At 69.2% G+C, this 56141-nt stretch carries 52 protein-coding genes (1 of these 52 running past the window's edge); 33 read left to right on the forward strand and 19 right to left on the reverse strand.

Annotated elements, in window-relative coordinates; translation table 11 throughout:
- Nucleotides 1–101: 101 nt before the first annotated feature.
- From AC07XP_RS16790 to xseB, 4 genes are all read right to left on the reverse strand, one after another.
- Nucleotides 102–1181 carry a TRAP transporter substrate-binding protein gene (locus AC07XP_RS16790; RefSeq protein ID WP_062468808.1) on the reverse strand — a complete coding sequence of 360 codons (1080 nt, stop codon included), beginning with the start codon at nucleotides 1179–1181 and terminating at the stop codon, nucleotides 102–104.
- Nucleotides 1182–1311: 130 nt separating this feature from the next.
- Nucleotides 1312–3156, reverse strand: a complete 1845-nt coding sequence (gene dxs, locus AC07XP_RS16795) for a 1-deoxy-D-xylulose-5-phosphate synthase (RefSeq protein WP_159277877.1) — start codon at nucleotides 3154–3156, stop codon at nucleotides 1312–1314.
- Nucleotides 3157–3178: 22 nt separating this feature from the next.
- Nucleotides 3179–4108, reverse strand: coding sequence for a polyprenyl synthetase family protein (locus AC07XP_RS16800; protein WP_495265315.1), 930 nt, complete (start codon nucleotides 4106–4108; stop codon nucleotides 3179–3181).
- Nucleotides 4105–4371 (reverse strand): exodeoxyribonuclease VII small subunit, encoded by a 267-nt coding sequence (gene xseB, locus AC07XP_RS16805; protein ID WP_062468817.1) that lies wholly within the window; start codon nucleotides 4369–4371, stop codon nucleotides 4105–4107. The genes AC07XP_RS16800 and xseB overlap by 4 nt, the downstream gene beginning before the upstream one ends.
- Before the next feature lie 272 nt (nucleotides 4372–4643).
- Here xseB and AC07XP_RS16810 point away from each other — a divergent pair, with 272 nt between their 5' ends.
- The 8 genes from AC07XP_RS16810 to AC07XP_RS16845 all read left to right on the forward strand — a co-directional run bounded on the left by AC07XP_RS16810 (nucleotide 4644) and on the right by AC07XP_RS16845 (nucleotide 13511).
- Nucleotides 4644–5789, forward strand: coding sequence for an aromatic ring-hydroxylating oxygenase subunit alpha (locus AC07XP_RS16810; RefSeq protein WP_062468820.1), 1146 nt, complete (start codon nucleotides 4644–4646; stop codon nucleotides 5787–5789).
- Between the two features lie 58 nt (nucleotides 5790–5847).
- On the forward strand, nucleotides 5848–6780 hold the full coding sequence (locus AC07XP_RS16815) for a DMT family transporter (protein WP_062468822.1): 933 nt from the start codon (nucleotides 5848–5850) through the stop codon (nucleotides 6778–6780).
- 53 nt (nucleotides 6781–6833) lie between these two features.
- Nucleotides 6834–7742, forward strand: a complete 909-nt coding sequence (locus AC07XP_RS16820; protein ID WP_062468825.1) for a sulfurtransferase — start codon at nucleotides 6834–6836, stop codon at nucleotides 7740–7742.
- The gene (locus tag AC07XP_RS16825; RefSeq protein WP_240531357.1) at nucleotides 7739–8329 is read left to right on the forward strand and encodes a DUF2796 domain-containing protein; all 591 of its coding nucleotides are present in this window, start codon (nucleotides 7739–7741) and stop codon (nucleotides 8327–8329) included. Before AC07XP_RS16820 ends, AC07XP_RS16825 begins: the two co-directional genes overlap by 4 nt.
- A gap of 4 nt (nucleotides 8330–8333) precedes the next feature.
- Nucleotides 8334–9080 carry an ABC transporter ATP-binding protein gene (locus AC07XP_RS16830; protein WP_495265316.1) on the forward strand — a complete coding sequence of 249 codons (747 nt, stop codon included), beginning with the start codon at nucleotides 8334–8336 and terminating at the stop codon, nucleotides 9078–9080.
- Nucleotides 9077–10339, forward strand: a complete 1263-nt coding sequence (locus tag AC07XP_RS16835; protein WP_070061815.1) for an ABC transporter permease — start codon at nucleotides 9077–9079, stop codon at nucleotides 10337–10339. The genes AC07XP_RS16830 and AC07XP_RS16835 overlap by 4 nt, the downstream gene beginning before the upstream one ends.
- 2 nt (nucleotides 10340–10341) lie before the next feature.
- Nucleotides 10342–10968 carry a DUF3299 domain-containing protein gene (locus AC07XP_RS16840; protein ID WP_095744294.1) on the forward strand — a complete coding sequence of 209 codons (627 nt, stop codon included), beginning with the start codon at nucleotides 10342–10344 and terminating at the stop codon, nucleotides 10966–10968.
- 188 nt (nucleotides 10969–11156) lie between these two features.
- Complete coding sequence (locus AC07XP_RS16845) at nucleotides 11157–13511, forward strand: DUF3300 domain-containing protein (RefSeq protein ID WP_495265317.1); 2355 nt, start codon at nucleotides 11157–11159, stop codon at nucleotides 13509–13511.
- 40 nt (nucleotides 13512–13551) lie between these two features.
- On the opposite strand, the gene AC07XP_RS16850 is transcribed toward AC07XP_RS16845, so the two are convergent.
- Entirely contained in the window at nucleotides 13552–14823 is a 1272-nt protein-coding gene (locus AC07XP_RS16850) for a M20/M25/M40 family metallo-hydrolase (protein ID WP_062468836.1), read from the reverse strand.
- A gap of 136 nt (nucleotides 14824–14959) precedes the next feature.
- Here AC07XP_RS16850 and AC07XP_RS16855 point away from each other — a divergent pair, with 136 nt between their 5' ends.
- On the forward strand, nucleotides 14960–15598 hold the full coding sequence (locus tag AC07XP_RS16855; protein ID WP_495265318.1) for a class I SAM-dependent methyltransferase: 639 nt from the start codon (nucleotides 14960–14962) through the stop codon (nucleotides 15596–15598).
- A gap of 176 nt (nucleotides 15599–15774) precedes the next feature.
- A complete protein-coding gene (locus AC07XP_RS16860; RefSeq protein ID WP_495265319.1) occupies nucleotides 15775–17427 on the forward strand; it encodes an ankyrin repeat domain-containing protein in 1653 nt (550 codons plus the stop codon).
- Nucleotides 17428–17447: 20 nt separating this feature from the next.
- On the opposite strand, the gene AC07XP_RS16865 is transcribed toward AC07XP_RS16860, so the two are convergent.
- Nucleotides 17448–18248 (reverse strand): sulfite exporter TauE/SafE family protein, encoded by an 801-nt coding sequence (locus tag AC07XP_RS16865; protein ID WP_495265358.1) that lies wholly within the window; start codon nucleotides 18246–18248, stop codon nucleotides 17448–17450.
- Nucleotides 18249–18377: 129 nt separating this feature from the next.
- Here AC07XP_RS16865 and AC07XP_RS16870 point away from each other — a divergent pair, with 129 nt between their 5' ends.
- From AC07XP_RS16870 to AC07XP_RS16905, 8 genes are all read left to right on the forward strand, one after another.
- Complete coding sequence (locus tag AC07XP_RS16870) at nucleotides 18378–19142, forward strand: AraC family transcriptional regulator (RefSeq protein ID WP_495265320.1); 765 nt, start codon at nucleotides 18378–18380, stop codon at nucleotides 19140–19142.
- Between the two features lie 75 nt (nucleotides 19143–19217).
- Complete coding sequence (locus AC07XP_RS16875; protein ID WP_495265321.1) at nucleotides 19218–19658, forward strand: surface-adhesin E family protein; 441 nt, start codon at nucleotides 19218–19220, stop codon at nucleotides 19656–19658.
- A gap of 170 nt (nucleotides 19659–19828) precedes the next feature.
- Nucleotides 19829–21202 (forward strand): chromate efflux transporter, encoded by a 1374-nt coding sequence (chrA, locus tag AC07XP_RS16880; protein WP_495265322.1) that lies wholly within the window; start codon nucleotides 19829–19831, stop codon nucleotides 21200–21202.
- Between the two features lie 10 nt (nucleotides 21203–21212).
- A complete protein-coding gene (locus tag AC07XP_RS16885) occupies nucleotides 21213–22139 on the forward strand; it encodes a Fe-Mn family superoxide dismutase (RefSeq protein WP_495265323.1) in 927 nt (308 codons plus the stop codon).
- On the forward strand, nucleotides 22136–22594 hold the full coding sequence (locus tag AC07XP_RS16890) for a chromate resistance protein ChrB domain-containing protein (RefSeq protein ID WP_495265324.1): 459 nt from the start codon (nucleotides 22136–22138) through the stop codon (nucleotides 22592–22594). The genes AC07XP_RS16885 and AC07XP_RS16890 overlap by 4 nt, the downstream gene beginning before the upstream one ends.
- 132 nt (nucleotides 22595–22726) lie before the next feature.
- Nucleotides 22727–23023: a hypothetical protein gene (locus AC07XP_RS16895; RefSeq protein ID WP_495265325.1), complete on the forward strand. Its 297-nt coding sequence runs from the start codon at nucleotides 22727–22729 to the stop codon at nucleotides 23021–23023.
- A gap of 11 nt (nucleotides 23024–23034) precedes the next feature.
- On the forward strand, nucleotides 23035–23433 hold the full coding sequence (locus AC07XP_RS16900) for a DUF2845 domain-containing protein (RefSeq protein WP_495265326.1): 399 nt from the start codon (nucleotides 23035–23037) through the stop codon (nucleotides 23431–23433).
- A gap of 208 nt (nucleotides 23434–23641) precedes the next feature.
- On the forward strand, nucleotides 23642–24457 hold the full coding sequence (locus AC07XP_RS16905; protein WP_495265327.1) for a class I SAM-dependent methyltransferase: 816 nt from the start codon (nucleotides 23642–23644) through the stop codon (nucleotides 24455–24457).
- A gap of 18 nt (nucleotides 24458–24475) precedes the next feature.
- Here AC07XP_RS16905 and AC07XP_RS16910 read toward each other — a convergent pair whose 3' ends face one another.
- Nucleotides 24476–24826, reverse strand: coding sequence for a DUF2200 domain-containing protein (locus AC07XP_RS16910; RefSeq protein ID WP_495265328.1), 351 nt, complete (start codon nucleotides 24824–24826; stop codon nucleotides 24476–24478).
- A gap of 43 nt (nucleotides 24827–24869) precedes the next feature.
- Complete coding sequence (locus AC07XP_RS16915; protein ID WP_492694582.1) at nucleotides 24870–25583, reverse strand: helix-turn-helix domain-containing protein; 714 nt, start codon at nucleotides 25581–25583, stop codon at nucleotides 24870–24872.
- A 204-nt stretch (nucleotides 25584–25787) separates the two neighbouring features.
- Between AC07XP_RS16915 and AC07XP_RS16920 the strand changes: the two genes are divergently transcribed.
- From AC07XP_RS16920 to AC07XP_RS16985, 14 genes are all read left to right on the forward strand, one after another.
- Complete coding sequence (locus AC07XP_RS16920; RefSeq protein ID WP_495265329.1) at nucleotides 25788–26942, forward strand: NAD(P)/FAD-dependent oxidoreductase; 1155 nt, start codon at nucleotides 25788–25790, stop codon at nucleotides 26940–26942.
- Between the two features lie 43 nt (nucleotides 26943–26985).
- Nucleotides 26986–28437, forward strand: coding sequence for a M81 family metallopeptidase (locus AC07XP_RS16925; protein ID WP_495265330.1), 1452 nt, complete (start codon nucleotides 26986–26988; stop codon nucleotides 28435–28437).
- Between the two features lie 49 nt (nucleotides 28438–28486).
- Nucleotides 28487–30064, forward strand: coding sequence for an ABC transporter substrate-binding protein (locus tag AC07XP_RS16930; RefSeq protein ID WP_495265331.1), 1578 nt, complete (start codon nucleotides 28487–28489; stop codon nucleotides 30062–30064).
- Nucleotides 30065–30079: 15 nt separating this feature from the next.
- The gene (locus AC07XP_RS16935; RefSeq protein WP_056574393.1) at nucleotides 30080–31015 is read left to right on the forward strand and encodes an ABC transporter permease; all 936 of its coding nucleotides are present in this window, start codon (nucleotides 30080–30082) and stop codon (nucleotides 31013–31015) included.
- A 25-nt stretch (nucleotides 31016–31040) separates the two neighbouring features.
- Complete coding sequence (locus tag AC07XP_RS16940) at nucleotides 31041–31955, forward strand: ABC transporter permease (RefSeq protein ID WP_070061798.1); 915 nt, start codon at nucleotides 31041–31043, stop codon at nucleotides 31953–31955.
- A 13-nt stretch (nucleotides 31956–31968) separates the two neighbouring features.
- Complete coding sequence (locus tag AC07XP_RS16945; protein WP_495265332.1) at nucleotides 31969–33003, forward strand: ABC transporter ATP-binding protein; 1035 nt, start codon at nucleotides 31969–31971, stop codon at nucleotides 33001–33003.
- Nucleotides 33000–34001, forward strand: a complete 1002-nt coding sequence (locus AC07XP_RS16950) for an ABC transporter ATP-binding protein (RefSeq protein ID WP_495265333.1) — start codon at nucleotides 33000–33002, stop codon at nucleotides 33999–34001. Before AC07XP_RS16945 ends, AC07XP_RS16950 begins: the two co-directional genes overlap by 4 nt.
- A gap of 13 nt (nucleotides 34002–34014) precedes the next feature.
- Nucleotides 34015–35472 carry an N-acyl-D-amino-acid deacylase family protein gene (locus AC07XP_RS16955; RefSeq protein WP_492686083.1) on the forward strand — a complete coding sequence of 486 codons (1458 nt, stop codon included), beginning with the start codon at nucleotides 34015–34017 and terminating at the stop codon, nucleotides 35470–35472.
- Nucleotides 35473–35705: 233 nt separating this feature from the next.
- Nucleotides 35706–36245, forward strand: a complete 540-nt coding sequence (locus AC07XP_RS16960; protein WP_307694462.1) for a MarR family winged helix-turn-helix transcriptional regulator — start codon at nucleotides 35706–35708, stop codon at nucleotides 36243–36245.
- 6 nt (nucleotides 36246–36251) lie between these two features.
- Complete coding sequence (locus AC07XP_RS16965) at nucleotides 36252–37850, forward strand: ABC transporter substrate-binding protein (RefSeq protein ID WP_495265334.1); 1599 nt, start codon at nucleotides 36252–36254, stop codon at nucleotides 37848–37850.
- Between the two features lie 142 nt (nucleotides 37851–37992).
- Nucleotides 37993–38934, forward strand: a complete 942-nt coding sequence (locus AC07XP_RS16970) for an ABC transporter permease (RefSeq protein ID WP_495265335.1) — start codon at nucleotides 37993–37995, stop codon at nucleotides 38932–38934.
- Between the two features lie 21 nt (nucleotides 38935–38955).
- The gene (locus AC07XP_RS16975; protein ID WP_070061793.1) at nucleotides 38956–39906 is read left to right on the forward strand and encodes an ABC transporter permease; all 951 of its coding nucleotides are present in this window, start codon (nucleotides 38956–38958) and stop codon (nucleotides 39904–39906) included.
- Between the two features lie 2 nt (nucleotides 39907–39908).
- The gene (locus AC07XP_RS16980; protein ID WP_495265336.1) at nucleotides 39909–41540 is read left to right on the forward strand and encodes a dipeptide ABC transporter ATP-binding protein; all 1632 of its coding nucleotides are present in this window, start codon (nucleotides 39909–39911) and stop codon (nucleotides 41538–41540) included.
- 62 nt (nucleotides 41541–41602) lie between these two features.
- Nucleotides 41603–42988 carry an amidase gene (locus AC07XP_RS16985; RefSeq protein ID WP_495265337.1) on the forward strand — a complete coding sequence of 462 codons (1386 nt, stop codon included), beginning with the start codon at nucleotides 41603–41605 and terminating at the stop codon, nucleotides 42986–42988.
- A 19-nt stretch (nucleotides 42989–43007) separates the two neighbouring features.
- On the opposite strand, the gene AC07XP_RS16990 is transcribed toward AC07XP_RS16985, so the two are convergent.
- From AC07XP_RS16990 to AC07XP_RS17010, 5 genes are all read right to left on the reverse strand, one after another.
- Nucleotides 43008–43226 (reverse strand): hypothetical protein, encoded by a 219-nt coding sequence (locus tag AC07XP_RS16990; RefSeq protein ID WP_062468907.1) that lies wholly within the window; start codon nucleotides 43224–43226, stop codon nucleotides 43008–43010.
- A 131-nt stretch (nucleotides 43227–43357) separates the two neighbouring features.
- A complete protein-coding gene (locus AC07XP_RS16995; protein WP_062468910.1) occupies nucleotides 43358–44263 on the reverse strand; it encodes a ZIP family metal transporter in 906 nt (301 codons plus the stop codon).
- 112 nt (nucleotides 44264–44375) lie between these two features.
- Nucleotides 44376–45275 carry a dienelactone hydrolase family protein gene (locus AC07XP_RS17000; RefSeq protein ID WP_062468912.1) on the reverse strand — a complete coding sequence of 300 codons (900 nt, stop codon included), beginning with the start codon at nucleotides 45273–45275 and terminating at the stop codon, nucleotides 44376–44378.
- A gap of 127 nt (nucleotides 45276–45402) precedes the next feature.
- The gene (locus AC07XP_RS17005) at nucleotides 45403–46143 is read right to left on the reverse strand and encodes an aspartate/glutamate racemase family protein (protein ID WP_495265338.1); all 741 of its coding nucleotides are present in this window, start codon (nucleotides 46141–46143) and stop codon (nucleotides 45403–45405) included.
- A gap of 29 nt (nucleotides 46144–46172) precedes the next feature.
- Nucleotides 46173–47063 carry a transporter substrate-binding domain-containing protein gene (locus AC07XP_RS17010; RefSeq protein WP_062468917.1) on the reverse strand — a complete coding sequence of 297 codons (891 nt, stop codon included), beginning with the start codon at nucleotides 47061–47063 and terminating at the stop codon, nucleotides 46173–46175.
- Between the two features lie 201 nt (nucleotides 47064–47264).
- Here AC07XP_RS17010 and AC07XP_RS17015 point away from each other — a divergent pair, with 201 nt between their 5' ends.
- Complete coding sequence (locus AC07XP_RS17015) at nucleotides 47265–48491, forward strand: D-amino acid dehydrogenase (protein ID WP_495265339.1); 1227 nt, start codon at nucleotides 47265–47267, stop codon at nucleotides 48489–48491.
- Here AC07XP_RS17015 and AC07XP_RS17020 read toward each other — a convergent pair.
- The 6 genes from AC07XP_RS17020 to polA form a co-directional block, all read right to left on the reverse strand.
- Nucleotides 48424–49998, reverse strand: coding sequence for a PepSY domain-containing protein (locus AC07XP_RS17020; RefSeq protein WP_495265340.1), 1575 nt, complete (start codon nucleotides 49996–49998; stop codon nucleotides 48424–48426). The two genes, AC07XP_RS17015 and AC07XP_RS17020, sit on opposite strands and share 68 nt — an antisense overlap.
- A gap of 17 nt (nucleotides 49999–50015) precedes the next feature.
- Complete coding sequence (locus tag AC07XP_RS17025; protein ID WP_495265341.1) at nucleotides 50016–52181, reverse strand: TonB-dependent receptor; 2166 nt, start codon at nucleotides 52179–52181, stop codon at nucleotides 50016–50018.
- Between the two features lie 117 nt (nucleotides 52182–52298).
- Entirely contained in the window at nucleotides 52299–52658 is a 360-nt protein-coding gene (locus AC07XP_RS17030; RefSeq protein WP_489062364.1) for a hypothetical protein, read from the reverse strand.
- Nucleotides 52659–52699: 41 nt separating this feature from the next.
- The gene (locus tag AC07XP_RS17035; protein WP_062468929.1) at nucleotides 52700–53602 is read right to left on the reverse strand and encodes a LysR family transcriptional regulator; all 903 of its coding nucleotides are present in this window, start codon (nucleotides 53600–53602) and stop codon (nucleotides 52700–52702) included.
- 22 nt (nucleotides 53603–53624) lie between these two features.
- Nucleotides 53625–54911 (reverse strand): M20/M25/M40 family metallo-hydrolase, encoded by a 1287-nt coding sequence (locus tag AC07XP_RS17040; RefSeq protein WP_492694549.1) that lies wholly within the window; start codon nucleotides 54909–54911, stop codon nucleotides 53625–53627.
- A gap of 63 nt (nucleotides 54912–54974) precedes the next feature.
- Nucleotides 54975–56141, reverse strand: partial view of a DNA polymerase I gene (gene polA / locus AC07XP_RS17045; RefSeq protein ID WP_495265342.1) — the 3' end only. Its footprint extends 1650 nt past the window's final position; 1167 of the gene's 2817 nt are visible here — the last part of the coding sequence; its start codon lies off the right edge, out of view; the stop codon is at nucleotides 54975–54977.

Consider the following 56141-nt stretch of genomic DNA (forward strand, 5'->3'; position numbering starts at 1 on the left):
ACCCGACCCCGACCCCGCGTCCAAATGAAAAAAGCCCCGCCGAAACCGGCGGGGCTTTTTTCTTGTGAGGTGCGAAGCGCCGGGTTGCGGCGCCGCGTGCCTTACAGCTTCTGCTGTTGCATGAAGCGGTCGAAGGTGCCTTCGGTGTAGCGGAACCAGGCGTTCTGGTCGGCCAGGAACTTGGACCAGTCGCTGTAGATCTTCTTCCACTCGGGGTTGCTGTTGTTCAGGTCCGAGTAGATCTGCTGGGCCGACTTGAAGGCCGCGTTCATCACGTCCTGCGAGAACGGACGCAGCTTGGTGCCCGAGCCCACGAGCTGCTTGAGCGCGATCGGGTTCTTGGCGTCGTACTTGGCCGTCATCGTGATGTTGGCGTGCGCGGCAGCCGCTTCGACCACGGCCTTGAAATCGGCCGACAGGCTTTCCCATGCCTTGGTGTTGATGTAGAAGTCGAGCTCGGGGCCGCCTTCCCACCAGCCGGGGTAGTAGTAGAACGGGGCGATCTTGTTGAAGCCCAGCTTCTGGTCGTCGTACGGGCCGACCCATTCGAGACCGTCGAGCGTGCCCTTTTCGAGCGCGGGGTACAGGTCGGCGCCGGGGATCGATTGCGGGATCACGCCGAAGGGCTCGAGCACCTTGCCTGCGAACGGGTTGGTGCGGAACTTCAGGCCCTTCAGGTCGGCGACCGACTTGATTTCCTTGCGGAACCAGCCGCCCATCTGCGCGCCCGTGTTGCCGCCCGGCAGGTTGATGATGTTGTACTTGGCGTAGAAGGCGCGCATCAGCTTCAGGCCGTTGCCTTCGTACATCCAGGCGTTCTGCTGGCGGGTGTTCATGCCGAAAGGCACGGCGCAACCCAGGCAGAAGGTCGGGTCCTTGCCGTAGAAGTAGTAAGGCGCCGTGTGCGCCATTTCGACCGCGCCGCTCTGGATGCCGTCGACCACGCCGAAGGCGGGCATCAGCTCGCCGCCCGCGTGCACGGAGATCTGGAACTTGCCGCCCGTCATGTCGCTCACGCTCTTCGAGAACACCTCGGCGGTGCCGAAGATGGTGTCCAGCGACTTGGGAAAGCTCGATGCGAGACGCCAGCGAACGGTGGCTTGCGCGTGAACCGCGGGCGCGATGCCGGCAGCCAGAACGCCCGCGATGCCGGCGTTTTTGATGAGGGAACGACGATCCATTGAATTCACTCCGAGTGCTTTGGAAAAAACAAAACGCGGCTTGTGACCGCGTCAGGGACTTTTGTGAGTCCTTTTGATTGTAAAAACGCGCTTACAGGTGGCCGGCGGGGGTTTACCCTGCGACCTCTTGTCAAACGAAGCGTTTCTTGATCGCGGCGGCAATGCCGTCGGCATCGAGGCCGATCGATGCGAGCAGCTTGGCCGGATCGCCGTGCTCGATGAAGCGGTCGGGCAGGCCCAATTGCAGCACCGGCTTCTGGACGCCGGCGGCCTGCAGGGCCTCGACCACCGCACTGCCCGCGCCGCCCATGATGGCGCCCTCTTCGAGCGTGACGAGCGCGTCGTGCGTGCCCGCGACCTGCAGCAGCAACTCGACGTCGAGCGGCTTGGCCCAGCGCATGTTGACCACGGTGGCATCGAGCGACTCGGCCGCGGTGAGCGCCGGGTACAGCAAGGTGCCGAACGCGAGGATGGCGATGCGCTGGCCTTCGCGGCGGACCTCGCCCTTGCCGAAGGGCAGCGCGTCGAGCGTGAGGTGCGGCGTGGTGCCGGCGCCCGCGCCGCGCGGGTAGCGCACGGCCACCGGGTGGTTCTGTTCGTAGGCGCTCGTCAGCAGCTGGCGGCACTCGCGCTCGTCGGCCGGGCAGGCGATGCTCATGTTGGGAATGCAGCGCAGGAACGGGATGTCGTACGCGCCCGCGTGCGTGGCGCCGTCGGCGCCCACGAGGCCCGCGCGGTCGAGCGCGAACACCACGGGCAGGTTCTGGATCGCCACGTCGTGGATCAGCTGGTCGTAGGCGCGCTGCAGGAAGGTCGAGTAGATCGCCACCACGGGCTTGAGGCCCTCGCAGGCCAGGCCGGCCGCGAACGTGACCGCGTGCTGCTCGGCGATGCCGACGTCGTAGTAGCGATCAGGAAAGCGCTTCTCGAACTCCACGAGCCCCGAGCCTTCGCGCATCGCGGGCGTGATGCCCACGAGGCGGCCGTCGTGCGCGGCCGTGTCACACAGCCACTGGCCGAAGACCTGCGTGAAGGTCTGCTTGGCCGCCGTGGTCGACTTGACCAGGCCCACCTGCGGATCGAACTTGCCCGGGCCGTGGTAGGCCACCGGGTCGGCCTCGGCGAGCTTGTAGCCCTGCCCCTTCTTCGTGACGACGTGCAGGAACTGCGGGCCGTCCAGGTGCTTGAGGTTCTCGAGCGTGGGCACCAGCGAGTCGATGTCGTGGCCGTCGATGGGGCCGACGTAGTTGAAGCCGAACTGCTCGAACAGCGTGGCCGGCACGACCATGCCCTTGGCATGCTGCTCCAGCCGCTTGGCCAGCTCGAACAGCGGCGGCGCATTGCGCAGCACGCTCTTGCCGACGCTCTTGGCGGCGGCGTAGAAGTTGCCGCTCATGAGCTGCGCGAGGTAGCGGTTGAGCGCGCCCACCGGCGGGCTGATCGACATGTCGTTGTCGTTCAGGATGACCAGCAGCTTGCAGTCGCACACGCCCGCGTTGTTGAGCGCCTCGAAGGCCATGCCGGCCGTGAGCGCGCCGTCGCCGATGATGGCCACGGCATGGCGCTTCTCGCCCTTCTGCTTGGCGGCCATGGCCATGCCGAGCGCGGCCGAGATGCTGGTCGACGAGTGGGCGGTGCCGAAGGTGTCGTACTCGCTCTCGGTGCGCTGCGGAAAGCCCGAGATGCCGCCGAGCTGGCGCAGCGTGGGCATGCGCTCGCGCCGGCCCGTGAGGATCTTGTGCGGGTAGGTCTGGTGGCCCACGTCCCACACCAGCCGGTCGTGCGGCGTGTTGAACACATGGTGCAGCGCCACCGTCAGCTCGACCGTGCCGAGGTTGGAGCTCAGGTGGCCGCCGGTGCGCGAGACGTTGTCGAGCACGCAGGCGCGCACCTCGTCGGACAGCTGCTTGAGCTGGGCCCGGTCGTACTGGCGGATCGGCGAAGGGTCGTGGAGAGTGGGAAGCAGCGGAGCCATGGAGGTGGGTTCTTTTTTCTTCTCAGCGGTCGCGGTCGACCACCATGTGGGCCAGGGCACGCAATGCGGCAGTGTCGGGCAGGCCGCTCTTGTTCAGCGCGGCGATGGCATCGGCAAGAAGCTGGCTCGCCTGCGCGCGCGCGCCGTCCAGGCCGAGCAGCGACACGTAGGTGGGCTTGTCGGCCGCTGCGTCCTTGCCGGCGGTCTTGCCCAGGGTTTGCGAGTCGGCGGTGACGTCGAGGATGTCGTCGACCACCTGGAACGCCAGGCCGATGGCGGCGCCGTAGTCGCGCAGCGCCGCCAGCGCGGCGGGCAACACGGAGCCACAGGCGGCGCCCATCTCGACGCTGCCCTGCAGCAACGCGCCGGTCTTCAGGCGGTGCATTTCGCGCAGCTGGGTTTCGTTCAGTGCGATGCCGACGCTGGCCAGGTCGATGGCCTGGCCGCCGGCCATGCCCTGGCTGCCGGCCGCGCGCGCCAGCAGGCGGCACAGCAGGGCCTGCATGGCCGCGGGCACCTCGTCGCCCTCGGGCGCGAGCAGCTCGAAGGCCAGCGCCTGCAGCGCGTCGCCCGCGAGCAGCGCATCGGCTTCGCCGAACTTCACGTGCACGGTGGGCTTGCCGCGGCGCAGCACGTCGTTGTCCATGCAGGGAAGGTCGTCGTGCACCAGCGAATAGGCGTGGATGAGTTCGGTGGCGCAGGCCGCACGCAGCGCGGCGTGGGCATTGCCGCCGACCGCTTCATTGGCCGCGAGCACCAGCAGCGGCCGCAGCCGCTTGCCGCCGTCGAGCACGGCATAGCGCATGGCGTCACCCAGCAGCACCGGCGCATCGACGCCGACCCAGCGCGACAGCGCCGCTTCGACCGTCGCCAGATGAGGCTCGGCCCAGCCGGCCAGCGTCTTCGCGTCCCAGGGGGTGGTGGCAGTGGAGGTCATCGGGACGGCGCTCATTCGGCCGTCCAGGGCTTGAGGCTGCCTGCGTCGAGCACCTTGATCTGGTCCTCGACCGCCTGCAGCTTGTCGCGGCAGAAGCCGAGCAGTGCGGCACCGCGCTGGTAGCTGCCCAGCAGCTGGTCCAGCGGCAACTGGCCCGATTCGAGTTCTGCAACCAGTTGTTCCAGTTCCTGGAGCCCGGCTTCGTAGCTGGCGGGCAGCGGCCCGGTGTCGGGCGTCGCCGCCGGGCTGGTCGTGGAAGGAGAAGGCACCTTGGGCATGCAACGAATCGTGGATGAAACGGAACATTTTAGGGCGGGGGCGCAACGAACCGCCGGGCAGCCTGCGCACGCGCGCGCGACCCTTTGCAACACCCTGTATGACGCCCGGGGATGCGAGGCAAAAACCCGGCGGGCGCAAAAATGCCCCCCGGGTACAATCCCCGCTTCCCCCGCCGGTCGCACCGGCACACCTCTTCGGGCCGTCACCCTTGCAGACGGCGCCTTCCGTTTTTTCTTTTTTTCTCCCTGTGGGGAGCTTGGTCAGGTCCTCCATGTCTGATTTAAGTCTTCAACTGCAGCAGGCCGCGAGCCAACTTCCAGTTACCGCGTATTTCGACGAGGCCTTGTACGCCCGCGAAATGCAGAACCTTTTCGCGCGAGGGCCCCGCTACGTCGGGCACCGACTGGCCGTGCCCGAGCCGGGTGACTTCCACACCCTGCCGCAGGAACACCAGGGCCGCGCGCTGGTCCACACGCCCAAGGGCGTGGAGCTCATCTCGAACGTCTGCCGCCACCGTCAGGCCCTGATCCTGCAGGGCCGGGGCCAGCTCGACACCCAGACCGGCGGCAACATCGTCTGCCCGCTGCACCGCTGGACCTACGCCGCGAAAGATGCGCGCACCACCGGCACGCTGATCGGCGCCCCGCATTTCGACCAGGACCCGTGCCTGAACCTGCACAACTACCCGCTCACCGAATGGAACGGCCTTCTGTTCGAGAAGAACGCCGACGGCAGCGGCCGTGACGTGGCGGCCGACATGGCGGGCCTGGGCCCGCAGGCCGACCTGGACTTCTCGGGCTACGCGCTCGACCGCGTCGAGCTGCACGAGTGCAACTACAACTGGAAGACCTTCATCGAGGTCTACCTCGAGGACTACCACGTCGGCCCGTTCCATCCCGGCCTGGGCAGCTTCGTCACCTGCGACGACCTGCGCTGGGAGTTCAAGCCCGAGTTCTCGGTGCAGACGGTGGGCGTGGCCAACCGCCTGGGCCGCGCGGGCAGCCCGGTCTACCAGAAGTGGCAGGAGCAGCTGCTCAAGTACCGCGACGGCAAGCCGCCGAAGTACGGCGCGATCTGGCTCACCTACTACCCGCACGTGATGATCGAGTGGTACCCGCACGTGCTCACCGTGTCGACGCTGCACCCGGTGAGCCCGACCAGGACGCTCAACATGGTCGAGTTCTTCTACCCCGAGGAAATCGTCGCCTTCGAGCGCGAGTTCGTCGAGGCCCAGCAGGCTGCCTACATGGAGACCTGCGTGGAAGACGACGAGATCGCCGAGCGCATGGACGCCGGCCGCCGCGCGCTCATGCTGCGCGGTGACAACGAAACCGGCCCCTACCAGAGCCCCATGGAAGACGGCATGCAGCAGTTCCACGAGTGGTACCGCAACGCGATGCAACAACCACGCGCCTGAACGCCGCCCCGCCCCGCACCCGCCGGGGCTTTCTTTTTTCTGATCTGGATGTCAATCGATGCAAGCGCTGTGGATGGTGCTCGGGGCCTTTCTGTTCGCCACCATGAGCGTGGTCGTGAAGGTGGCCTCCGAATGGTTCAACAGCGGTGAGATGGTCCTGGGGCGCGGCCTCATCGGCATCGTGTTCCTCTGGCTGCTGGCGCGCAACCGCGGCACCTCGCTCGCCACCAAGTACCCCGGCATGCACGCCTGGCGCAGCACCATCGGCGTGGTGTCGCTGGGCGCATGGTTCTACGCCATCGCCCACATGCCGCTGGCCACCGCCGTCACGCTCAACTACATGAGCAGCGTGTGGGTCGCGGCCTTCCTGGTCGGCGGCGCGCTGCTGGCCTGGGTGCCAGTGCCCGGGCGCGACGGCCGCATCGAGCGCCCGCCGCTGCAGGGCCCGCTGGTGATGACGGTGCTCGCGGGCTTTGCCGGCGTGGTGCTCATGCTCAAGCCCACGGTGGGCGGCGGCGACGGCTTCGCGGGCATGCTGGGCCTGCTGTCGGGCGTCACGGCCGCCTTTGCCTACATGCAGGTGGTGGCGCTGTCGCGCATCGGCGAGCCCGAGCTGCGCACGGTCTTCTATTTCGCGGTCGGCTCGGCCGTGGCGGGCGCCTTCGCCACGGCCGCGACCGGGTTTTCGGGCGGCAGCTCGTGGACGTGGCAGCATGCGCTGTGGCTGCTGCCGATCGGCCTGCTGGCCGCCCTCGGACAGCTGTGCATGACCCGCGCCTACGCCACCGCCAAGACCCAGGCCGGCACACTGGTGGTGGCGAACCTGCAATATTCGGGCATCGTGTTCGCGGCCTTCTACAGCGTGGTGCTGTTCGACGACCGCATCGACGCCGCCGGCTGGGCCGGCATGGCGCTGATCATCGCCAGCGGCATCGCGGCCACCGTGCTGCGCCAGCGGGCCGTGCCGAAGGCGCCGGCCGAGGAACACTGAACGCAGCAGCCACGGCACTTGTCGCCGAACCATTTTTCGAAGGAGCTTTTGCCATGTACACCACCCTCATCTCCGTCGAACAACTCAGGCAGCTGCGCGAGGGCGACTCGCCCCTCATGGTGTTCGACTGCAGCTTCGACCTCATGAAGCCCGAGGCCGGCGCGCAGCTGTACGCCGCCGCCCACATCCCGGGCGCGCAGTACGCCAACCTCGACACCGACCTCAGCGCCAAGCATGGCCTGCCTGGCGCGCGCGGCGACGTGGTGGTGGCGCAGGACGACGGCGTGCCCGCCTCGGGTGGGCGCCATCCGCTGCCCAGCCGCGAGAAATTCGCGGCCTGGCTCTCGTCGGTGGGTTTCTCCAACACGATGCAGGCCGTGGTGTACGACCGCAACGGCGCCAACTACTGCGGGCGCCTGTGGTGGATGCTCAAGTGGATGGGCCACGACGCCGTGGCCGTGCTCGACGGCGGCCTGCAGGCCTGGCAGGCCGCGGGCGGCGAAGTGACCGACCGCGAGGAGCCCGCGCGCTTCCAGTCGAATTTCGTACAGGGCGAGCCGATCGCCAGGCTCGTGACCACCGACACCGTGGTGCGCCGGCTCGGCCAGCCTGACCAGAACCTGATCGACGCGCGTGCCGGTGCACGTTACCGCGGCGAGGTGGAACCTCTGGACCCGATCGCGGGTCACATCCCCGGGGCCCTGAACCGGCCCTTCGCCGACAACATCGGTCCCGACGGCAAGTTCAAGCCCGCCGCGCAACTGCGCGCCGAGTTCGAAGCACTGCTCGCAGGGCGCGATGCGGCGACCGTCGTCCACCAGTGCGGCAGCGGCGTGAGCGCCGTGCCCAACCTGCTCGCGATGCAGATCGCGGGGTTCGGGACGACCGCGCTCTATGCCGGCAGCTGGAGCGAATGGAGCAACACGCCGGGGCTGCCGACCCGGCAAGGCGCAGAACCATGATGCACACCCTGCACACCCGACTTCGACGCACGTCCTCCGGCTTCGCACTGACCGCCGCCGCGCTGTTCGCGGCCGCCGCCCTTCCCGCACAGGCCCAGCAACAGCACGCGCATGTGCACGGCCAGCTCAAGCTCGACGTGGCCATCGACGGGCCCACCATCGTGATCGCCATGGAATCGCCGCTGGACAACATCGTCGGCTTCGAGCGCGCGCCCAAGACCGACGCCGAGAAGAAGACCGTCGAAGCCGCCATCGCCCAGCTGCGCGCGGCCGACAAGCTCTTCACCATCGACCCCGCCGCCAACTGCAAGCTCGGCCCCGTCGACCTGCGCTCCGGCGCGCTCGGCCTGGGCAACCCCGACCCCGCCGAATCGAGCGGGCACGCGGACCTCGACGCCTCTTTTTCGTTCAACTGCACCCAGGCCGCCGCCGCGAAGTTCATCGACCTGAACCTGTTCTCGGCCTTCAAGGGCGCACGCCAGATCGACGTGCAGATCGCCAGTGCGCAAGGCCAGTTCAAGCGCCAGCTGAAGCGCCCGAGCGGCGCGCAGGCGGCGCAGCCTTCCCGCCTGACGCTGGGCAAGTGACAGCGTGAGCACCCTCCCGCAGGCCGAGACCACGCACTTGCGCGTCGTGCTCGCCGCCGAAGCCCTGCGCTTCACCTGGCCCGGCGTGAAGACACCCTGCATCGACATCGAGGCCCTGCGCATCACGGCGGGTGAATCCGTGTTCCTGCACGGCCCGAGCGGCTGCGGCAAGAGCACGCTGCTGTCGCTGCTGGCCGGCGTGCTGGTGGCCGACGAAGGCCGCGTCACGCTGCTGGGCCACGACTGGGCCAAGCTCTCGGGCACGCAGCGCGACCGCGCCCGCGTGGCGCATGTGGGCTACATCTTCCAGCAGTTCAACCTGTTGCCTTATCTGAGCGTGCTCGACAACGTGCTGCTGCCCTGCCGCTTCTCGGCACGGCGCGAGGCGCAGGCCGCGCGCAACGGCAGCTCGCGCGACGAAGCCGAACACCTGCTCGACCAGATGGGCCTGGATCGCGCGCTGTGGAAGCGCCAGGCGCTGCAGCTGTCCGTGGGCCAGCAGCAGCGCGTGGCCGCGGCGCGCGCGCTCATCGGCCAGCCCGAGGTCGTCATCGCCGACGAGCCCACCTCCGCGCTCGACGAAGACCGGCGCGAAGCCTTTCTCGACGTGCTGCTCACGGCCTGCGCCGTGAACCACAGCGCGCTCGTGTTCGTGAGCCACGACCAGCGCATTGCGCAGCGCTTTGCGCGGCACGTGCTGCTGCCGGAGATCAACCGTGCGGCGAGCAACGCGATGGCGGTGGACGCATGAGAGCCTTGTTTTCCATCGCATGGCGCAGCGCCTGGAACCGCCGCTTCACGCTCGCGCTGACGGTGTTCTCGATCGCGCTGTCGACCTTCCTGCTGCTGGGCGTGGAGCGCATCCGCACCGAACTGCGCGAGAACTTCGCCTCGTCGGTCTCGGGCACCGACCTCATCGTGGGCGCGCGCACCGGCTCCACGCAGCTCCTGCTGTACTCGGTGTTCCGCATCGGCGCGGCCACCAACAACATCTCGTGGAAGAGCGTGCAGGCACTGCAGGCGCACCCCGGTGTCGACTGGGTGGTGCCGCTGTCGCTGGGCGACTCGCACCGCGGCTTCTCGGTGCTCGCCACCACGCCCGAGTACTTCACGCACTTCCGCTACGGCGACCGCCAGACCTTGAAGCTGCGCGAAGGCAAGCCCTTCGACGCGCTGTTCGATGCCGTGGTCGGCGCCGAGGTGGCCGACAAGCTCGGCTACCACGTGGGCCAGAAGATCACGCTGGCGCACGGCAGCGGCGAACTCAACGTGGCCGAGCATGCCGACAAGCCCTTCACCGTGGTGGGCGTGCTCGCGCGCACCGGCACGCCGGTCGACCGCACGGTGCACATCGGCCTCGCTGCGATGGAAGCCATCCACCTCGAATGGGTGGGCGGCGCGCCGATGCCGGGCGTGAAGATTCCGGCCGAGCAGGTGCGCAAGTTCGACCTCACGCCCAAGAACGTGACGGCCGCGCTGGTGGGCCTGAAGAACCGCGCCGCCGTGTTCGGCGTGCAGCGCTGGATCTCCACCTACACCGGCGAACCGCTGATGGCCATCCTGCCGGGCGTGGCGCTCGACGAGCTGTGGAGCGTGATCGGCATCGGCGAGAACGCGCTGCTGCTGATGTCGGCACTGGTCGCGCTCGTGAGCCTGGCGGGGCTGGTGTCGGTGGTGATGGCGGGCCTGAACGAACGCCGCCGCGAGCTCGCCGTGCTGCGCGCCGTGGGCGCGGGCCTGCGCCATGTGCTGGCGCTGCTGGCGCTCGAGGGCGCACTGGTCACCGTGCTGGGCGTGCTGCTGGGCGTGACGATGGCGGTGCTCGGCATCGCCCTGCTCTCGCCATGGCTGCAGGCGCAGTTCGGGCTGACGCTGAGCCTGTCCGAACCTACACTGAACGAATGGCTGCTGACGGCGAGCCTGCTGGTCGCCGGCTGGCTCGCGAGCCTGCTGCCCGGCATCCGGGCCTATCGCCTGTCGCTGGCCGACGGCCTTTCTCCGAGAATCTGACCATGACGAAGACCTCCACACCCCGCGTGCTCACCGCCCTGTCGATGCTGCTGGCCGGCGCCGGCCTCGCAGCCGCCGCCTGGGCCGCCGAGCCCGCACCGAAGGACACCACCGCGACCAACCCGCTGGGCGGCAAGCCGGCCGCCACCGCGCCGCAGGCCGCGTCGGGCCAGCCGCGCCAGATCAGCTGGGAAGAACTGGTGCCCAAGGACTGGGACCCGGCCAAGGCCTTCAAGGGCATCGATCTGAGCACGCTCGACGACGGCGACCCGCGCGCCAACGAACTGCTGATGAAGATGCAGGAGGTGTCGAACAACGCGCCCACCAACCCCGCGCTCAACGGCGTGGAGGTGAAGATTCCCGGCTTCATCGTGCCGCTCGAAGAAGCCAAGGGCGAGGTCACCGAGTTCCTGCTCGTGCCCTACTTCGGCGCCTGCATCCACACGCCGCCGCCGCCGGCCAACCAGATCCTGCACGTCATTCCGCAAAAGGGCGCCAAGTTCCGCGCCATGGACACCGTGTGGGTCACGGGCAAGCTGCAGACGCTGCGCAACGACTCGATGATGGGCGTGAGCGGGTACCACGTGAAGGCCAGCAGCGTCACCAAGTACTCGGGCGGCGCCAAGTAACGACACAGAGGTTCTTCCCCGGGCGATCGCCACGTCGCCCGGTGGTCTCGTGGTCCTGCGCCGACAGGACGGGCGGCGCACCGCCGACACAGACCGTTGCATCCGGGGCGCAGGCTGTGTCATCGCCTGCTCTGGCCCGCCGTTGAAGGAGTTCCGGGCACCCTGCCGGCGTCTTCAGGACATGCCAGATGACACCCACTCCCCACCGCCCCCTCCTTCAGCGGCGCCTCATGGCTTCGCTGTGCGTCGCAGCGTTGTTCGTTGCAGGCTGCGACAAGCCCGCACCACCACCTCCCGCCGCTGAAGCACCGGCCACCCAGGCACCAGCACCCGCGCCCGTCGCCGCGCCGGTGCCGGCCGCCTACACGCCGCCCTCGGCCGAGCAGCTCTACCAGCTGGTCGCGCCGATTGCGCTGTACCCCGACAAGCTCGTCGCGCAGATCCTGGCCGGAGCCACCTACCCCGATCAGATCACCGCGGCCCACGGCTGGCTGCAGCAGAACCCCACGCTCAAGGCCGGCCCGCTCGCCGACGCCGCCAACCAGCAGGCGTGGGACCCGAGCGTGAAGTCGCTCACCGCGTTCCGGCCCGTGATGGACCAGATGGCCGGCAACATCGCGTGGACCACCTCGCTGGGCAAGGCCTACTACAACGACCCGGCCGACGTGATGAACGCGATCCAGGTGATGCGCCAGCGCGCATCGAAAGCCGGCCGCCTCAAGAACAACGACAAGCTGCGCGTGGCGCGCGCCGCGACGCCGCCCAACTACACGCCCGCGCCCGACATGCAGCCGATGTACGCGGGCCCCCTGGTGATCGAACCGCCCGAGGAACTCATCACCATCGAGCCCGTGCAGGCCGACGTGGTGTACGTGCCGCGCTACGACCCGCAGGTGGTGTACGACACGCCCGTGGCCGTCTACCCCGGCTATGCCTATGCACCGCCGCCGGTGGTGATCGAGCCCGGCTACAGCCGTGGCCAGGTGGCCGCAGTGGGCGCGCTGGCCTTCGGCAGCGGCGTGATCGTCGGCTCGGCACTGGAGCGCCACGGCTGGGGCTGGAACGCCTGGAACATGAACTGGGGCGCGCCGCGCTGGCGCGACCGCGCGGCACCGCCGCCACCGGCCTACCGGCCTGCGGTGGTCTACAACAACAGCACGTATGTCTCGCGCTCGACCACGGTGGTCAACAACGTGCGCAACGTCTACAACAACAACTACGCAGGCGATCGCAGCGGCGCGCCGACCGGTGCGGCGACATGGCAGGCAGCGCAGCAGCAAGAGCAGCTGCAACAACAGGCGCGTGCCCAACAGCAGCAGCAGCAACAACAAGCGCTGATGCAGCAGCAGGCGGCCCAGAACCAGTTGCGCGAACAACAGCAGGCGCAACAGGAACAGGCGCGGCGCCAGCAACAGGTGCAGCAGGAACAGGCCTTGCGCCAGCGCCAGGACCAGCAGGAGCAGGCACGGCGTCAGCAGCAGATGCAGCAGGACCAGGCCCTGCGCCAACGCCAGGATCAGCAGGAACAAGCCCGTCGCCAGCAGATGCAGCAACAGCAGGCCACGCAGGACCCGCAGCGTCAACAACAGGCCACGCAGGACCCGCAGCGTCAACAACAGGCCCAGCAGGAGCAGACACGGCGCCAGCAGCAAGCGCAGCAGGAACAGGCACTGCGTCAGCGGCAAGAGCCGCAGGAGCAAGCCCGTCGACAGCAGATGCAGCAACAGCAGGCCACGCAAGACCAGCAACGTCAACAACAGGCGCAGCAGGAACAGGCACGGCGCCAGCAGCAAGCGCAACAGGAGCAGGCCCTGCGTCAACGCCAGGACCCGCAGGACCAAGCCCGTCGCCAGCAGATGCAGCAGCAACAGCAGGCCGCGCAAGACCAGCAGCGCCAACAACAGGCCCAGCAAGAGCAGGCGCGTCGCCAGCAGCAGGCGCAGCAACAGGAACAGGCGTTGCGCCAGCAACGCCAGGACCCGCAGGAGCAGGGCCGCCGCCAACAGATGCAGCAACAACAGGCGCAACAGGAGCAGCTACGTCGCCAGCAGGAACAGCAGCAGGCCCAGGCCGCCCAGCAACAGCAACGGCAGGCGCAGCAGGAACAGGCCCGGCGCGCGCAGCAGATGCAGCAGCAGGCTCAACAGGAACAGGCCCAGCGAGCGCAGCAGATGCAGCAACAGGCTCAACAGGCTCAACAGGAGCAGGCCCGTCGCCAGCAGCAGTTGCAACAGCAACAACAGGCACAGGCGCAAGCCGCGCAACAGCAACGCCAGGCCCAGATGGAACAGGCGCGCCAGATGCAGATGCAACAGCAGCAGGCCGCCCAGGCCCAGCAACGCCAGCAACAGGAGCAGATGCAGCGCCAGCAGATGCAACAACAACAGCAGGCGGCGCAGAACCAGGCGCGCCAGCAGCAGCAGCACCAGCAGGAACAGATGCAACGCCAGCAGGCGCAACAGCAGCAGGCCCAGGCTCAGGCCGCAGCGGCGGCTGCCGCCGCCCATCGCCGCCGCCCGGGCGATCCCAACGCACCGCAGTGAACCCGCGACCCCAGCCGCGGGCGCACTGCGCGCTACAGACTCAGTTCTTGCCGATCTCGGTCAGCAGCCGCGTCACGAGGTACAGGCGCGGCACGATCGAGTCGACCTCTATGTACTCGTCGCGCGCGTGGTAGCCGAAGCCCGCGAGGCCGAAGCTCTCGACCACCGTGGCCTTGCCCGAGCGGCCCGCGAAGCCCGCGTCGGTGCCGCCGCCGGTCATCGGCGTCAGCGCCAGTTCGCGGTCGAGCTCCTTGTAGATCGCCTGCGCCTTCTCGGCCAGCGCACGGCCCTTGGCGCCCGCGACGAAGGCCGGGCGGCCCACCTCGACCTTCACCGTGGTCTCGGTGTCGGGAATCAGCTTGCCGCTGGCGATCTTGGCCTGCAGCGCCTCGGTGAGTTTCTTCTCGGCGCCAGGTTGCGTGATGCGGATGTCACCCAGCGCCTGCGCCTTCTCGGTGATCTGGTTGATCGGGCCGGTGGCGCGCGCCACGGTCCAGTTCAGCGTCACGCCGGGGATGTCCTTGGCGAGGTCCTTGGTCTGCAGCATCTGGTACGACAGCTCGTACAGCGCGTTGCGGCCCAGCTCGGGCGCGGCGCCGGCGTGCGCCGCGCGGCCCTTCACCTCGAGCGTGGCCTGCGCGATGCCGGCAGCGCCGAGCAGCAGCGACTCGCCCTTGGCCACCGCCTTGGCGGCCGTCGGCTCGAAGGACAGCACGGTGTCGTGCAGGTCGGCCGTGGTGGCGATGAGTTCGCCCGAGCCCACCGAGCCCACCTCTTCGTCGGGGTTCACGAGCACGGTGAGCGTGTCGTAGTCGCGCCAGCCCGCGTCGGCCAGGATCTTCAGCGACGCCATCATCACCGCGAGGCCGCCCTTGTCATCGGCGATGCCGGGGCCGTAGATGCGGTTGCCGTCCACCTTGTAGGGCTGGCTGTTCAGGATGCCCGGCGCGTACACCGTGTCCATGTGGCCCTGCAGCATGATCTTGCGCTTGCCCGTGCCCTTGATCGTGCCGATGACGATGTCGGCGCCCGCGCCGGCCGAGGCCTTGCGGCGCTCGGTCTTGAAGCCGGCGGCCTTCAGGCGCCCTTCGATCACGTCGGCCATCTTCATCAGGCCCTCGACGTTCAGGCTGCCCGATTCGATCGACACCATCTCCTTCAGGTTGTCGATGACGGCGGGCTGCGCCTTCTCGGCAGCGGCGAGCAGCTTCGCATCGGGCGCCGCCTGCGCGGTGGCCACGGCGCCGAGCGCCAGGCCGCAGGCCAGGGCGACGGAACGCAGGGAGAAGAAAGACGAGGTACGCATGGTCATGAGAGTCTCTTTTCCTGGAGTGATTGGCGGGCGCCAGCATAGCGACATGGCGGGCGAAGCGGCGCAAATCGGCGACAGCGCCCGGGCGGCGGTTTACAGTGCGCCGCATCCTTCCACACGCCGCCGATCCAAGACCATGAGCCTCGCGAACGACGCCAGATTCTGGGACCGCAGCTCGCGCCGCTACGCGAAGAGCGCCATCGCGGACGCAGCCGGCTACGCACGCACGCTCGAGCGGACCCGCGCCCTCTTCAAAACGGACGCGCGCGTGCTCGAACTGGGCTGCGGAACCGGCACGACGGCCCTGCGCCTCGCGGGCCACGCCCGCGCGTACCTGGCGACGGACATCGCCGAAGGCATGATCGCCATCGCCGAAGAGAAGCACGCCGCCGCCCCGGTCCCCGGCCTGGCGTTCCGCGTGGCGACCGCCGAGACGCTGGCTCCGGGCGAAGGCCCCTTCGACGCCGTGCTGGGCTTCAACTACCTCCACCTGGTGCGCGACCTGCCCGGCACGCTGCGCTGCATCCACGCCCTGCTCGCGTCGCAGGGACTGTTCATCTCCAAGACGCCCTGCCTCGGCGACATGACCCCGCTCTTGCGGCTGGCCTTGCTGCCCGCGATGCGCGCGATCGGTCTGGCGCCGCATGCCGGCGTGTTCCGGGCGGCGGAGCTCGGGGCGCATCTGCAGGCGGCCGGCTTCGAGGTCCTTGCGAGCGAGAACCACGCGACGAAGGGTGGCGAGAACCGCCCTTTCATCGTGGCGCGCAAGCGGTGACCTGCACTTCGGCGCACGGCGTCGCCCGGACCCGATCCGCTACCATCCGAGCCGCGGTGCAAGCCGCGCCCGGGCCCGCGGGAAGGGTTGAACCCACTTGCCTTCTTCATGACGATCCACAGCCTTTTGTGCAGCCGGATTTGCGGGTCATCGGCGCCTGATGCACGGAGGTTTCCATGAAGCGCATTCCCGCCCGGCCCGACATCGGCCACCTGAAGAAGCAAGCCAAGGAACTGCTGGCGCTCTACCGCAGCAACGATCCCACGGCCTTTCACCGATTTCGCAGCGCTCTGCCGGCCGCATCGGGCAAGACCGATGGCGCCCTGGCCGCCCAGGCGTTGCGCCTTCACGATGCCCAATCGTGCGTGGCGCGCGAGTACGGCTTCGCCTCGTGGGCCGACCTGCAGGGCTTTGTCCTGGCCCGCAGGGCGCAGGCCGATAACCCGGCCCAAGCAGTGCTCCATTGGCTGCGCCTCGTGTACGCGGGCGACATCGCCGGCGGCACGAACCGCGCACGGCCCGCGGTGGCCTTGCGCATGCGCGACGAGAACCCCGCCCTGGCGGCGGGTGGCGACCCGTGGGTGGCCTGCGCCATGGGCGATGAAGCCGCGCTGCGCCACGCCACCGCGCAAGACCCGGCATGGGTCCATCGCGCGGGCGGCCCACTGCACCTGCCGCCGCTCGTCGCCGTCACGCATTCCGGCCTGATGCGACTGCCGGACCATCGCGAACGCCTGCACGCGTGCGCGAAGTTCCTGCTCGACGCCGGCGCCTCGCCCGATCAGTCCGCCGGCAACCGCTGGCCTCCCGCATCGCTCGAAACGCCCGCCGACACCGAGCGGCTTTCCGCGCTGTACGGCGCGGCCGGCCAGAACCACGACGCTGAGCTGACGAAGCTGCTGCTCGACGCCGGGGCCGACCCGAACGACGGCGAGTCGCTGTACCACTCGCTGGACCAGCCCGCCTGCACGAAGCTGCTGCTGGAAGCCGGCGCGCGCGTGACGGGTTCCAACGCGCTGTACCGGGTGCTCGACCTGGACGACGTCCAGACGTTGCGCCTCCTGCTCGCACACAGCGGCGACGCGAACGAACCGCCGCAGGGCCCGCCCATCTCGGACTGGGGTTCGCCGCTGCTGTGGGCCCTTCGCCGCCGCCGTTCACCGGCGCACATCGAGGCCTTGCTGGCCGCTGGCGCGCACCCCAACGTGTTCACGCAAGACGGCACGCCCGCGCACACCGTCGCCCTGCGCTTCGGGCTGACCGAGGTCGCGCAGCTGCTGCAGGCCGCGAGCGGCGACCCGACGCCGCTCCCTGCCAGCGAAGCCTTCATCGCCGCCTGCGCACGCGGCGACGAAACCACGGCGCGAGCGCTGCAGGCGCGGCACCCTGGCCTCATCGGCTCGCTCGAGCCCCCGCAGCTTCGCCTGCTGCCCGAGCTCGCGGCCCAGGGCTGCAGCGACGCTGTGAAGGCGATGGTCAGGCTCGGCTGGCCCCTCGAAGTCCGTGGCGGCGACTGGGACGCCTCGGCGCTCAACCATGCCGTGTTCTGCGGCGATGCGGCGCTCACCCGGTTCCTGCTCGCACACGGTGCCGACTGGCAGGCGCCGCACGGTTTCGGCGACAACGCCTGCGGCACCTTGTCGTGGGCTTCGCTCAACGAGCCCGTCGAAGGCGGCGACTGGGTCGGCTGCGCCCAGGCCCTGGTGGCGCACGGCATGCCTCCCGCGCGACCCGACCCGCAGGACGCGGACGGCGTGCGCATCGGTGCGCGGCGCAGCGTGTTCTCGGACGAGGTCACGGACTTCCTGCTGGGCGCATCGATGGCGTGACGCAGGACGGGGCCGCGCGCTCAGCGCACCACCATCGCCCCGAACACCGCGATCAACAAGGCCAGGTAGACCTTGGCGTGGATGCGGTCCGGAATGCGCCCGATCCACAGCGCGGCGACGCGGATGCCGATCCACGAGCCCACCACGAGCGCCGCCGCCGCGCGCACGTCGACATACCCCACATGCCACGGCCCGAACGCCGGCGTCGAGGTGGCAGACAAGGCCACGTAGGTGGCCGTGCCCGCCAGCGCCACCGGCAGGGACAGCGGGTTGGCCATGGCCGTCGCGCGGCTCATCTCGATGCCGCGACGGCGCATGAGCGGCACCGTCATCACGCTGCCGCCGACGCCAAGGAAGGCAGCAATCCAGCCGATCGCCAGGCCTGACAGCGTCGTGGTCGTGAGAGAGGGCGCGGCCCGGCTCGCCACAGACGGAGAAAGAAAGCCGGGGCGCAGCCAGCAGTCCACGATGGTCAGCGCGAGGTACGCGGCAAATGCCCAGCGCAGCCATTCCCCGTGGACCGCGCTGGCGGCCAGCGCACCCAGCACCGCACCGGCACCGATGACGCCCAGCAGCGGCCGGATGTGCGACCAGTCCAGCGTTCCTGCACGCTGATGGCGCCACGTGGCCAGCAGCGCGCCGAAGACCATCACGCAGGTGGACGTGGCCACCGCGATCTGCATGGCCGACTGCCCGACGGCGCTGTCGGCCGCGTTCAACTGGGACAGCAGCTGGAAGAGCAACGGGACCACGACGAATCCACCGCCGAAACCGAACAGCACGGTGGTGACGCCCGTCAGGCATCCGCACACCACCAACATCACATACAACGACACAAGGCACTCCATCGATACGGAAAGAAGCCCCGAGGCTAGAGTTCGAGGGCCTGGCGCGCTTGCGATGTTCGGTCAACAATATTTGCGTTCCGGCCAACCCATGAATCCGCTGCCGTGCGCAATCAGCCTCTCGACACCCTCGACCCCACGCCCCGCGCCGTGCTGGCCATCGGCACCGACTACGCGCCCGGCACCCTGCTGGAAATGCACAGCCATCGCCGCGCCCAGTTTCTCTACGGGGCGACCGGGCTGATGGAGGTGGGCACGGACGACGGCGCCTGGGTCGTGCCGCCGCACAGCGGTGTCTGGATTCCGGCCGGCAAGCCGCACCGGGTGCGGATGGTGGGCGTCAGCACGCGCAGCCTCTACATCGAGCCGGCCGCCGCGCCGCGCGGCGGTCCGCAGTGCGAAGTGCTGGCCGTGTCGCCGCTGCTGCGGCAGCTGCTGATCGAGGCCATCGACGTGCCGGCGCTGTACGACGAACGCGGCCGCGACGGCCTGTTGATGTCGCTGGTGCTGAAAGAAGTCGGCCGCGCGGCGGCCCTGCCCTTCTTTGCGCCGCTGCCGGGCGAGCCGCGGCTGGCGGCGCTGTGCATCGCCTTCCTGCACGCGCCCGACGTGCGCACGTCGCCCCTGGCCTGGGCACGGCAGCTGCACCAGAGCGAACGCACCTTCAGCCGGTTCTTCCGCCTGCACACCGGGATGGCGTTCGCCGAATGGCGCAGCCAGGCCTGCCTGCTCTCGGCCATGGCCCAACTGGCAACGGGCCGTTCGGTGACCGCGGTGGCGCTTCAGCTGGGCTACGACAGCCCGGGCGCCTTCTCCACCATGTTCCGCAAGCGGCTCGGGCAGAAGCCTTCGGCGTTCATCGCGACGTGAGGCGCAGGTTCTCGCTCGCGGCGATGCATGGCATTCTTCGCCTGCTTGCCCACCGATTCACAGGGAGTGAAACCAATGAAGCCTCGTCTGCCCAAGCACCGCGCCGTGCTGGCATGCCACCTCGTCGCCTCCGCCTGCGCTGCGGCGACCTTGCTGACTGCAGTCCCCGCACACGCCGCCGACACCTGGACCGAAATCGCCACCACCCCTCGCAAGCAGGTGCTGCTGCAACGCGACTCGATCAAGCCGCATGGCGATGCTGTGGAAGCGTGGACGCTCTACCGCTACGACGAGCTTCAGACCGACGTGGGCAAGACCCCGTTTCGCACCTCGCGCTATCTCTACGACTACGACTGCAAGGGCCGGCGTGAAAAGATGCGCCGCGTCGTCAGCCACAACGGGCCGCTGGAAGTGCACGACATCGACCTCGCCCGGCGCAGCGAATGGAAGGCCGTGGGCGGCCCGACCACGGTGAGCGGGATCGTGTTCAAGCGCGTGTGCGCGCAGGTGCGCTGACCCAAAAGACGCACGGGTGAGTTCCAGCAACGTGAAGAGGGCCTGAGGGCCCTGCGTTGCCAGCAGGAACGGCCACTGCTACGATGCCCTTCCGCGGGAAAACAGCCTCCCGCGCTGCAAAGCAAGACGGTGTCCCGTCCAAGCGCTGGTGACCCTCAACGGAGTTTTCCGTGGACACCGCCTTGCCTGACGCCCCCTCCGCGCTTCCCGCGCCTCCCACGCCCATTTCCTTTGCCGAAGCGTTTCGCTTCTGGCTCAAGCTCGGCTTCATCAGTTTCGGCGGGCCCGCCGGACAGATCGCGATCATGCATGCGGAGCTGGTCGAGCGGCGGCGCTGGATCAGCGAGAAGCGCTTCCTGCATGCGCTGAACTTCTGCATGCTGCTGCCCGGCCCCGAGGCGCAGCAGCTGGCCACCTACATCGGCTGGCTCATGCACCGCACGCGCGGCGGCCTCGTGGCCGGCGCCCTGTTCGTGCTGCCCTCGCTGTTCATCCTCATCGCGCTGTCGTGGGTCTACCTGCGCTTCGGCAACGTGCCGGTGGTGGCCGGCATCTTCTACGGCATCAAGCCGGCGGTGACCGCGCTGGTGCTGCATGCAGCGCACCGCATCGGCAGCCGCGCGCTGAAGAACCGGTGGATGTGGGGCATCGCCGCCGCGGCCTTCGTCGCCATCTTCGCGTTCGACGCGCCGTTTCCGGCGATCGTGCTGGCGGCCGGCCTCATTGGCCACGTCGGCGCGCGACGGGCGCCCGAGGTGTTCGCGCTCGGCGGCGGCCATGGCAGCGCGCAGCAGCACTACGGCCCGGCGCTGATCGACGACGACACGCCCACGCCGGCGCACGCGCGCTTTTCCCGCGCGCACCTGCTGAAGATCCTGGGCATCGGCCTGGGCCTGTGGCTGCTGGCCATGGGCGTGCTCGTCGCGACCCAGGGCCTGCACGGCACGCTCACGCAGATGGGCGGGTTCTTCACCAAGGCCGCGCTCCTGACCTTCGGCGGCGCCTATGCCGTGCTGCCCTACGTGTACCAGGGGGCCGTCGAGCAGTACCACTGGCTCTCCGGCACGCAGATGATCGACGGGCTGGCGCTGGGAGAAACCACGCCGGGGCCGCTCATCATGGTCGTGGCCTTCGTCGGCTTCGTCGGCGGCTGGCTGACGCAGGTGCTGGGGCCCGACTCGCTGTTCCTCGGCGGCGCGCTGGCAGCGACGGTCGTCACCTTCTTCACCTTCCTGCCCTCGTTCGTCTTCATCCTGGCGGGCGGGCCGGCCATCGAGGCCACGCACGGCCGGCTGGGCTTCACGGCGCCGCTGTCGGCGATCACCGCGGCGGTGGTGGGCGTGATCCTGAACCTGGCGCTGTTCTTCGCGTACCACGTGCTCTGGCCGCACGGCTTCGCAGGCCGCTTCGACGCGATCTCGGCGGTGATGGCCGTGGCCGCGGCCATCGCCCTGTTCCGCTTCAAGGTCGGCGTGATGACGCTGCTCGGTGCCTGCGCGGCCATCGGGTTGACGCTCACGTGGCTGTCTGCCCTGCCGCGCTGAAGGAGTTCCCATGGACGCCCGCCCCCAACCATTGCCCTTCGACCCCGCCACGCTGCGCGGCCTGTCGCAGAAGCTTCTGAACAGCCACCACCAGAACAACTATGGCGGCGCCGTCAAGCGCCTCAACGCCATCCGCGCGCAACTCGCCACGGCATCGTTCACCGCCATGCCCGGCTTCAAGCTCAACGGCCTCAAGCGCGAAGAGCTCATCGCCAGCAACTCGATGCTGCTGCACGAGCTGTACTTCGCATCGCTCGGCGGCGACGGCCGGACGATGGAGCCTGCCATGGCGCTCGCATTGGCGGCCAGCTTCGGCAGCGTCGACCGATGGCGCGAGGAATTCGCAGCGATGGGCAAGGCGCTTGGCGGCGGCTCGGGCTGGGTGCTGCTCACCTTCCAACCGCGCGAGGGCACGCTGGTCAACCAGTGGGCTGCCGACCACACACACGCGCTGGCGGGCGGCACGCCCCTGCTGGCGCTGGACATGTACGAGCACGCCTACCACCTGGACCACGGCGCCGCCGCCGGCGCGTACGTCGATGCCTTCATGGCCAACATCGACTGGGCCCCGGTGTACGCGCGCTACCAGCAGGCGGTGCACGCCGCCAGCGAGCCCTTCGGCGCGGCGCAGGACGACGTGGCCGGCTCGATGCTGCTCGACGTGCGCCGTGCCGGCGTGTTCGCACAGGCCGCGTCGATGCTCCCCGGTGCCCGCTGGCGCGACCCGGCGGCGGTCGATCGCTGGGCCGCCGAACTGCCGGCCGATCGCGCGCTGGTCGTCTACTGCGTGTACGGCCACGAGGTGGGACGCAGCACGGCCCTGCGGTTGCGCGCCGCGGGCCTGGACGCACGTTATCTGCGCGGCGGCATCGACGGCTGGCAGGCCGCCGGCCGGCCGCTCCAGCCCAAGCCTGCCGACCCAGGAGCCACGCCATGAAATGGATCACCCGCGAACGCCCGAAGATCGACCGCATCGCCTGCCCGTGGCTGATCCTGCGCTTCATCGACCGCGAGGCCGAGTTTCTCTACGTGCCGCCGGCCGACGTGCTGGCCATGGCGCAAAGCACCGGCGCCACGCCCTACGACATTCCGGGCGTGGAGATGAGCCACGTCGGCGAACGCTGCAGCTTCGACGCCTTCCTCGCGAAGTACCGGCTCGCCGACCCTGCGCTGCACCAGATGGCCGACATCGTGCGCGGCGCGGACACCGCGCGGCTCGACCTCACGCCGCAGTCGGCGGGGCTCTACGCCATCTCGCTGGGCCTGTCGCGCGTGTTCGCCGATGACCACGCCATGCTGCAGCATGGGCTGGTGATATACGACGCGCTGTATGCGTGGTGCAGCGAGGGCCGCGGCGAGACGCACAACTGGCCGCCGAAGATGCCGGGGTGAAGCGGGTCGGAGGACGATGGCCTGCCTTGCCGGAAGCGCGCTAACATTTCGCCCGGCTCCGCCGCACCACCCGGGTCGGACCCTTGAGCGCACAGCGACAACCCAGGGTGTCACCGCAAATGGAGCGTCCCGATGTGGAGCATCCTGGCCGACCTTGTCGTCGGCATCTTCGATTTCGTTCTCGATGTCCTGCTGTTCCGCGGCCTGCGCCGCAAGCACGGCCAGCGCAACCGCAGCGTGGCGCAAGACACCGTCGAGGTCGCGCGCTTCGATTTCGTCACGCTGACTTTCATCGCGCTGGTCAGCGTCGGCTTGATGCTGATCCTGGCGCTCGGATTCGATGTGCCGGCGGGCTGGAGCGTGGGCATCGGCATCACCGTCGGCGCGATCTGGGGCCTCTGGCGGTACGCCCAGCTGGTTCGTGAGTGAGTGATGAACGCATGAAGCATTCAAGAGGGTTAACGATGTGGGGCGCGGCTCGTTGCGCACGCCTGGTCACCGGGGTTTCGATCGCAGCGGCCGCCTTGCTGATCGCCAGTTCCGCGGCAGCACAGTCCCTCGCCTGCAACGGCTACCTCGTCGGAAAAGGGGCGTCGCCCGCGACCTTGCTCCAGACCTGCGGCGAGCCGGTCTACCGGCAGATGGTCTGCGTGCCGATGGTGCAACTGGGCTGGGTCCTCACGCCCTATCGGCCGGGCAGCCCCGAGGCGGTGCTCGCCAATCAATGCGTGCCGATGGAGGAATGGACCTACGACCGCGGGCCGGGCACCTTCTTCGGCATCGTGCGCATCTACAACGGCACCATCGAATCGGTGCGCGACGGGGACCGCGGCCGTTAGGGAGGGGTCGACCGATCGGCGCGCCCGAAACGCCCGGCAACATCTCCGGTACCCACTACAGGGGAGGACGCCCGCGCAACGGCGTTGACGACGATGCCTGGCAGGGCCACCATGGCCCATCGTCCCCGTCACGCATGCCCGAACAGGCAACGGACTCGTTGGAGCAAGGGAGCAGGCCCGCTCTGTTCAGAGCTTTCAAGGAGTTCCCATGGCCGACGAAAGCGACAAGGTGTTCGCGGGCTCGATCCCGAAGTTCTACGACACGCTGATGGTCCCCCTGATCTTCGAGGGCTACGCCGTCGACGCGGCCGCCCTGGTCGCTGCGTTCTCGCCCGGCGCGGTGCTGGAAACGGCGGCCGGCAGCGGCGCGGTCACGCGGATGCTGGCACCCCAGCTCGGCGCCGGTGCGCGCTACGTGGTGACCGACCTCAACCCCGCCATGCTCGACTACGCCGTCACGCGGCAGGCGAGGGACAACCGCATCGAATGGCGGCAGGCCGATGCGCTCGCCCTGCCGTTCGAGAACGCCTCGTTCGATGTGGTCCTGTGCCAGTTCGGCGCCATGTTCTTCCCTGACAGAGTTGCCGGCTACAGCGAGGCGCGTCGCGTGCTGAAACCCGGCGGGCGCTTCGTGTTCAGCGTCTGGGACCGCATCGAAGACAACGCCTTCGCCGACGACGTCACCCGCGCCGTCGCCACCGTGTTCCCGGACGACCCGCCGCGCTTTCTCGCGCGCACGCCGCACGGCTACCACGACGTCGCACAGATCCGCGACGACCTGCGCCGCGCGGGGTTCACCGACATCGAGATCCAGACGCACGAGAAGCTGAGCCGTTCGCCCTCGGCACGCGAGGTGGCGGTGGCCTACTGCCAGGGCACGCCGTTGCGCAACGAGATCGAGGCGCGCGACGCAAGCCTGCTCCAGCTTGCGACCGACCGCGCGGAGGAGGCGATTGCCAGCCGGCATGGCGCGGGGCCGGTGGCTGGGAAGATCCAGGCGCATGTCATCGTGGCGACGGGCTAGACACGCGCAACGCGCGGGCTACGTCCGCAGGATCTTCTCGATCGCCTTGCCCTTGGCCAGCTCGTCGACCAGCTTGTCCATGTAGCGAATCTTCTGCATCAGAGGGTCTTCGACTTCTTCGACGCGCACGCCGCACACGACGCCCTTGATCAACGCGCGGTTCGGGTGCAGCGCCGGGGCCTGAGCGAAGAAGGTCCTGAAATCGTTCTGCTGGTCGATCTGCTGCTGCAGCCCCGCCGCGTCGTAACCGGTGAGCCAGCAGATGACCTCGTCGACCTCTGCCTTCGTGCGCTGCTTGCGTTCCGCTTTCTGGACGTACATGGGGTACACCTTGGCGAACGGCATCGCGAAGATCCGGTGCTCTGACATCGTCATGTCTCCTTCATGCCGGGCCGCAGGCTGACGCGGGAGCTCAGCCCTTGCGGCCACCCGCGGTCTTCTTCACCGCCACAGTCTTGCGCGCCGGCTTCATCGCAGGCGCCTCGCGCGCCGACTTCATGTGCCCGCTCTCCCCCGAGGTCATGCCCACGATCTTCGCGAGCTGGCGGCTCACGCTCACGTAGGCGTGGCCGAGGCGGCTGTCGAAGTACAGCGAGTCGCCGCGCGCCAGGCGCACCACCTCGCCGTTGTCGAAGTACACGTCGATCTCGCCCGACAGCACGTAGGCGAACTCTTCGCCCGTGTGGCGCACGAAGTCCTCGGGGCCGTTGATGCGGCGCGCGTGCACGGTGCCGACGATGGGGCTCATCTGCTTGCCGGCGGCGGTGGTGCCCAGGAACTCGTAGGCGATGGCCAGCCCCTTGTAGACCACGCCCTTGCCCGCGCGCGTGACGACCGGGCCGTCGAGCTGCTCGGGCTTGACGCCGGCGCCCGCGAACATGGCGTTCATGTCCATCTCGAGCGCGCGGCCCAGCGCGGTGAAGTTCTCGTAGCCGAGCGCGAGCTGGCCGCGCTCGGCGCGCGAGATGGTGGTGATCGACACGCCGGAGCGCTCGGCCAGTTGCGCCAGCGTCCAGCCGAAACGCTTGCGCGCGGTGCGCAGGCGATGGCCGAAAGTGGTGCGGTCCAGCGTGGGCGGCTCTTCCTTCGGCTTCGCCCCGCCCCGGTTCCCTGTGTGTGGAGTCACGCTTGGCTTTCTCTAGGTATGCCGGGTGATTCTGCCAGCCCCGCGCCCGGCCGGCCACGCACGGCGCGACAGCCCCGGCATGCGTTTTGCGTATGCGCAAATTGCGTGTACGCAAATTTCACCTCGGTGGTGCACCCATGGTTTCCCCTTGGTTGGCGCAAATCAATTTGCGTATCCGCAAATTTCTACCTACACTTTTCGGCGATGACAACAAACACAACCACTCCCGTCGTGGCCGACTACCTCGTGATCGGCGGCGGCATCGCCGGGGCCTCGGTGGCCCACTGGCTCGCCCCGCATGCCCGCGTGATCCTGCTCGAACGCGAAGCCCAGCCGGGCTACCACTCCACCGGCCGTTCGGCCGCGCTCTTCATGGAGAGCTACGGCACGCCGCAGGTGCGCGCCCTCACCATGGCCAGCCGCGCCTTCCTCGAACACCCGCCCGAAGGCTTTGCCGAGCACCCGCTGCTCACGCCGCGCGGCGCGATGATGGTCGCGGGCACCGAGCACCTGCACGAACTCGAAGCGCACTGGGAGCTGCTGCGCGCCATGGACGTCGGCGCCCAGCGCCTCGATGGCGAGCAGGCGCGCGAGATGGTGCCGGCGCTGCGCCCCGAGCAGGTGGCCGGCGCGGTGTACGAACCCGACGCCTCCGACATGGACGTGCACGCCATCCACCAGGGCTACCTGCGCGGCATGCGCCAGGCCGGCGGCAAGCTGGTGTGCGACGCCGAGGTCACGGCGATGGAACGCATCGGCGACCGCTGGCGCGTGACGGCCGGCGACGCGGTGTACGAAGCGCCCGTGGTGCTCAACGCAGCCGGCGCCTGGGTCGACACGATCGCGCAGCTGGCGGGCGTGCGCCCGCTGGGCATCGAGCCACGCCGCCGCTCGGCCTTCATCTTCGCGCCGCCCGAGGGCCAGAGCGTGGCGCACTGGCCGATGGTGTTCGCCGCCGACGAGGGCTGGTACATCAAGCCCGACGCCGGCATGCTGCTGGGCTCGCCGGCCAACGCCGACCCGGTCGAGCCGCAGGACGTGCAGCCCGAAGAGATGGACATCGCCATCGCCATGCACCGCATCGAGGAGGCGACCACGCTCGCCATCCGCCGGCCCACGCGCACCTGGGCCGGCCTGCGTTCCTTCGTGGCCGACGGCGACCTGGTGGGCGGCTTCGCGCCCGACGCGCCCGGCTTCTTCTGGGTCGCGGCGCAAGGCGGCTACGGCATCCAGACCTCGGCCGCCATGGGCGAGGCCTGCGCCGCGCTGGCACGCGGCCTGCCGCTGCCCGAGCGCATCGCGGGCTTCGGGCTCACGGCCGAGATGCTCGGCCCGCAGCGCCTGCGCACCGCCGGCTGATTCGCGTTCCCTCCCCCACCAATCTTCCCCACGAGAAATCACCATGCGTGTCTTCAGTGCCTCCCTCGCGACCGAAACCAACACCTTCGGCCCGATGCCGACCGGCATCGCCTCCTTCAAGGACCGCGGCTACTTCCCCGCCGGCCAGCATCCCGATGCGCTGACGATCTACTCGGGCCCGCTGTGGGCCGCGCGCATCCGCGGCAAGGAAAAGGGTTGGACCCTGCTCGAAGGCATGGTGGCGGGCGCGCAGCCCAGCGGCATCACCACGCGCCATGCGTACGAAACCCTGCGCGACGAAATGCTGAACGACCTGCGCGCCGCGCTGCCGGTCGACATGGTGCTGCTCGGCCTGCACGGCGCGATGGTGGCCGACGGCTACGACGACTGCGAAGGCGACATGCTGGCGCGCGTGCGCCAGATCGTGGGCCCTGATGTGGTGATCGGCGCCGAGCTCGACCCGCACAACCACCTCACGCCCGCCATGGTGGACAACGCCAACGTGATGGTCTCCTTCAAGGAGTACCCGCACACCGACGTGCTCGAACGCGGGCTGGAGCTGGTCGACATCTGCGCCGCGGCCGTGGAAGGCAAGGTCAAGCCGGTGGTCGCGATGGTCGACTGCGACATCATCGTCACCGTGCACACCTCGCGCGAGCCGGCGCGCAGCTTCGTGCAGCGCATGCAAGCGCTCGAAGGCAAGGACGGCGTGCTCTCGGTCTCGCTCACGCACGGCTTCTCGTGGGGCGACGTGCCCGAGATGGGCACCAAGGTGCTGGTCTACACCGACGGCGATCAGCCCAAGGCGAACGCACTCGCACGGCAGCTGGCCGACGAAGTCATCGCCATGCGCGACGGTCTCACGGTCAACTACCCGAGCATCGACGACTCGCTCGACGAAGCCCTGGCCTTCGACGGCGGCCCCGTGGTGCTGGCCGACGGCGCCGACAACCCCGGTGGCGGTGCGGCGAGCGACTCCACCTTCATCCTGCGCCGCATGCTCGAGCGCGGCATCACCAACGCGGCCCTGGGCCCGATGTGGGACCCGATTGCCGTGCGCATCGCCTTCGACGCCGGCGTGGGCGCGAAGCTGCAGATGCGCATCGGCGGCAAGATCAGCCCGCTGTCGGGCGACCCGCTGGACCTCGAGTGCACCGTGAAGGCGCTGAAGGAAGACCTGGTGATGACGGGCCTGTCGAACACGCCCACCGCCATGGGCGACTGCGCGCTGGTCGAGGTGAACGGCATCGAGATCGTGCTGATCACGCGGCGCAACCAGGCCATGGGCACCGATATGTTCACGCAGCTGGGCTGCGACCTGGCGGCCAAGAAGATCGTGGTCGTCAAGTCGTCGCAGCACTTCTACGCGTCGTACTCCCAGGTGGCCAAGCACGTGATCTACGCCGGCGCACCGGGCGCCGTGACGCTCGACCTCACCACCCTGCCGTACCGCAAGGCTCGCCTGCCGAAGTGGCCCATCGGCGTCGCCGCCTGAACTCCCTCTTCTTCTTTTTTGTTTCGCCCCACCGACCGGAGAACCGACGATGACCCGACGAACGCTTGCTGCCCTCGCTGCCCTGGCCCTTTCGGCCGCCAGCCTTCCCGCGCTCGCCCAGACGCCGCCCAAGACACTCAAGGTGGTGGCGCACGCCGACCTGAAGATCCTCGACCCGACCTTCACCACGGCCTACATCTCGCGCAACTTCGGCCACATGGTGTACGACACGCTGTTCGCGCAGGACGCCACCGGCAAGCCGCAGCCGCAGATGGTCGAGAAGTACACGACCTCGAAAGACGGCAAGCAGTGGAGCTTCACGCTGCGCCCGGGCCTGAAGTTCTCCGACGGCGCCGCCGTGACCTCGGCCGACGCCGTGGCCTCGCTGCAGCGCTGGGCGGCGCGCGACAGCCTGGGCCGTGCCATGACGGCCGTGGGCGCCGAGTGGAAGGCGACCGACGCGCGCACCCTCACGCTCACGCTCAACGAGCCCTTCGGCATGGTGCTCGACGCGCTGGCCAAGCCCTCGGGCTTTCCGCCGGTGATCCTGCCCGAGCGCATCGCCAAGCTGCCGGCCACCGCGCCCCTCACCGAGGTCGTCGGCTCGGGGCCCTTCATCTTCAAGCGTGACGAATGGGTGCCGGGCAACAAGACGGTGTTCGTGCGCAACCCGAACTACGTGGCGCGCAGCGAGCCGCCGAGCGGCCTGGCCGGCAGCAAGAAGACCAGCCTCGACCGCGTCGAATGGCTCTACCTGCCCGACGCCAACAGCGCGATCTCGGCGCTCAAGCGCGGCGAGGTCGACTACATCGAGCAGCTGGCGCCCGACTACATCGCGCCGCTGCGCACCGACAGCAACATCAAGATCGGCTCCGGCGGCGCCTACCAGGGCTTCCTGGTGATGAACCAGCTGCACCCGCCCTTCGACAACCCGAAGGTGCGCCAGGCGCTGCTGCAGGCCGTGAACCAGGAACGCTTCGTCGCGGCCATGGGCTTCCCGCTGGACATGCGCATGGCCTACTGCGCCACCTGGTTCATCTGCGGCAGCCCCAACGACACCTCGGCCGGCGCGGAGCCCTTCCGCAAGGCCGACGTCGCCAAGGCGAAGAAGATGCTCGCCGACGCTGGCTACAAGGGCGAGAAGGTGGTGCTGATGGTGCCCAGCGACGTGCCCTACCTCAACGCCGAGGCGCTGATGGCCGCGCAGACCATGAAGAGCATCGGCCTGAACGTCGATGCGCAGACCATGGACTGGGCGTCCATCGGCGCGCGCCGCGCCAAGCGCGATGCGTCCGACGCCGGCGGCTGGAACATGTACGTCACGGTGGCCGGCGAGTTCGACGTGAACTCGCCCATCAGCAACGCCTACCTGGGCGCGGCCTGCGGCAACACGCTGCCCGGCTGGCCCTGCGACAAGAAACTCGACGAGCTGCGCACCGCCTGGCTGAAGGAAACCGTGCCGGCCAAGCGCAAGGAACTGCTCGACGCCTTCCAGTCGCGCGCCTACGAGGCCGTGCCGTACATCAACGCGGGCCAGTACTCGGCCGCGTTCGCGGCGCGCGCCAGCATCAAGGGGCTGGACAAGATGTGGGCCGGCCTGCCCACCGTCTGGATGCTCGACAAGTAAGCCACGCGCACCGCCATGGGCTACATCGTTCGACGCTTTCTTTCCACGCTGCCGGTGATGGCGGTGGTGGCCGTGGTGGTGTTCCTGCTGATCCACCTGTCGCCGGGCGACCCGGCCGCGCTCATCGCGGGCGACCTCGCCACCACCGAGGACATCGACAAGCTGCGCGCTGCGCTCGGCCTGAACCTGCCGCTGTGGCAGCAGTTCGGCCTGTGGATCGGCAAGATCTTCACCGGCGACCTGGGCACCTCGATCTTCACGCAGGTGCCGGTGACGCAGCTGCTCGGCCAGCGGCTGGAGCCGACGGTGTCGATCGCGGCGCTCACCATGCTCATCACGCTGGTGACGGCCGTGCCGCTGGGCACGCTCGCGGCCTACTGCGCGGGCACCTGGATCGACCGGCTCGTGATGCTGTTCGCGGTGCTGGCCTTCTCGGTGCCGGTGTTCCTCGTGGGCTACCTGCTGGTCTACACCTTCGCGGTGCAGCTGCCGTGGTTTCCGGTGCAGGGCTACGTGAACTTCTCCGAAGGCCCCGGCGCCTGGCTGCGCGCGCTGGTGCTGCCCTGCGTGAACCTGGCGCTGGTGTACATCGCGCTGGTGACGCGCATGACGCGCGCCACCGTGCTCGAGGTGCTGCACGAGGACTACATCCGCACCGCGCGCGCCAAGGGCCTGGGCGTGCTGCCGGTGCTGGGCCATGCGCTGCGCAACGCGGCCATTCCCATCGCCACCACCATCGGCGCGGGCATTGCGCTGCTGATCGGCGGCGTGGTGGTCACCGAGACGGTGTTCGCCATTCCGGGCGTGGGCCGGCTGGTCATCGATTCGGTGCAGCGCCACGACTACCCGGTGATCCAGAGCGTGCTGCTGCTGTCGGCGGGCGTGTACGTGCTGATCAACCTCCTGATCGATCTGAGCTACCGCCTGTTCGATCCGCGCATCCAGTACTAGAACAAAGAACGAGCCCCACGACGCCATGTCCACTGCCCTGCCCTTGCGCGAGGTCGATGCACCGGTTCCCACCGCCGTCGCAGACGCCGCCGAAGACCCTCCTTTCGTACCGCCGCGCTGGCGCTGGGTGCGCAAGCACCCGACGCTGATCGTCGGCGCGCTGCTGCTCATCGCGGTGGCCGCGCTGTCCATCGCCGCGCCCTGGATCGCCACCCACGACCCGCAGGACATCGACCCGCTGGCGCGCATGCAGCCGGCCTCGGCCGAGCACTGGTTCGGCACCGACGCGCTGGGCCGCGACGTGTTCAGCCGCGCCGTGTGGGGCGGTCGCGTGTCGATGATCGTCGGCGCCTCGGTGGCCGTGCTCGCCACCTTCTTCGGCATCGCGCTGGGCCTGGTGTCGGGCTTCGTGCGCTGGGCCGACGGCCCGATCATGCGGGTGATGGACGGGCTCATGGCCATCCCCGGCATCCTGCTGGCCATTGCGCTCATGGCCGTGACGCGCGCCAGCCTCACCACGGTGATCATCGCCATCACCGTGCCCGAGATTCCGCGCGTGGTGCGGCTGGTGCGCTCGCTGGCGCTCACGCTGCGCGAGCAGCTGTTCGTGGAGGCCGCGCACGCGGTCGGCACGCGGCTGCCGGTGATCCTCGTGCGGCACGTGCTGCCGAACATCGTGGCGCCGCTGGTGGTGCAGGCCACCTTCGTCGCCGCCGCCGCCGTGCTCACCGAGGCTGCGCTGTCCTTCCTCGGCGTGGGCGTGCCTTCGCAGACGCCGAGCTGGGGGAACATGATGGCCGAGGGCCGCAACTTCGTGACCGTGGCGTTCCACATCATCCTGTACCCGGGCCTGCTGCTGGCGGCCACGGTGCTGGCGATCAACCTGCTCGGCGACGGCCTGCGCGATGCGCTCGACCCGCGCCTGGCGCGGCAGCTGTGAAGAGGAACGCGCCATGACCACTCCCATGTCCCAGGCCACCCTCGCCCCCGGCGAGCCATTGCTCGAGGTCGACAACCTGCGCACCTACTTCAGCACGCTCGCGGGCACCGTGCGCTCGGTCGACGGCGTGTCGTACACCGTGCGCGCGGGCCGCACGCTCGGCGTGGTCGGCGAATCGGGCTGCGGCAAGAGCGTGACGGCGCTCTCGATCCTGCGGCTGGTGCCCACGCCGCCCGGTCGCCACATGGGCGCGGTGCGCCTGCGCGGCACCGACCTGATGCAGCTCAGCGAACGCGAGATGCGCCAGATCCGCGGCAACCGCATCTCGATGATCTTCCAGGAGCCCATGACCTCGCTGAACCCGGTGCTCACCGTGGGCCGGCAGATCGCCGAAACGGTGCAGCTGCACCAGAAGGCGAGCCGCGCCGAGGCGCTGCAGCGCGCGGTCGAGATGCTGCGCCTGGTGCAGATTCCCGAGCCCGAGCGGCGCGTGAACGAGTACCCGCACCAGCTCTCGGGCGGCATGCGCCAGCGCGTGATGATCGCGCTGGCCCTGGCCTGCAACCCCGAGGTGCTGATCGCCGACGAGCCCACCACCGCGCTCGACGTGACCATCCAGGCGCAGATCCTCGACCTCATCAAGCGGCTGCAGAAAGAGCTGGGCATGGGCGTGGTGATGATCACGCACGACCTGGGCGTGGTGGCCGAGAGCTGCGACCGCGTGGTCGTCATGTACGCCGGCAAGAAGGTGGAAGAGGCCGACGTGGTCGATCTCTTCGACCGCCCGCTGCATCCCTACACCCGCGCGCTGATGGCCTCGATGCCCGCCATGAGCACATCGAGCGCGCGGCTGCACGAGATCCCGGGCATGGTGCCCGCAGCGCACGAGCTCGGGCGCGGCTGCGCCTTTGCCGCGCGCTGTTCGCAGGCACGCGAACGCTGCCGCCGCGAGACACCGCCGCTGTCCACGCAGGGCGACGGGCATGTGGTCGCCTGCTTCGCGGTGCAGGAACAATGGACCGACGAGGCTGCCGAGGTGAGCGCATGACGACAACGACGACCCCATCCACCAAGGCGCCGCTGCTGCAGGTGCGCGAGCTGCGCAAGCACTACACCTCGCCGCGGCGCTGGCTGCGCCCGGCCAAGCCGGCCATCCAGGCGGTCGACGGCGTGTCGTTCGACGTCGGGCACGGCGAGACGCTGTCGCTGGTCGGCGAGTCGGGCTGCGGAAAGACCACCACGGCCAAGTCGGTGATGCGGCTGGTCGAGCCCACCTCGGGCTCGGTGCGGCTGAACGGCGAAGAGCTGCTGACCCTGCCCGCGAACGCGATGCGCCAGCGCCGGCGCGACCTGCAGATCATCTTCCAGGACCCCTACGCCTCGCTGAACCCGCGCCTCACGGCCGGCGACATCGTGGCCGAGCCGCTGCGCAATTTCGGCGACGTGTCTCTGGCCGAGCGGCGCGAGCGCGTGCAATGGCTGTTCTCGCGCGTGGGCCTGCGGCCCGAGGCGGCAAAGAAGTTTCCGCACGAGTTCTCGGGCGGCCAGCGCCAGCGCCTGGGCATTGCGCGCGCGCTGGCGCTGAACCCCAAGCTGATCGTCTGCGACGAGCCCGTGTCGGCGCTCGACGTGTCGGTGCAGGCGCAGGTGGTCAACCTGCTGATGGACCTGCAGGCCGAGTTCGGCATCGCCTACCTCTTCGTGGCGCACGACCTCGCCGTGGTGCGCCACATCAGCCATCGCGTGGCCGTGATGTACCTCGGCCACATCGTGGAGATCGCCGACCGCGACACGCTCTTCTCGGCGCCGCGCCATCCGTACACCGAGATCCTGCTGTCGGCCGTGCCCGTGCCCAACCCACGCACGCCGGCGCGCCGCCTGCTGCTGCAGGGCGATCCGCCGAGCCCGGCCAACCCGCCCTCGGGCTGCCGCTTTCACACGCGCTGCCCGATGGCGCAGGCCGTGTGCAAGGAGAAGACGCCCGCGCTGAGCGAGCGCCCCTCGACTTCCCAGGGCGGCCACTGGGTCGCCTGCCACTTCCGTTGAAAGCATTGCCCTCATGACCGACAAGACACCCCACTACGACCTCTTGATCCACGGCGGCACCGTGATCGACGGCACCAAGGCCCCGCGCTTCGACGCCGACGTGGGCATCGTCGACGGCCGCATCGCCGCCATCGGCAAGCTCGCGGGCCACACGGCCGACCAGACGCTCGACGCCACGGGCCGCATCGTCGCGCCGGGCTTCATCGACTCGCACACGCACGACGACCAGGCCGTGCTGTCGCATGCGCAGATGCCCTTCAAGGTGTCGCAGGGCGTGACCACCGTGGTGGCGGGCAACTGCGGCATCAGCGCCGCGCCGCTGCGTGCCGACATGGACCTGCCGATGCCGCTGAGCCTGCTCGAGACGCCGCCGGAAGACCGCTTCACCACCTTCGCAGCCTACCTCGACGCGCTGCGCGCCACGCCCTCGTCCGTCAACGTGGCGGCGATGGTCGGCCACTCGACCCTGCGCGCCGTGACCATGTCCGACCTCGACCGCCCCGCCACCGCGCAGGAGATCGCCGCCATGCAGGCGCTGGTCGAGGAAGCCATGCAGGCCGGCGCCATCGGCCTGTCGACCGGCACCTTCTACCCGCCGGCCGTGAAGGCGACGACCGAGGAAATCATCGAGGTCGGCCGCCCGCTCACGGCGCGCAAGGCGCTGTACGTGACGCACATGCGCGACGAGAGCGACCGCGTGATGGAGTCGCTAGAAGAAACCTTCCACATCGGCCGCGCGCTCGACATTCCGGTGGTGGTGTCGCACCACAAGGTGCAGAACACGCAGAACTTCGGCAAGACCAAGGTCACGCTGCCCTTCATCCAGGAAGCGATGAAGCACCAGTGCATCGGGCTCGACTGCTACCCGTACACCGCGGGCTCCACCATGATCCGCACCGACCGCGGGATGATGGACGGGCGCGTGCTCATCGCCTCCAGCGTGCCGCACCCCGAATGCGCCGGCCGCGACCTGAAGGACATCGCGGCCGAATGGGGCGTGTCGGGCGAAGAGGCCGCGCTGCGCCTGTCGCCCGGCAGCGCCATCTATTTCATGATGGACGAGGACGACGTGCAGCGCGTGCTCGCCTTCGACGAAACCATGATCGGCTCCGACGGCATTCCGCTGGGCGACAAGCCGCACCCGCGCCTGTGGGGCACCTTCCCGCGCGTGCTGGGGCACTACAGCCGCGACGTGGGGCTGTTCCCGCTGGAGACGGCGGTGTGGAAGATGACCGGGCTCACGGCGCGCAACTTCGGCCTGCACGAGCGCGGCGCGCTCAAGGTCGGGCACCACGCCGACGTGGTGGTCTTCAATGCCGCCACCGTGCGCGACACCGCGAACTACGAAACGCCGACCGAACCTGCCGAAGGCATCGACGCGGTGATCGTGAACGGCGCCGTCACCTGGCGCCACGGCGTGCACAGCGGCGCGCGCAACGGGCAGGTGATCGTGCGCCAGGACGCGGCCTGACAGCTCGCACCTCGGCGGCGCCTGCACGGTGCCGCCTTCGCATCCTGGTGCATGCGCAGCACCGGATCGGTGAACACGCCGGGCCTCATGGGCCCGGTTTTTCTTTCTCCCTGGCGCTTTTCCCCTCTGGCAGTGCATCCCTAGGGGATTTCCCTCGACAGCTGGCCCGGAGCTTGCGTAGTTTGCCCACATAGTTGAACATTTCAACTATTGAAGACTTCTACCAACCCGCCATGCACGCCCCGCTTCGCCTGAAAGACGACTACCTCAACGTCCTGCTCGACCTGGCCTCGCAGCGCACGCGCGACCGCGGCTCGCGCATCTACGAGATCGAGCTCGGCCTGTCGATCCGCGACGTGCGCCTGCTGCGCATGATCGGCGCCGCGCCCGGCATCACCATGGGCCAGCTGGTGCAGACCTGCGCCATCGAGAAGACGCTGGTCTCCAAGCTGGTGAGTTCGCTGGTGCAGCGCGAACTGGTCGAACGCCAGATCGGCACCGAGGATGCGCGGCAGATCCGCCTGTGCCTCAGCAAGACCGGCATCGACATGGTGCTGCGCGCCGAGCCCATCGGGCACGAGATGGAAGCGCGCTTTCTCGACTGCCTGAGCGTCGCCGACATCGAGAACCTGCGCCGCATCATGCACAAGCTCATCGACGCCGAAGAAGGCTCGCGCGACATCTTCGAATTCCTGCTGGTGCAGCTGCGCGAAAGCAAGGAATCGCCCCCGTCTTCCTCTCCCTCGTCTTCCGCTCCATCCCGAAAGAAGTAAGGCTCCATGGCAATCCACCTTTCACCGCGCCGCGTCGCGGCGGCTTCCCTGTCGGCGCTCGCTTTGTGCTTCGCCGCCACCGCGTCCGCCCAGACCGTGCTTCGCACCGTGCCCTCGTCGGACCTGAAGATCGTCGACCCGATCTGGACCACCGCCAACATCACGCGCAACCACGGCCTGATGATCTACGACACCCTCTTCGCGATGGACGAGAAGGGCGTCATCAAGCCGCAGATGGTCGACAAGTACAGCGCAAGCGCCGACAACAAGGTGTGGAGCTTCACGCTGCGCCCGGGCCTGAAGTTCCACGACGGCGCCCCGGTCACCTCCCAGGACGTGATCGCCTCGCTGGCGCGCTGGGCCAAGCGCGACACGCTGGGCCAGAAGATGTACGAGGCGATGGACAGCATCGCCGCCGACGGCCCCAACGGCTTTCGCATGGCGTTCAAGCAGCCCTTCGGCGTGGTGCTCGACGCGCTCGGCAAGCCCAACCCGCTGGTGCCGTTCATCATGCCCAAGCGCGTGGCCGACACACCCGCCGACAAGCAGATCGACGAGCTGGTGGGCTCCGGCCCCTTCACGCTCGCCAAGGAAGACTTCCGCCCGGGCGATCGCGTCATCTACCGCAAGAACACCGCCTACGTGCCGCGCAAGGAACCCGCCTCGGGCCTGGCCGGCGGCAAGGTGGTGCACGTCGACCGCGTCGAATGGGTGATGCTGCGCGACCCGCAGACGCAGGCCAATGCGCTGCTCAACGGCGAGGTCGACATGCTCGAGACCGTGCCCTCGTCCGGCTACACCGGCATGCGCACCAACGACAAGATCGAGCTGGTCGACGTGATGCCGGCGGGCCCCTTCACCGTGCTCTACAACCACAAGGTGCCGCCCTTCAACAACCCCAAGGCGCTGAAGGCCGCGATGCTCGCCATCAACCAGGAGGCGATGCTGCGCGCGCAGGTCACCTTCCGCGATTTCTACAAGCCCTGCGCTTCGATCTACCTGTGCGGCTCGCTCTATGCGAGCGACAAGACGGGCTTCTACACCGGCAAGCCGCAGTTTGAAGAGGCGCGCAAGCTGCTCAAGGAATCGGGCTACGACGGCAAACCCGTGGTGATCCTGCTGCCGGGCGACGCACCCGCGCTGAACAAGTTGCCCGCGGTGTACGGCCAACTGCTCAAGCAGGTGGGCTTCAACGTCGACGTGCAGACCACCGACTGGGCCACGCTCGTGACCCGACGCGCCAAGAAAGACCTGCCCGAGAACGGCGGCTGGAACGCCTTCATCACCTTCTGGGGCGGCGTGGACGCGAGCAGCCCCATCGGCTACAGCCCGCTGACCGGCAACGGCGACCAGGGCTACTTCGGCTGGCCCGTGGTGCCCGAGCTCGAGGCGCTGAAGACGAAGTTCATCGCCACCGCCGACCTCGCGCAGCGCAAGGAGATCGCCACGCAGATCCAGCAGGTCGTGCTCGAGCACGGCGTGCTCGCCCCGCTCGGCGAAGGCAAGGCGCCCACGGCCGTGCGCCGCGGCACCATCACCGGCCTGCTGCCGTCGCCGGCGGTGCTGTACTGGAACGTGCGCAAGACGTCCGCGCCATCGCCATGACCGCGACATAGGCCGGCCCGCGCGCCCGCCCCTCTCCCCTTTCTGATCGCCACCCCTGACCGGCTGCGCCTCGCGCGGCAGCCGGGCGGGACTTCCTTTGCCCGCGCCACACGCCCGGCCCCTCGTCAAGGACCTGATTCACATGCTCCACTTCCTGTTGCGCCGCGGACTGGCCACCGCGCCCGTGCTCCTGATCGTGGCCGTCATCGTCTTCCTGCTGCTGCGCATGACGCCCGGCGACCCCGCGGCGGCCATCGCGGGCGACGCGGCCAGCGCGCAGGACATCGCGCGCATCCGCGCCCAGCTGGGCCTGGACGCATCGATCGTGACGCAGTTCGTGCACTGGCTCAGCCAGGTGCTGCGCGGCGACCTCGGCTACTCGTTCTTCTACCGGATGCGCGTGACCGACCTGATCGGCCAGCGCCTGGAACCCACGCTCTCGGTGGCGGCGGTGACGGTGGTGCTCACGGTGCTGATCGCCGTGCCGCTGGGCGTGCTCGCGGCCTCGCGGCGCGGCGGCCGGCTCGACCGCTTCATCATGGGCGCCTCGGTGCTCGGCTTCTCGGTGCCGGTGTTCGTGGCCGGCTACGTGATGATCTGGCTGTTCTCGATGCAGCTCGGCTGGCTGCCCTCGCAGGGCTACCAGCGCATCGGCGACGGCGTGGGCCCGTGGCTGCGCCACCTGGCGCTGCCCTGCATCACGCTGGCCGTGATGTACGCGGCGCTCATCGCGCGGGTCACGCGCGCGGCGGTGTCGGAGGCGCTCACCGAAGACTACGTGCGCACCGCGCGCGCCAAGGGCATCGCCGAGTGGCGCATGCTGCTGCGCCACGCGCTGGCCAACGCGGCCGTGCCGATCGCCACCGTCATCGGCCTGAGCGTGGCGGGCCTGATCGGCGGCGTGGTGGTCACCGAGACGATCTACGCGATCCCCGGCCTGGGCCAGCTCACGGTGGACGCCGTGCTCTCGCGCGACTACCCGCTGATCCAGGCGATCACCCTCTTCTTCTCGCTCGTGTACGTGGTGGTCAACCTGCTGGTGGACCTGAGCTACCTGCTGCTCGATCCGCGCATCCGGTACTGACCTCCTTTCGAAAGCCCCGCCATGACTTCGATCTCCCTGCGCGACGATGCGCCTGCCTCTGCCGCGGTTCCTCCCGCCGCACCCCGGGCCCCGGCCCGCTCGCTGCTGCGCCGCCTGCTCGCCAACGGCGGCGTGCGCATCGGCGGCGTCCTGCTGGCCGCGATGCTGCTGCTCGCGGTGGCCGCGCCCTGGCTCGGCACCATCGACCCGAACGCGATGGACCCCGCGAACTCGCACCTGCCGCCCGGCGCGCGCGCCGAGTTCACCACGCTGGCGGGCGACAGCTTCGATCGCTTCTTCCCGCTGGGCACCGACAGCATGGGCCGCGACCTGTGGAGCCGCACGGCCTACGGCGCGCGCATCTCGCTGTCGGTGGGCGTGGCGGTGGCGCTGGGCTCGGTCGCGTTCGGCCTGGTGGTGGGCATGGTGGCGGGCTACTTCCGGCGCCTGGACGGCGTGATCATGCGGGTGATGGACGGGATGATGGCCATCCCCGGCATCCTGTTCGCGATCGTGCTGGTGGCCGTGTGGCGGCCCAGCCTGCTCACGGTGATCCTGGCCATCGTGGTGCCCGAGACGCCGCGCGTGGCGCGGCTGGTGCGCTCGGTGGTGCTGTCGGTGCGCGAGGAGCCGTATGTCGAAGCGGCCGTCGCGCTCGACACGCCGACCTGGAAGTTGATGTTGCGCCACATCCTGCCCAACACGGTGGCGCCGCTGATCGTGCAAGGCACCTTCATCTGCGCGGCGGCGATGCTGGTGGAGGCGGTGATGTCCTTCCTGGGCATCGGCCTGCCGTCCGAGGTGCCGACCTGGGGGAACATCATGTCCGAAGGCCGCACGCACTTCACCTCGCACCCCTCGACCGTGCTGCTGCCCGGCCTCTTCCTGGCGCTCACGGTGCTGGCCGTGAACATGCTCGGCGACGGCCTGCGCGACGCGCTCGATCCCAAGTTCAAGGCACGCGGAGGCTGAGCATGACATCCACCCCTTCCACAACGTCCGCCGCGCCCTGCCTCGTGGTGCGCGACCTCGCCATCGACCTGCCCGCCGGCGCCGACCGCGCGCATGCGGTGCACGGCATCTCGTTCGACGTCATGCCCGGCCAGGTCGTGTGCCTGCTGGGCGAATCGGGCTCCGGCAAGTCGGTCATCGCGCAGGCCGCGATGGGCCTGCTGCCCGCGTCGCTGCGACCCTCGGCCGGGCGCATCGAGGTGCAGGGCGAGGACGTGCTCGTGGCCAGCCCGGCGCGGCTGCGCGCGCTGCGCGGCGCGCGCATGGCGATGGTGTTCCAGGAGCCGATGACCGCGCTCAACCCGGTGATGCGCTGCGGCGCGCAGGTCGACGAAATCCTGGCCGAGCACACGACGCTGGGCGCCGCCGCGCGCCGCGAGCGCGTGCTGGCCATCTTCGAGCGCGTGCGGCTGCCTGAGCCCCAGCGCATCTACGACGCCTACCCGCACCAGCTCTCGGGCGGGCAGCGCCAGCGCATCGTGATCGCCATCGCGCTGATCCTGCGCCCGGCCCTGCTGATCTGCGATGAGCCCACCACCGCGCTCGACGTGACCACGCAAGCCGAGATCCTCGCGCTCATCCGCGAGATGCAGCAGGAGAACGGCACCGCCGTGCTGTTCATCACGCACGACTTCGGCGTGGTGGCGGACATCGCCGACCAGGTGGTGGTGCTGCAGCTGGGCCGGCAGGTCGAGAGCGGCCCGAAAGACGAAGTGCTGCGTCGCCCGAAGGAGGCCTACACGCGCATGCTGCTCGACGCCGTGCCGCGGCTGGCGCCCGTGCTGCGCGCGCCCATCGACGCCCAGACGCCGCTGCTCGATGCGCGCGGCGTGGGCAAGGTCTACCGCACGGGCAGCTGGCCCGGCAAGCGCCGCGCGGTGCATGCGGCGGCCGACGTGTCGCTGAAGCTGCATGCGGGCGAGACGGTCGGCATCGTGGGCGAATCGGGCTCGGGCAAGTCGACCGTGGCGCGCTGCATCGCGCGGCTGATCGAGCCGACCGACGGCGACATCCGCGTGCCGGGCATCGAGGGCTCGCGCGGCGCGCAGCGCTCGGCGTTCCGGCGCATGGTGCAGGTCGTGTTCCAGGACCCGAACCGCTCGCTCAACCCGCGTCGCACGGTGGGCCAGTCGATCGTCGAGGGGCCGGTGAATTTCGGCGTGCCGCACGCCAAGGCCTGGCAGCGCGCCGAGGAGCTGATGGCGCTGGTGCGGCTGCAGCCCGAGGTGCTGCACCGCTACCCGAGCGAGTTCTCGGGCGGTCAGCGCCAGCGGCTGTGCATTGCGCGCGCACTGGCCTGCGAGCCGCGCGTGCTGATCGCCGACGAGGCCGTGTCGGCGCTCGACGTGTCGGTGCAGGACCAGATATTGAAGCTGCTCGCGGAGATCCAGCAGCGGCTGTCGATCGGCATCCTGTTCATCACCCACGACCTGCGCGTGGCCAGCCAGATCTGCGACCGCCTGATCGTGATGCACAAGGGCCGCATCGTCGAGCAAGGCAGCGCGCACGACGTGCTGCTGTCGCCGCGCGAGGCCTACACGCGCACGCTGCTGGCCGCGGCGCCGGGCCAGGGCTATGCGTTCGGAGGCGGCTGAGCGCCGTCGCCTCCCCGTCTTTTCCAACCACCTTCATCCAACCAACCCAAAGAGACGAAGCCATGACCACACCCCTGTACGAACTCAGTGCCCTCCAGTTGCTCGAACGCTACCGCGATCGCGCCTTGTCGCCGATCGAGGTGACGCAGGCCGTGCTTGCGCGCATCGAGCGCTGGGAGCCGCACATCCACGCCACCTACGGGCTGGACGCCGAAGCCGCGCTGGCTTCGGCGCGCGCCTCCGAGGCACGCTGGGCGCAGGGCAAGCCGCAGGGCGATCTCGACGGCGTGCCGGTCACGCTGAAAGAGAACATCGCCACGCGCGGCACGCCCACGCCCATCGGCAGCGCCGCCACCGTGCTGGCGCCCGCCGCGGCCGACGCCCCCGCCGCCGCGCGCCTGCGCGAAGCCGGCGCGGTGATCGTGACCAAGACGACGATGCCCGACTTCGGCTTCCTCGGCGCGGCGCCGTCGAGCTTCCACGCGCTCACGCGCAACCCGTGGGACCTGGGCCGCAACACCGGCGGCTCGAGCTCGGGTGCCGGCGCCGCCGCTGCCGCGGGCTACGGCCCGCTGCACCTGGGCACCGACATCGGCGGCTCGGTGCGCATCCCGGCCAGCTTCTGCGGCGTGTTCGGCCTCAAGCCCAGCCACGGCCGCATCCCGGTCGACCCACCCGCCGCAGCGCGCGTGATCGGCCCCATGACGCGCACCGTGGCCGACGCCGCGCTGCTGATGCAGGTGGTGACGCGCCCCGACGCGCGCGACTACATGAGCCTGCCGCCGAACGACTTCGCGTGGCAGCGGCTCGAACGCAATGTGAAGGGCCTGCGCATCGGCCTGTGGACCGAGATCATGGGCGGCTGGCCCATCGATGCGGAAGTGAAAGAGGCCGTGCTGGCCGCGGCCCGCCTGTTCGAGCAGGCCGGCGCCATCGTCGAGCCGCTGGCCGACTGGACCACGCTGGACATGCGCATGGGCATGGCCCACTTCTTCACGATGCGCTGCCGCGTCGACCTGGCCGCGATGGCGCCGGAGCGCGCGAAGCTCGCGGCCGGCTACATCCACCAGGCGGCAGAGTTCGCCGCCTCGCTCACGCCCGAAGACACCTTCCGCGCCTTCACGCGCATGCAGGCGCTGCGCGCGGCCACCGTGGCGGCCACGCAGCCCTTCGACTACGTGCTGTCGCCGGTGTCGCCGGTGCTGCCCTTCGCGGCGGAGGCCATCAACAGCGGCTCGGAAAACCTGCTGAAGGACTCGCACTTCACGTCGGTGTTCAACCAGTCGGAACAACCGGCCGCCTCGATCAACTGCGGCCATGCGAAAAATGGCCTGCCGATCGGCCTGCAGATCGCGGGACGCCGCTTCGACGACCTGGGCGTGCTGCAGATGGCGCGCTTCTACGAGTCGGTGCGCCCGGCACAGGCGCGCTGGCCTGAACCGGCCTGACCGGGCTGCGTCAGGCGAATCAGTCCGGCGCGTTCATCACGCGGTCGAACTCTTCGTCGGCCGGCACGTTGTCGGCATCGAGCTCGCTGGCATCGGTGAGGTCGATGCCCGTTTCGTCCGACAGGTCGTCGGACGCATCGGCTTCGAGTTCGTCGAAGTCGTCGGCAGGCGTGCTGTCGTCATCGTCGTCTTCGGACGACGAGGCGGAGCGCGCGGTGGCATCGGCTTGGGGCGTCATGATCGAATTCCTCGGCAGATGAGTAAACGGCCCTCTATGGTGCGCCTGTTTTGCCCCTTGCGGTGGATCGACGGGCTGACGTCGGTGTCGGAAAGTTTCCCGTCTCCCGAGGCTGCCCACACTCGTTGTCGTCAGTCCTTGTGGACGTGGCCGTGCTCGCCGTGTCCTTCGTCATGGCCATGCTCGTGGCCATGCTCGCCGTGCGCGAGCCGGCTCACGAGCGTGACCAGCAGGATGCCCGCCGCAAGCCACGCGATCTGCGCCGCGGTCTGGCGCGCGGGCAGGCGCTTTTGCAGTTGCGGAATCAGGTCGGCCAGTGCCACGTAGACGAAGCTGCTGCCCGCCAGCACCAGGAAGTACGGCAGCCAGCCATGCAGCTGGTCGACCAGCCACCAGCCCGCGATGCCGCCGAGCATGGTCATCGTGCCCGCGAGCGACACCTTCACCAGCGCCGCACGTGAATTGGCCGAGCTCTGGCGCAGCACGACGAGGTCGCCGATGTGGTGCGGCACTTCGTGCGCGAGCACGGCCAGCGCAGCCACGAGGCCCAGGCGGATGTCGGCCACGAAGGCCGAGGCGATCAGGATGCCGTCGCCGAAGCAGTGCACGCTGTCGCCCGTGAGCACGGCCCAGCCGCCGCCGCCCGTGGGGGGTGCGTGGTGATGATGGGCGTGCGAATGGCCGTGGTGATCGTGGTCGTGGTGATCGTGGGCGCCCTCTTTCGCCGGTGCGGCATCGCCATGGTGGTGCTCGTGCCCGTGGTGCCACAGCTCGGCCTTGTCGAGCAAGAAGAAGAACACCAGCCCGAACAGCAGCACCGCGAACAGCAGCGCGGGCTCGATGCGGCTTTCGAAGGCCTCGGGCAGCAGGTGCATGAAGGCGGTGGCCAGCAGCGCGCCGGCCGCCAGGCTCAGCAGGTGCTGCGGGTTCACGCCGCCACCGCCGCTGCGCACGCCCACGCGCAGCAGCAGGGCCGCGAGCCAGACGCTTCCGATGCCGGCGACCAGGGTCGCCACGAGAATTACTATCAAATTCATAGCTGCTTGCGCAAGAGGGACGGCCGGTACGGCCTTGTTCCGTTCATAAAAAGAGAAAGGCCGTCACTTCGGACGGCCTTCGGCGGCAGGTGGCTACGGGCGCCGTCTTCGGTCAGGCGACACCATTGGCTTTGAACCAGGCCGTGGCACGCTGCCAGCCGTCTTCCGCGGCGCTCTTGAGGTAGCTGGGGCGGTAGTCGGCGTGGAACGCGTGGCCTGCTTCGGGGTACACGACGAAGCTCGATGCCTTGGCCGCCGGAGTCCCACCGGCCAGAGCAGCTTTCATCTTATCAACCGTGTCAAGGGGGATGCCCTGGTCTTTTCCGCCGTACAGGCCGAGCACCGGCGCCTGCAGGCTGGCGGCGATGTCGACGGGGTGCTTGGGCTGCAATTCGCTGGCCTGCCCGACCAGCCGGCCGTACCAGGCCACGCCGGCCTTGACCTTGCCGGTGGCCGCGTAGAGCCACACGATGCGCCCGCCCCAGCAGAAGCCGGTGATGCCGGCCTTGCTCGTGTCGCCGCCGTTGGCCTTGGCCCAGGCCAGCGCGCCGTCGAGGTCGGCCATGACCTGCGCGTCGGGCACCTTGGTGACGATGTCGGCCTGCAGCTTGGGAATGTCGGTGTAGCCGCGCGGATCGCCCTGGCGCGCGTACAGCTCGGGCGCGATGGCCAGGTAGCCCAGTTCGGCGAAGCGGCGGCAGGTGTCGGCGATGTACTCGTGCACGCCGAAGATCTCCTGGATCACCAGCACCACGGGCAGCCCGGTCTTGCCGGCCGGCGCCGCCGCATAGGCAGGCACCCCGAAGCCGTTGACGGTGTACTTGATGGGGCCGGCCTTCAGGCCGTCGGCCGGGGTGGTGATGGCCGTCTGCGCGGCCACCGGCAGCACGGCGGCGGCGTAGCCGACCCCGAGGGCGGCCTTGAGCGCGGTGCGGCGCGTGGCCCCCTGCTCGGTGCTGTCGCCGGGGCGCAGCGAATCGAATTCGGAACGGTTGTCGTCGAAGGAGGTCATGCAAGGGCTCCGGTTGAATCGTCTGACAAGGGGGTGTGGCGTAGAAAAACGCACGCCGCAATGTAGGCGAAATCGGGCCGGGCCGTATGACCGGACCGTAAAGCAGCCGGGCCGCTTCGGGCTGTGGCTAGGCGCCGTAGGCCCGCCGTGCCAGCGCCTCGGCCAGCACCTGGGCCGGGTCGACGAGGCGCAGCCCCGCCACCGCGGCCGAGCCCTGCAGGCCCAGCGGCACCTCGGTGCAACCCATGATGATCGTGACCGGGCCGTGCCGCTCGGCCAGCCGCAGCGCGACCTCGGAGAAGCAGCGTTCGGCCAGCGGCAGGTTGCCGGCCTTCACGCCGTCGAAGATGCCGCGCATGATGGTCTGGCGCTCGTCGGCCGACGGCACATGGCAGCCCAGGCCGGCCTCGGCCAGTGCCTGCTCGTACAGCCGCACGCGGTAGGTGCCTTCGGTGGCCATCAGCGCCACCTCGCTCGCGCCCTGCGCGGCCAGGTGCTGCGCGGTCTCGCGCGCCATGTGCAGCAGCTCGACCTGCGGAAAGCGCTCCTGCAGGTTGGCATGCCACGCATGCGCCGTGTTGCAGGCGATGGCCACGGCGCGGCTGCCCAGCGCGGCCAGCCGGCCCAGCGCCTGCAGCATCGGTTCGAGCGGCTGGTGCGCGCCCTGCGCGTCGGAGGCCAGCGCGCCGGTGCGGTCGGGCACCGGCACCTGCGCCAGCCAGTGTTCGGGAAAGGACTGGTCGCGCACCGGCTCGCCGCGTGCACGCATCTGCTGCGCGCAGGCCTGCACGAAGAGCCGGACGAAGTCGGCGCCCGCCGCGGGGCCCATGCCCCCGAGGATGCCGACGACCTGTGTGGCTGCGACCATGTCTTTTCTCTTTCGCTCTCTCTGTGCGATCAGGTCGCTGGTTTGTCGCTGAAGGCCTTGAGGTTCTCTTTCAGCTGGTCGCTCATCGGCAGGTTCAGCGGCACGTTCTTCGGCGGGATCGGCTGCATGAACCACTTGGTGTAGAGCTTCTCGAACTCGCCGCTCTTCATCATGGCGGTGAAGGTGTCGTCCACCAGCTTCTTGAAGGCCGGGTCGTCCTTGGGCAGCATGCAGGCGTAGGGCTCGACCTGCAGCGACTCGCCCACCACTTCGTAGTCGGCCGGGTTCTTCGAGTTGGCGATGAGGCCGAACAGCAGGATGTCGTCCATGGCGAAGGCCACGGCGCGGTCGCTCTCGACCAGCAGGAACGCGTCGGCGTGGTCCTTGCCGAGCACGATGTTCATGTCGAGGTTCTTCTCGGTGTTGTACTTGCGCATGACCAGCGCGTTGGTGGTGCCGGTGGTGCTGGCCACGGTCTTCTTCGCCAGGTCGGCATAGTCCTTGATCTTGGAAGACTTCTTCGTCAGCAGGCGCGTGCCCGTGTAGAAGTGGTTCACCGCAAAGGCCACGTCCTTGCCGCGCGCGGTGTTGTTGGTGGTGGAGCCGCACTCCAGGTCGATGGTGCCGTTGGTGATCAGCGGGATGCGGTTCTGCGAGGTGACCGCCATCAGCGAGACCTGCAGGTTGGGCTTGTTCAACTTCTTCTTCACCGCCTCGACCACGGCGTTGGAGAGTTCCACCGAGAACCCGATCGGCTTGTTGGGGCCGTCCAGGTAGCTGAAGGGCACCGACGACTCGCGGTAGGCGAGCGAGATCTTGCCGGACTCGGCGATCTTGGCGAGCGTGTCGGCAGCTTGTGCGGCCGGTGCAGTGAAGAGGACCGCGGCAGCCAGGGACGCCATCAAAACGGAGAGTTTCATTCGAGCCTTCATCGGTTGGATTGAACAGACAGCCAGTGTAAGAAGGAGTGACACATCGGGACAATTCCAATTAACCCCGGGGTCATGCCCAAAGGTTATGGGCTGGGTTCTTTTGGCATTTCCGGGCACGGCGAGGGGCCTCTACAGTCGCACGCTGTCTCTTCTGTTCCCTTTCTTCTTCACTTCCGGAAAGTTGCCTCCATGCATGTGTGCGTGCTCGGCGCCGGCATCGTGGGCCTGGCGACCGCCTGGCAACTCGAGCGCCAGGGCCACCAGGTCACGGTGATCGACCGCGCGGCGCCCGGCGCGGGCGCCAGCGGCGGCAACGGCGCGCAGCTGAGCTACTCGTACGTGCAGCCGCTGGCCGATCCGTCGATCTGGACGCAGCTGCCCAAGCTGCTGTTCTCCCCCACGTCGCCGCTGAAGCTGCGCCCGCAGCTCGACCCGCTGCAATGGCGCTGGGGCCTGGCCTTCCTGGCCGCATGCAACGCCGCGACCTCGCGCGACACCACCGCACAGCTGCTCGCGCTGGCGGCCGCGAGCCGCACCGGCTTCGAGGCCATGCAGGCCGACATCGCGCCCGACTGCGATTTCTCCGCCACGGGCAAGCTGGTGCTCTACGCCAGCGCGGCGTCGCTCGAAGGGGCGAGCGCACAGGTCGCGCTGCAGCGCACGCTGGGCAGCGAGCAGCGCATCGTCACGCCCGATGAGTGCGTGGCCATCGAGCCCGCGCTCGCGGACTACCGCGGCCAGATGGCGGGTGCGGTGCACACGCCGAGCGAGTGCGCGGCCGACTGCCTCAAGGTGTGCGCCGAGCTGATGCGCGCACTGAGCGCGCGCGGCGTGCGCTTCATGCTCGGTGCCGACGTGCACGGCTTTGCGCGCAGCGAGGGCCGTGTCGCCGCCGTGCAGACCAGTGAAGGCGACCTCGAAGCCGATGCCTTCGTGATGGCGCTGGGCTCGGCCTCGCACAAGCTCGGTCGCGCGCTCGGCGCCTACCTGCCGGTGTACCCGCTCAAGGGCTACAGCATCACGGTCGACGTCGACCCCGCGCCCGGCGCGGCGCCGCGCGTGAACGTGACCGACAGCGCGCGCAAGGTCGTCTTCGCGCGCATCGGCTCGCGCCTGCGCGTGGCCGGCATGGCCGAGCTGGTGGGGCACGACGCGAGCATTCCGGCCACGCGCATCGAGACGCTGGCCGACGCCACGCGCGCCGTGTTCCCGCGCGCCAGCCGCCTGGCCGAGCTGCACCCCTGGACCGGCATGCGCCCGGCCACGCCGAAGGGCCTGCCGATCATCGGGCGGCTGCCGCATGCGCCGTCGAACATGCTGTTCAACACCGGCCACGGCGCGCTGGGTTTCACGCTGGCCTTCGGCTCGGCGCAGCGGATCGCGCAGGCGCTGGACGCGACCCCGTCGCACTCTTGAGCTTGCGGCCCAGGCGCCGCCAGCCGATCACCACGCCGGTCAGGCTCAGCAGCGCACCGCCCGCGCTGAGCGCGACCAGCAGCACGTCCCACAGCGGACGGTGCTCGAGCAGCGGCAGCCAGTCCCAGCTGTGCAGCATCGCGAACAGCCAGCGGCTCCACCGGCGCGTGCTGTCGCTGCGGCCGAGCACGGCGCCGGTCTGCGGATCGACATGGACCCAGGTGGCGTGCGCGTCGGCGAACACCACGCGCCAGACGGGCAGCGGCTTCTCGCTGCCGCCGGTCATGGTGTGCGCGTCGCGCGTGTAGTAGTGGCTGTCGTAGGCGGTGAGCACGTCGATGCGCGCGACCGGATCAGGCAGCAGTTGCGCGACGGCAGTGCGCAGCACCGCGGGGTCGATCTGCTGCGGCTGCGCGCTGGCCGCGTCGCGCACCAGCGGCCGGCCACTCGCGGTGCTGGCGAGCACCAGCGTCTGCCCTGCCGCGCGCACCCAGCGCAGTTCGCGGACATCGCCGCGCGTGGAAGCCAGCAGCGCAGCGGGCGCTGCATCACCAGCTTCTACGACGAGCGGCCCGCCCTGCATCGCCGCCATGCGCAATGCCGGCGCGCCGCTGTCGAACACGCGCCAGGGGTTCATCGACATCAGCCCGCTGAAGATCCACGTCAGCGTGACGAGCGCGAACAACAGCCCGCTGATGTGATGCCAGCGCATCATGAAGCCCTGGTACGGCGAGTGCGAGCCGCTCTTGTAGGTACGCCGGAAGCGCCAGCGCATCACGCCCACCACGGTGCCGGTGAGCGTGACGGCGATGCCGACGATGGAGAGCCAGTTGACGATGTCGGCCCAGTAGCGGTCCAGGCCCGTGCCGCGCAGCGGGTACAGCCAATGAATCCATGCGCCGGCGTAGTTCCACAGCCGCTCGGTGCGCGGTGCGTCGCGCACCACTTCGCCGGTGCGGCCCGAGATGTACAGCCGCGTGGCCTGCGCATCGGCCAGGTCGACCACATGCAGCGGGCGGTGCGCGTCGAGCCCGCGCGAATGGGTGAAGGCGTCTTCGTCGATGGTGCCCCGGTACTGGAGCACCACGCCCTCGCCCCCATAGGCCTGCGCGCTCACGAGTGCGCGGGCGCGGTCGACCTGGCGCAGCACGGCGCCGGTCTGTGCATCGACGACGACCACGCCGCGCCCCGGCGGCGACCGGCGCGCGCCGGGTTCTGCCGCGCTCGCCGGCACCGCGAGGTACACCGCCTGCCCGCCGCTGGCCACGGCCAGCCCCAGGTCCTGCAACGGCCCCGCGATACCGGCCGCATCGAGCGCCTGTCGTGGCCCCAGCAAGGGCGCCTTCGCATCGAGCGGCGGCAGGTGCTGCAGGCGCTCGGCCTCGGTGAGCTTGGGGTAGCCCACGTACATCATCACCACGCCCGAGACGAACCACATCGCGAAGAAGGCGCAGACGACCACGCCGAGCCAGCGGTGGATCAGGAACAACCAGCGTTTGGCATGCATGGCGGCGCTCCCGGGGTTCAGAAGCTCACGCGCACCGACACGTCGGCCGTGCGCGGCGCGCCGAGGTAGGCAAAGCCGGCGCCGACGTTCGCGGCGTACACGCGGTCGGTCGCGTTGCGCACGCGCCCTACCACCGTCACGTTGCGGTTCACCTGCCAGCTCAGCCCGAGGTCGAGCAGCGTGTAGCCGGGCCAGTGCATCGTGTTGGCCGCATCGGCGTACACCTTGCCCACATGCCGCACGCCCGCCGTGGCCTGCAGGCGCGGCGTGATGGCGTACGACACCCAGAGGTTCGCGACCACAGCCGGCGTGTTGGTCGGCGTGCGGCCCGCGAGCGACACGCCGCCCTGGCGGAACTGCTCGTAGCGCGCATCGACGTACGTGAGGTTGCCCTGCAGCGACCACTGCGGCGTGGGCTGCAGCCCGAGCGCCAGCTCCACGCCCTTGGACGACTGCTCGCCGACGAGCACCGTGAGCGTGCTGTTGGCCGGGTCCTGCGTCGCGATGTTGGTGCGGCGGATGCTGTAGGCCGCGAGCGTGGCCGTGCCCTTGCCCTGCCAGAAGTCGAGCTTGGTGCCGACCTCGACCTGCCGGCCGGTGGTGAGCTCGCTGTTGTTGCGCACATCGGCGAACGAGGCGGTCGAGAGCACGCCCGACGGCGGATCGGCCGCGGTGGCGTACTGCGCGTACAGGTTGGCGCCGGGCGCGAAGTCCCACACCAGGCCGATGCGGCCGGTGGTGGGCTTGTAGCCACGATGGAAGGTGGCCGGGTTCGCCGCGTCCACGGTACGGCGGTTGACCAGTTCGAGGTCGATGCGCTCGTGGCGCAGCGCCGTCACGAGGTGCAGCGACGGCTGCAGCGCGGTGCGGTTCTCCAGATACAGCGCGGTGGTCCGCACCTTGTTGTCGCGGTCGGGCCGGAAACCGGGCGTCATGCCCGGCACGTCGAAGAAGCGCTCGGTGGCAAAGACGTACGGGTTCACCGTGCTCACGGTGCCGGGCAGGCTGTTGGGAAAGCGCGTCTGCCGGTTCACGCTGAAGTCCAGCCCGAAAGACCAGTCGCTCTTCAGCCCGCCGATCTGGCCCTTGTGGAGACCTTCGACGCGGTTGCCCCACACGTCCTGGTCGTGCCGCTGCAGCAAGGCGCCCGAGCGGATGACGGCCGTGTTGCGCGCGTTGTAGCGGTAGTTCTCGACGTTGCGGTAGTCGCGCAGCGCGTCGTAGGCATAGAAGGTGTTCTTGAACTGCAGCGCGTCGCTGGCCTGCCATTCGGTGACCGAGCGCAGCCACTGCACGCGCTGCGCATAGAGGCCGTCGGCGCTGTTGTAGTTCTGGAAGCGTGTGCTGCGGTCGATGCGCATCTCGCCGCCCGCCGGGTTCAGCACCGGCGTGCCCCAGTAGGGCCGCGTGACGTCTTCGTCCTGGTACTCGTAGGCAAGCGTGTGCTTCAGGCCGCCGCCGAAGTCCGACAGCAGCGAGGCCGCGAGCTGCGTCGACTTGCTCTTGGTGCCGTCGGTCCAGCCGTTGGCGTCGCGGTGGTTCACGTCGATGCGCGCGTAGTGGCTGCCCGCGCCGCCGTCGCCGGCGATGCGGCGGTTCAATCCGAACGAAGCCTCCTTCAGGTTCTGCGTACCGACACGCAGCTGCGCTTCGGCGAAGTCGCTGCGCTCGGGCGTCTTGGTGATGTAGTTGATCGAGCCGCCCAGCGCACCCGAGCCGAACAGGAAGCTCGACGGGCCGCCGATGGCTTCGACGCGGTCGTAGATCCAGCTGTCGACCGGGCGCGCCGCGATCGAATACTGCAGGTTGATGCCGTTGAACAGCTGCGCGATCGAGCCACTGCCAAAGCCACGGTAGCTCACGCCGACGTTGCCGGGCGCGTCGTGCGCGGTCACGCCGGGCACGGCGCGCAGCGCCTCCTGCGTGTTCTGCGCGCCGCGCGCATCGAGCACCGCGCGGTTCACCACCGTGATGGAAGCGGGCGTCTCGCGCGGCGTGAGGCCCAGGCGGCTCGCGGTGTCGGCGGGCGTGTCAAGGTCGAGCCGGCCGTTGGGGCGCGGGGCATCGTCGGCCACCTCGATCGGGGGCAGCGAAGACACGGCGGTCTGGGCATGAGCAGGCGCATGGACGGCGCCGAACAAGGCAAGCAGCCCCAAAGCGGGGGCACGGGAAAGGGTGGGCATGGCATCTCTCTTGCGACGGCGCTGGCGAAAACAATGAAGCGCAGCGCCGGCCGCACAACGACCGGGAACGCACCGCGCGGCCCGTTCAGGCGGCGTCAGGTGCAGGAACGACGAAGCTCAGGAGAGATGCGTGGGCGGCCCGCGCGCCGGCAGCGGCGAGGCCGTGGCTGCCGCGAGGCGGGCAGCGGGAATCGATTGCAGCGCACGGCCCAGCGGCAGCGGCGTGGGCAGCGTCACCTGCACGGTGGCGGGCGGCGGCCCGGAGACCATGCACAGCGGGCAGTCCATGGCTGCCATGCCGACTTCGGTCGCGCCGTCGTCGCCCTGCACGATGAGCTTGACGGTGCCCGCGGCGGAACACACGAGTTCCATCGCCTGCGGGTTCACGAGCGGCGACGCGCCCGCGATCAGCAGCGACGCCATGAACCACGCCAGCACCAGGCGGTGCATTGCGCAGAAGGTTCGAAGGGCGTGCATGGGCGCGGATTATGGCGCGAGGCGAATGCCCCGCATCTTTCTCAGGCGGTCTGCTCGATCGCTTCGCGCATGCAGCGCGTGATGCCGCGCACGGCCACCGAATCGGGCCGGCCCGCGAAGCGCAGCGCGCGCACCGGCACCGGAATGTGCGGCTCCAGCGTGAGCACGTCGACCTTGGCGCGGTCGGCCGAGCGCGCCGTGCAGCCGTCGACCAGCGCCACGCCCAGCCCGTGGTGCGCCATGGCCAGCGCCGCGTGGTAGGTCTGCACCGTGACCACGGCCTGCTGGAAGCCCACGCCCGCCTGCCGGCAGGCCTGGCTCAGGCTGGTGCCGACGGGGTCGCGGCCATCGAGGCCGATCACCGGGCGGTCGATGAGGTCGTGCAGCGCCACCGAGCCGTTGCGCACCAGCGCGCGCGGCAGCATGCCCTTGGGCGCCACGCACACCATGCGGCTGTCGGCCAGGGTCTCCTGCGTGAGCGAGGGATGCACCGCGGGGCTGAAGGCAAAACCCACGTCGGCCTCCTGCAAGAGCAGCGCCGACATGATCTGCGGCGAGTGCAGCGACTCGACCGTGATCGCATAACCCGGATGCATCTCGCGAAAGGCCTTGAGCGCGCGCGGCAGGATTTCGTAGCTCAGCGCGAGCACGCTGAGGATGCGCAGCTCGCCCGTGTCGTTGCCCGCGCGCAGGTTCGCCGCCAGCCGCTGCACCTCGTCGAGCTGCGCGAACAGCCGCTCGATGTGCGGGTACAGCGTGAGCGCCTCGGTGGTCGGCGTGAGCCGCCCCTTGGCGCGCTGGAACAGCGGAAAACCCAGCTGCAGCTCGGCATGCTGCAGCGTGCGGCTCACGGCCGGCTGCGTGATGTTGATGAGCCGCGCGGCCGCGCTCACGCTGCCCGCGAGCATGATCGCGTTGAAGACCTCGATGTGGCGCAGCCGCATGGCCGACAGTCGTCGGAGGCGGTCAGCGGACGGTGGTCTTGCCCGTCGCGATGTCCATCACCATGCGCACGCCCAGATAGAGACGCGGCTCGATGGAGTCGATCAGCACGTACTCCGCGTCGGCCGTGTGCGCGCCGAAGCCCTGTAGGCCGAAGCGCTCGATGACCGGCGCCTTGGTCTTGAGCGAAGCGAACGCCGCGTCGGTGCCGCCACCGGCGGCCTTATCGTCGGCGCCCAGCGGGCGGCCCAGCTCGTCCTTGTAGATGGCCTGCGCGTGCTTGGCCAGCGCGCGCGACGCGTCGGTGGCCTCGAGCGGCGGACGGCGGCGTTCGAACTTCAGCTCGACCTTGGCGTCGGGCACCAGCTGCTTCTTCACACGCTCGTTCACCTGCTGCTCGATGCGGTCGTAGTCGGCCACCTTGAGCACGCGCACGTCGGCGCCCGCGGTGGCGCTGGCCGGAATCACGTTGCGGTTGGTGCCCGACTTGGAGATGGTCCAGTTCATCTTCAGACCCGTGGCCGGGTCGGACAGGTCGCGCATCTGCAAGATTTGATGCGACAGCTCGTACAGCGCGTTCACGCCCAGCTCGGGCGCCGAGCCCGCGTGCGAGGCCTTGCCCGCCACGTTCAGCGTGACCGAGGCGATGCCCGCGGTGGCCAGCGAGAGCTTGTCGTCCTTGATGGAGGCGCCCTCGAACGACAGCACGGCATCGTGCTCGCCGCCCAGCTTGGTGAGCAAGGCGCGCGAACCGGGCGAGCTGATTTCTTCGTCGCCGTTGATCAGCACGGTGAGCGTGCCGTAGTCCTTGAACTTCAGCGCCTGCAGCATCGACACCAGGTGCGTGATGACGGCCACGCCCTGCTTGTCGTCGGCAATGCCCAGGCCGTAGGCCTTGTCGCCGTCGACGCGGAACGGCTGCTTGTTGAGCATGCCCACGGTGTAGACCGTGTCCATGTGCGCGATGAGCATGATCTTCTTGGTGCCCGTGCCCTTGAAGGTGGCGCGCACCACGCGGCCGATTTTCTCGGGCGTGTCTTCCATGCGGTAGGCGTCGGCGCTCGGGTCGATGAGCTCGACCTCGCCGCCCAGCGCCTTGAACTTGGCGGCGATGAGGTCGGAGATTTTCTCGAGGCCTTCGATGTCGCGGCTGCCCGACTCGATGGAGACCAGCTCCTTCAGCGTCTCGAGCAGGGCGGGCTTTTCCTTGGCGGCCAGCGCGGCGATGCGGGCATCAGGGGCAGCGGAAGCGGTGCCGAGGAAGGCCGCGCAGACGGCGGCGAGCAGGAAGGTGCGGGGCTGGAGTTTCATGGGCGTGTTTCTTCTTTCTGTCGTTTGTCTCTTGGGGATCGTGCGAACGTGGATCAGTGAGGATCAGTGGGCCTTGTCCCAGTTGGGACCGACGCCGATCTCGGCGAGCAGCGGCACCTTGAGCGCCGCCACGCCGGCCATCAGGCGCGGGATTTCGGTGCGCACCCATTCGACCTCGGCCTCGGGCACTTCGAACACCAGTTCGTCGTGCACCTGCATGATCATCTTGGTGGCGCGCTTTTCTTCGTCAAGCACGTTCTGTACCTTGACCATGCTGAGCTTGATGAGGTCGGCCGCCGTGCCCTGCATCGGCGCGTTGATGGCCTGGCGTTCGGCCGCCTTCTTGCGGGGGCCGTTGCCGCCGTTGATCTCGCTCAGGTAGAGGCGCCGGCCGAACACGGTCTCGACATAGCCCTTGTCGCGCGCGAACTCCACGATCTGGTCCATGTAGGTCTTCACGCCCGGATAGCGTGCAAAGTACCGATCGATGTACGAGGCCGCGGCCTTGGTCTCGATGCCCAGGTTCTTCGCCAGGCCGAAGCTGCTCATGCCGTAGATGAGGCCGAAGTTGATGACCTTGGCGTAGCGGCGCTGCTCGCTGGACACCTGGTCGGGCGTGGTGCCGAACACCTCGGCGGCCGTGGCGCGGTGCACGTCGACGCCGTCGGTGAAGGCGCGCAGCAACGACTCGTCGCCGCTGATGTGGGCCATGATGCGCAGCTCGATCTGCGAGTAGTCGGCACTGGCGATCACGCTGCCTGCCGGTGCCACGAAGGCCTCGCGCACGCGGCGGCCTTCGGGCGTGCGGATCGGAATGTTCTGCAGGTTGGGGTCGTTGCTGCTCAGGCGGCCCGTGACGGCCACCGCCTGCGCATAGTGCGTGTGCACGCGGCCGGTGCGCGGGTTGGCCAGCTGGCCGAGCTTGTCGGTGTAGGTGCCCTTGAGCTTCGAGAGGCCACGGTGCTCGAGGATCTTGGCGGGCAGCGGGTAGTCTTCGGCCAGCTTCTCCAGCACTTCTTCGTCGGTGCTGGGCGCGCCGCTCGGCGTCTTCTTGACCACGGGCAGGCCCAGCTTGGTGAAGAAGATTTCGCCGATCTGCTTGGGCGAACCCAGGTTGAAGGGCTGGCCCGCGATGTCGTAGGCCTCCTGCTCCAGCGCCATGATGCGCGTGCCCAGGTCGTGGCTCTGCGCGGCCAGCGTGGGCGCGTCGATCAGCACGCCGTTGCGCTC

The sequence above is a fragment of the Variovorax sp. GW531-E2 genome (assembly GCF_059423125.1).

Bases quoted from the DNA above. Each gene is read 5' to 3' on its own strand.
- AC07XP_RS16790 (WP_062468808.1), bottom strand. From the start codon at position 1,181: ATGGATCGTCGTTCCCTCATCAAAAACGCCGGCATCGCGGGCGTTCTG.
- dxs (WP_159277877.1), bottom strand. From the start codon at position 3,156: ATGGCTCCGCTGCTTCCCACTCTCCACGACCCTTCGCCGATCCGCCAG.
- AC07XP_RS16800 (WP_495265315.1), bottom strand. From the start codon at position 4,108: ATGAGCGCCGTCCCGATGACCTCCACTGCCACCACCCCCTGGGACGCG.
- xseB (WP_062468817.1), bottom strand. From the start codon at position 4,371: ATGCCCAAGGTGCCTTCTCCTTCCACGACCAGCCCGGCGGCGACGCCC.
- AC07XP_RS16810 (WP_062468820.1), top strand. From the start codon at position 4,644: ATGTCTGATTTAAGTCTTCAACTGCAGCAGGCCGCGAGCCAACTTCCA.
- AC07XP_RS16815 (WP_062468822.1), top strand. From the start codon at position 5,848: ATGCAAGCGCTGTGGATGGTGCTCGGGGCCTTTCTGTTCGCCACCATG.
- AC07XP_RS16820 (WP_062468825.1), top strand. From the start codon at position 6,834: ATGTACACCACCCTCATCTCCGTCGAACAACTCAGGCAGCTGCGCGAG.
- AC07XP_RS16825 (WP_240531357.1), top strand. From the start codon at position 7,739: ATGATGCACACCCTGCACACCCGACTTCGACGCACGTCCTCCGGCTTC.
- AC07XP_RS16835 (WP_070061815.1), top strand. From the start codon at position 9,077: ATGAGAGCCTTGTTTTCCATCGCATGGCGCAGCGCCTGGAACCGCCGC.
- AC07XP_RS16840 (WP_095744294.1), top strand. From the start codon at position 10,342: ATGACGAAGACCTCCACACCCCGCGTGCTCACCGCCCTGTCGATGCTG.
- AC07XP_RS16845 (WP_495265317.1), top strand. From the start codon at position 11,157: ATGACACCCACTCCCCACCGCCCCCTCCTTCAGCGGCGCCTCATGGCT.
- AC07XP_RS16850 (WP_062468836.1), bottom strand. From the start codon at position 14,823: ATGACCATGCGTACCTCGTCTTTCTTCTCCCTGCGTTCCGTCGCCCTG.
- AC07XP_RS16855 (WP_495265318.1), top strand. From the start codon at position 14,960: ATGAGCCTCGCGAACGACGCCAGATTCTGGGACCGCAGCTCGCGCCGC.
- AC07XP_RS16860 (WP_495265319.1), top strand. From the start codon at position 15,775: ATGAAGCGCATTCCCGCCCGGCCCGACATCGGCCACCTGAAGAAGCAA.
- AC07XP_RS16865 (WP_495265358.1), bottom strand. From the start codon at position 18,248: ATGTTGGTGGTGTGCGGATGCCTGACGGGCGTCACCACCGTGCTGTTC.
- AC07XP_RS16875 (WP_495265321.1), top strand. From the start codon at position 19,218: ATGAAGCCTCGTCTGCCCAAGCACCGCGCCGTGCTGGCATGCCACCTC.
- AC07XP_RS16885 (WP_495265323.1), top strand. From the start codon at position 21,213: ATGGACGCCCGCCCCCAACCATTGCCCTTCGACCCCGCCACGCTGCGC.
- AC07XP_RS16890 (WP_495265324.1), top strand. From the start codon at position 22,136: ATGAAATGGATCACCCGCGAACGCCCGAAGATCGACCGCATCGCCTGC.
- AC07XP_RS16895 (WP_495265325.1), top strand. From the start codon at position 22,727: ATGTGGAGCATCCTGGCCGACCTTGTCGTCGGCATCTTCGATTTCGTT.
- AC07XP_RS16900 (WP_495265326.1), top strand. From the start codon at position 23,035: ATGAAGCATTCAAGAGGGTTAACGATGTGGGGCGCGGCTCGTTGCGCA.
- AC07XP_RS16905 (WP_495265327.1), top strand. From the start codon at position 23,642: ATGGCCGACGAAAGCGACAAGGTGTTCGCGGGCTCGATCCCGAAGTTC.
- AC07XP_RS16910 (WP_495265328.1), bottom strand. From the start codon at position 24,826: ATGTCAGAGCACCGGATCTTCGCGATGCCGTTCGCCAAGGTGTACCCC.
- AC07XP_RS16920 (WP_495265329.1), top strand. From the start codon at position 25,788: ATGACAACAAACACAACCACTCCCGTCGTGGCCGACTACCTCGTGATC.
- AC07XP_RS16925 (WP_495265330.1), top strand. From the start codon at position 26,986: ATGCGTGTCTTCAGTGCCTCCCTCGCGACCGAAACCAACACCTTCGGC.
- AC07XP_RS16930 (WP_495265331.1), top strand. From the start codon at position 28,487: ATGACCCGACGAACGCTTGCTGCCCTCGCTGCCCTGGCCCTTTCGGCC.
- AC07XP_RS16935 (WP_056574393.1), top strand. From the start codon at position 30,080: ATGGGCTACATCGTTCGACGCTTTCTTTCCACGCTGCCGGTGATGGCG.
- AC07XP_RS16940 (WP_070061798.1), top strand. From the start codon at position 31,041: ATGTCCACTGCCCTGCCCTTGCGCGAGGTCGATGCACCGGTTCCCACC.
- AC07XP_RS16945 (WP_495265332.1), top strand. From the start codon at position 31,969: ATGACCACTCCCATGTCCCAGGCCACCCTCGCCCCCGGCGAGCCATTG.
- AC07XP_RS16950 (WP_495265333.1), top strand. From the start codon at position 33,000: ATGACGACAACGACGACCCCATCCACCAAGGCGCCGCTGCTGCAGGTG.
- AC07XP_RS16955 (WP_492686083.1), top strand. From the start codon at position 34,015: ATGACCGACAAGACACCCCACTACGACCTCTTGATCCACGGCGGCACC.
- AC07XP_RS16960 (WP_307694462.1), top strand. From the start codon at position 35,706: ATGCACGCCCCGCTTCGCCTGAAAGACGACTACCTCAACGTCCTGCTC.
- AC07XP_RS16965 (WP_495265334.1), top strand. From the start codon at position 36,252: ATGGCAATCCACCTTTCACCGCGCCGCGTCGCGGCGGCTTCCCTGTCG.
- AC07XP_RS16970 (WP_495265335.1), top strand. From the start codon at position 37,993: ATGCTCCACTTCCTGTTGCGCCGCGGACTGGCCACCGCGCCCGTGCTC.
- AC07XP_RS16975 (WP_070061793.1), top strand. From the start codon at position 38,956: ATGACTTCGATCTCCCTGCGCGACGATGCGCCTGCCTCTGCCGCGGTT.
- AC07XP_RS16980 (WP_495265336.1), top strand. From the start codon at position 39,909: ATGACATCCACCCCTTCCACAACGTCCGCCGCGCCCTGCCTCGTGGTG.
- AC07XP_RS16985 (WP_495265337.1), top strand. From the start codon at position 41,603: ATGACCACACCCCTGTACGAACTCAGTGCCCTCCAGTTGCTCGAACGC.
- AC07XP_RS16990 (WP_062468907.1), bottom strand. From the start codon at position 43,226: ATGACGCCCCAAGCCGATGCCACCGCGCGCTCCGCCTCGTCGTCCGAA.
- AC07XP_RS16995 (WP_062468910.1), bottom strand. From the start codon at position 44,263: ATGAATTTGATAGTAATTCTCGTGGCGACCCTGGTCGCCGGCATCGGA.
- AC07XP_RS17000 (WP_062468912.1), bottom strand. From the start codon at position 45,275: ATGACCTCCTTCGACGACAACCGTTCCGAATTCGATTCGCTGCGCCCC.
- AC07XP_RS17005 (WP_495265338.1), bottom strand. From the start codon at position 46,143: ATGGTCGCAGCCACACAGGTCGTCGGCATCCTCGGGGGCATGGGCCCC.
- AC07XP_RS17010 (WP_062468917.1), bottom strand. From the start codon at position 47,063: ATGAAACTCTCCGTTTTGATGGCGTCCCTGGCTGCCGCGGTCCTCTTC.
- AC07XP_RS17015 (WP_495265339.1), top strand. From the start codon at position 47,265: ATGCATGTGTGCGTGCTCGGCGCCGGCATCGTGGGCCTGGCGACCGCC.
- AC07XP_RS17020 (WP_495265340.1), bottom strand. From the start codon at position 49,998: ATGCATGCCAAACGCTGGTTGTTCCTGATCCACCGCTGGCTCGGCGTG.
- AC07XP_RS17025 (WP_495265341.1), bottom strand. From the start codon at position 52,181: ATGCCCACCCTTTCCCGTGCCCCCGCTTTGGGGCTGCTTGCCTTGTTC.
- AC07XP_RS17030 (WP_489062364.1), bottom strand. From the start codon at position 52,658: ATGCACGCCCTTCGAACCTTCTGCGCAATGCACCGCCTGGTGCTGGCG.
- AC07XP_RS17035 (WP_062468929.1), bottom strand. From the start codon at position 53,602: ATGCGGCTGCGCCACATCGAGGTCTTCAACGCGATCATGCTCGCGGGC.
- AC07XP_RS17040 (WP_492694549.1), bottom strand. From the start codon at position 54,911: ATGAAACTCCAGCCCCGCACCTTCCTGCTCGCCGCCGTCTGCGCGGCC.